At 48.5% G+C, this 57,671-nt stretch carries 53 protein-coding genes (2 of these 53 only partly in view); 19 read left to right on the top strand and 34 right to left on the bottom strand.

What is annotated here, in order from left to right; translation table 11 throughout:
- The 6 genes from mobA to N288_RS22450 all read right to left on the bottom strand — a co-directional run.
- Positions 1 to 8, bottom strand: the beginning of a protein-coding gene (mobA, locus tag N288_RS22425) for a molybdenum cofactor guanylyltransferase (RefSeq protein WP_009794348.1). The gene continues 589 nt to the left of window position 1, outside the view; 8 of the gene's 597 nt are visible here — the first part of the coding sequence; its start codon is at positions 6 to 8; its stop codon lies off the left edge, out of view.
- A 333-nt stretch (positions 9 to 341) separates the two neighbouring features.
- Complete coding sequence (locus tag N288_RS22430; protein ID WP_009794349.1) at positions 342 to 1,076, bottom strand: ABC transporter permease; 735 nt, start codon at positions 1,074 to 1,076, stop codon at positions 342 to 344.
- A gap of 1 nt (position 1,077) precedes the next feature.
- Positions 1,078 to 1,785, bottom strand: a complete 708-nt coding sequence (locus tag N288_RS22435) for an ABC transporter permease (protein WP_009794350.1) — start codon at positions 1,783 to 1,785, stop codon at positions 1,078 to 1,080.
- The gene (locus N288_RS22440; protein ID WP_009794351.1) at positions 1,785 to 2,696 is read right to left on the bottom strand and encodes an ABC transporter ATP-binding protein; all 912 of its coding nucleotides are present in this window, start codon (positions 2,694 to 2,696) and stop codon (positions 1,785 to 1,787) included. Before N288_RS22440 ends, N288_RS22435 begins: the two co-directional genes overlap by 1 nt.
- 345 nt (positions 2,697 to 3,041) lie before the next feature.
- Positions 3,042 to 4,421: a sensor histidine kinase gene (locus N288_RS22445; protein ID WP_009794352.1), complete on the bottom strand. Its 1,380-nt coding sequence runs from the start codon at positions 4,419 to 4,421 to the stop codon at positions 3,042 to 3,044.
- The gene (locus N288_RS22450) at positions 4,418 to 5,095 is read right to left on the bottom strand and encodes a response regulator transcription factor (protein ID WP_009794353.1); all 678 of its coding nucleotides are present in this window, start codon (positions 5,093 to 5,095) and stop codon (positions 4,418 to 4,420) included. The genes N288_RS22445 and N288_RS22450 overlap by 4 nt, the downstream gene beginning before the upstream one ends.
- A gap of 140 nt (positions 5,096 to 5,235) precedes the next feature.
- Here N288_RS22450 and pdxK point away from each other — a divergent pair, with 140 nt between their 5' ends.
- The 3 genes from pdxK (at position 5,236) to bshB2 (ending at position 7,238) form a co-directional block, all read left to right on the top strand.
- Positions 5,236 to 6,072 (top strand): pyridoxine/pyridoxal/pyridoxamine kinase, encoded by an 837-nt coding sequence (pdxK, locus tag N288_RS22455; RefSeq protein ID WP_022544522.1) that lies wholly within the window; start codon positions 5,236 to 5,238, stop codon positions 6,070 to 6,072.
- A gap of 128 nt (positions 6,073 to 6,200) precedes the next feature.
- Positions 6,201 to 6,548 (top strand): YojF family protein, encoded by a 348-nt coding sequence (locus tag N288_RS22460; RefSeq protein WP_022544523.1) that lies wholly within the window; start codon positions 6,201 to 6,203, stop codon positions 6,546 to 6,548.
- A 21-nt stretch (positions 6,549 to 6,569) separates the two neighbouring features.
- The gene (gene bshB2, locus N288_RS22465) at positions 6,570 to 7,238 is read left to right on the top strand and encodes a bacillithiol biosynthesis deacetylase BshB2 (protein ID WP_009794356.1); all 669 of its coding nucleotides are present in this window, start codon (positions 6,570 to 6,572) and stop codon (positions 7,236 to 7,238) included.
- Positions 7,239 to 7,264: 26 nt separating this feature from the next.
- On the opposite strand, the gene N288_RS22470 is transcribed toward bshB2, so the two are convergent.
- Positions 7,265 to 7,708, bottom strand: a complete 444-nt coding sequence (locus N288_RS22470; protein ID WP_022544524.1) for an SRPBCC family protein — start codon at positions 7,706 to 7,708, stop codon at positions 7,265 to 7,267.
- Between the two features lie 175 nt (positions 7,709 to 7,883).
- On the opposite strand from N288_RS22470, the gene N288_RS22475 reads away from it, so the two are divergent.
- The 3 genes from N288_RS22475 (at position 7,884) to N288_RS22485 (ending at position 10,373) form a co-directional block, all read left to right on the top strand.
- Positions 7,884 to 8,615, top strand: a complete 732-nt coding sequence (locus tag N288_RS22475) for an ABC transporter ATP-binding protein (protein ID WP_009794358.1) — start codon at positions 7,884 to 7,886, stop codon at positions 8,613 to 8,615.
- Entirely contained in the window at positions 8,612 to 9,640 is a 1,029-nt protein-coding gene (locus N288_RS22480; RefSeq protein ID WP_009794359.1) for an ABC transporter permease, read from the top strand. The genes N288_RS22475 and N288_RS22480 overlap by 4 nt, the downstream gene beginning before the upstream one ends.
- Before the next feature lie 79 nt (positions 9,641 to 9,719).
- Positions 9,720 to 10,373, top strand: a complete 654-nt coding sequence (locus tag N288_RS22485; RefSeq protein WP_009794360.1) for a TetR/AcrR family transcriptional regulator — start codon at positions 9,720 to 9,722, stop codon at positions 10,371 to 10,373.
- Between the two features lie 439 nt (positions 10,374 to 10,812).
- Here N288_RS22485 and N288_RS22490 read toward each other — a convergent pair whose 3' ends face one another.
- The 3 genes from N288_RS22490 to N288_RS22500 form a co-directional block, all read right to left on the bottom strand.
- On the bottom strand, positions 10,813 to 11,898 hold the full coding sequence (locus N288_RS22490; RefSeq protein ID WP_009794361.1) for a PQQ-dependent sugar dehydrogenase: 1,086 nt from the start codon (positions 11,896 to 11,898) through the stop codon (positions 10,813 to 10,815).
- A 69-nt stretch (positions 11,899 to 11,967) separates the two neighbouring features.
- Positions 11,968 to 12,834, bottom strand: coding sequence for a Cof-type HAD-IIB family hydrolase (locus N288_RS22495; protein WP_022544525.1), 867 nt, complete (start codon positions 12,832 to 12,834; stop codon positions 11,968 to 11,970).
- Positions 12,835 to 12,894: 60 nt separating this feature from the next.
- Positions 12,895 to 13,557: a DNA alkylation repair protein gene (locus N288_RS22500; protein WP_009794363.1), complete on the bottom strand. Its 663-nt coding sequence runs from the start codon at positions 13,555 to 13,557 to the stop codon at positions 12,895 to 12,897.
- Between the two features lie 214 nt (positions 13,558 to 13,771).
- On the opposite strand from N288_RS22500, the gene N288_RS22505 reads away from it, so the two are divergent.
- Entirely contained in the window at positions 13,772 to 15,289 is a 1,518-nt protein-coding gene (locus tag N288_RS22505) for a glycine betaine uptake BCCT transporter (protein ID WP_009794364.1), read from the top strand.
- Positions 15,290 to 15,345: 56 nt separating this feature from the next.
- Here the strand turns inward: N288_RS22505 and N288_RS22510 are convergent, their stop codons facing one another.
- The 4 genes from N288_RS22510 to N288_RS22525 all read right to left on the bottom strand — a co-directional run bounded on the left by N288_RS22510 (position 15,346) and on the right by N288_RS22525 (position 18,640).
- The gene (locus N288_RS22510; RefSeq protein ID WP_022544526.1) at positions 15,346 to 16,071 is read right to left on the bottom strand and encodes a hypothetical protein; all 726 of its coding nucleotides are present in this window, start codon (positions 16,069 to 16,071) and stop codon (positions 15,346 to 15,348) included.
- Positions 16,072 to 16,206: 135 nt separating this feature from the next.
- Positions 16,207 to 16,788 (bottom strand): ATP-dependent Clp endopeptidase proteolytic subunit ClpP, encoded by a 582-nt coding sequence (clpP, locus tag N288_RS22515; RefSeq protein ID WP_009794366.1) that lies wholly within the window; start codon positions 16,786 to 16,788, stop codon positions 16,207 to 16,209.
- A gap of 23 nt (positions 16,789 to 16,811) precedes the next feature.
- Positions 16,812 to 17,495 carry a sigma-70 family RNA polymerase sigma factor gene (locus N288_RS22520; RefSeq protein ID WP_022544527.1) on the bottom strand — a complete coding sequence of 228 codons (684 nt, stop codon included), beginning with the start codon at positions 17,493 to 17,495 and terminating at the stop codon, positions 16,812 to 16,814.
- A 245-nt stretch (positions 17,496 to 17,740) separates the two neighbouring features.
- Positions 17,741 to 18,640, bottom strand: coding sequence for an SDR family oxidoreductase (locus N288_RS22525; RefSeq protein ID WP_009794368.1), 900 nt, complete (start codon positions 18,638 to 18,640; stop codon positions 17,741 to 17,743).
- 150 nt (positions 18,641 to 18,790) lie between these two features.
- Between N288_RS22525 and N288_RS22530 the strand changes: the two genes are divergently transcribed.
- From N288_RS22530 to N288_RS22545, 4 genes are all read left to right on the top strand, one after another.
- Positions 18,791 to 20,110, top strand: a complete 1,320-nt coding sequence (locus tag N288_RS22530) for a short-chain fatty acid transporter (RefSeq protein ID WP_009794369.1) — start codon at positions 18,791 to 18,793, stop codon at positions 20,108 to 20,110.
- A 171-nt stretch (positions 20,111 to 20,281) separates the two neighbouring features.
- On the top strand, positions 20,282 to 21,049 hold the full coding sequence (locus N288_RS22535) for a MerR family transcriptional regulator (RefSeq protein WP_009794370.1): 768 nt from the start codon (positions 20,282 to 20,284) through the stop codon (positions 21,047 to 21,049).
- Positions 21,036 to 22,802 (top strand): ABC transporter ATP-binding protein, encoded by a 1,767-nt coding sequence (locus tag N288_RS22540; protein ID WP_009794371.1) that lies wholly within the window; start codon positions 21,036 to 21,038, stop codon positions 22,800 to 22,802. Before N288_RS22535 ends, N288_RS22540 begins: the two co-directional genes overlap by 14 nt.
- A 207-nt stretch (positions 22,803 to 23,009) precedes the next feature.
- Positions 23,010 to 24,326 carry a YjiH family protein gene (locus tag N288_RS22545; protein ID WP_009794373.1) on the top strand — a complete coding sequence of 439 codons (1,317 nt, stop codon included), beginning with the start codon at positions 23,010 to 23,012 and terminating at the stop codon, positions 24,324 to 24,326.
- A gap of 57 nt (positions 24,327 to 24,383) precedes the next feature.
- On the opposite strand, the gene N288_RS22550 is transcribed toward N288_RS22545, so the two are convergent.
- The 7 genes from N288_RS22550 to N288_RS22580 all read right to left on the bottom strand — a co-directional run bounded on the left by N288_RS22550 (position 24,384) and on the right by N288_RS22580 (position 31,672).
- The gene (locus N288_RS22550) at positions 24,384 to 24,857 is read right to left on the bottom strand and encodes a hypothetical protein (RefSeq protein WP_170939576.1); all 474 of its coding nucleotides are present in this window, start codon (positions 24,855 to 24,857) and stop codon (positions 24,384 to 24,386) included.
- Between the two features lie 62 nt (positions 24,858 to 24,919).
- Positions 24,920 to 26,032, bottom strand: a complete 1,113-nt coding sequence (locus tag N288_RS22555) for a PRK06851 family protein (protein ID WP_022544528.1) — start codon at positions 26,030 to 26,032, stop codon at positions 24,920 to 24,922.
- A gap of 168 nt (positions 26,033 to 26,200) precedes the next feature.
- A complete protein-coding gene (gene ybaK / locus N288_RS22560; protein ID WP_009794376.1) occupies positions 26,201 to 26,677 on the bottom strand; it encodes a Cys-tRNA(Pro) deacylase in 477 nt (158 codons plus the stop codon).
- Positions 26,678 to 26,812: 135 nt separating this feature from the next.
- Entirely contained in the window at positions 26,813 to 28,129 is a 1,317-nt protein-coding gene (locus N288_RS22565; RefSeq protein WP_009794377.1) for a UDP-glucose dehydrogenase family protein, read from the bottom strand.
- Positions 28,126 to 29,013 carry a UTP--glucose-1-phosphate uridylyltransferase GalU gene (gene galU / locus N288_RS22570; protein ID WP_009794378.1) on the bottom strand — a complete coding sequence of 296 codons (888 nt, stop codon included), beginning with the start codon at positions 29,011 to 29,013 and terminating at the stop codon, positions 28,126 to 28,128. Before galU ends, N288_RS22565 begins: the two co-directional genes overlap by 4 nt.
- Before the next feature lie 331 nt (positions 29,014 to 29,344).
- Entirely contained in the window at positions 29,345 to 31,000 is a 1,656-nt protein-coding gene (locus N288_RS22575) for a glycoside hydrolase family 13 protein (protein WP_009794379.1), read from the bottom strand.
- 210 nt (positions 31,001 to 31,210) lie between these two features.
- Entirely contained in the window at positions 31,211 to 31,672 is a 462-nt protein-coding gene (locus N288_RS22580) for a hypothetical protein (RefSeq protein ID WP_009794380.1), read from the bottom strand.
- Positions 31,673 to 31,853: 181 nt separating this feature from the next.
- On the opposite strand from N288_RS22580, the gene N288_RS22585 reads away from it, so the two are divergent.
- Positions 31,854 to 32,576 (top strand): class I SAM-dependent methyltransferase, encoded by a 723-nt coding sequence (locus N288_RS22585; RefSeq protein WP_009794381.1) that lies wholly within the window; start codon positions 31,854 to 31,856, stop codon positions 32,574 to 32,576.
- A 533-nt stretch (positions 32,577 to 33,109) separates the two neighbouring features.
- Here N288_RS22585 and N288_RS22590 read toward each other — a convergent pair.
- Positions 33,110 to 34,015, bottom strand: coding sequence for an NAD(P)/FAD-dependent oxidoreductase (locus N288_RS22590; RefSeq protein WP_009794382.1), 906 nt, complete (start codon positions 34,013 to 34,015; stop codon positions 33,110 to 33,112).
- 237 nt (positions 34,016 to 34,252) lie between these two features.
- Between N288_RS22590 and resA the strand changes: the two genes are divergently transcribed.
- Positions 34,253 to 34,789, top strand: a complete 537-nt coding sequence (gene resA, locus N288_RS22595) for a thiol-disulfide oxidoreductase ResA (RefSeq protein WP_022544530.1) — start codon at positions 34,253 to 34,255, stop codon at positions 34,787 to 34,789.
- A gap of 84 nt (positions 34,790 to 34,873) precedes the next feature.
- Here resA and N288_RS22600 read toward each other — a convergent pair whose 3' ends face one another.
- The gene (locus tag N288_RS22600) at positions 34,874 to 35,482 is read right to left on the bottom strand and encodes a hypothetical protein (protein ID WP_009794385.1); all 609 of its coding nucleotides are present in this window, start codon (positions 35,480 to 35,482) and stop codon (positions 34,874 to 34,876) included.
- Between the two features lie 14 nt (positions 35,483 to 35,496).
- Positions 35,497 to 36,675, bottom strand: coding sequence for a ParM/StbA family protein (locus N288_RS22605; RefSeq protein ID WP_087944255.1), 1,179 nt, complete (start codon positions 36,673 to 36,675; stop codon positions 35,497 to 35,499).
- A gap of 448 nt (positions 36,676 to 37,123) precedes the next feature.
- Between N288_RS22605 and N288_RS22610 the strand changes: the two genes are divergently transcribed.
- The 4 genes from N288_RS22610 to N288_RS22630 all read left to right on the top strand — a co-directional run bounded on the left by N288_RS22610 (position 37,124) and on the right by N288_RS22630 (position 42,532).
- Positions 37,124 to 38,776 (top strand): M20/M25/M40 family metallo-hydrolase, encoded by a 1,653-nt coding sequence (locus N288_RS22610; protein ID WP_035402912.1) that lies wholly within the window; start codon positions 37,124 to 37,126, stop codon positions 38,774 to 38,776.
- A gap of 45 nt (positions 38,777 to 38,821) precedes the next feature.
- Positions 38,822 to 39,205 (top strand): VOC family protein, encoded by a 384-nt coding sequence (locus N288_RS22615; protein ID WP_009794388.1) that lies wholly within the window; start codon positions 38,822 to 38,824, stop codon positions 39,203 to 39,205.
- 382 nt (positions 39,206 to 39,587) lie between these two features.
- Positions 39,588 to 40,820 carry a peptidase T gene (gene pepT, locus N288_RS22625; RefSeq protein WP_009794390.1) on the top strand — a complete coding sequence of 411 codons (1,233 nt, stop codon included), beginning with the start codon at positions 39,588 to 39,590 and terminating at the stop codon, positions 40,818 to 40,820.
- Between the two features lie 191 nt (positions 40,821 to 41,011).
- Positions 41,012 to 42,532: a UDP-N-acetylmuramoyl-L-alanyl-D-glutamate--2,6-diaminopimelate ligase gene (locus N288_RS22630; RefSeq protein WP_022544533.1), complete on the top strand. Its 1,521-nt coding sequence runs from the start codon at positions 41,012 to 41,014 to the stop codon at positions 42,530 to 42,532.
- A gap of 107 nt (positions 42,533 to 42,639) precedes the next feature.
- Here N288_RS22630 and N288_RS22635 read toward each other — a convergent pair whose 3' ends face one another.
- A complete protein-coding gene (locus N288_RS22635; RefSeq protein WP_009794392.1) occupies positions 42,640 to 44,424 on the bottom strand; it encodes a S9 family peptidase in 1,785 nt (594 codons plus the stop codon).
- A 157-nt stretch (positions 44,425 to 44,581) separates the two neighbouring features.
- Between N288_RS22635 and N288_RS22640 the strand changes: the two genes are divergently transcribed.
- A complete protein-coding gene (locus tag N288_RS22640; RefSeq protein WP_009794393.1) occupies positions 44,582 to 45,481 on the top strand; it encodes a PhzF family phenazine biosynthesis protein in 900 nt (299 codons plus the stop codon).
- Between the two features lie 11 nt (positions 45,482 to 45,492).
- Here the strand turns inward: N288_RS22640 and N288_RS22645 are convergent, their stop codons facing one another.
- From N288_RS22645 to N288_RS22685, 9 genes are all read right to left on the bottom strand, one after another.
- Positions 45,493 to 46,482 carry a glycosyltransferase family 2 protein gene (locus tag N288_RS22645; RefSeq protein WP_009794394.1) on the bottom strand — a complete coding sequence of 330 codons (990 nt, stop codon included), beginning with the start codon at positions 46,480 to 46,482 and terminating at the stop codon, positions 45,493 to 45,495.
- Positions 46,483 to 46,600: 118 nt separating this feature from the next.
- Positions 46,601 to 47,500: a sulfurtransferase gene (locus N288_RS22650; protein WP_009794396.1), complete on the bottom strand. Its 900-nt coding sequence runs from the start codon at positions 47,498 to 47,500 to the stop codon at positions 46,601 to 46,603.
- Between the two features lie 152 nt (positions 47,501 to 47,652).
- On the bottom strand, positions 47,653 to 47,844 hold the full coding sequence (locus N288_RS22655; protein WP_009794397.1) for a hypothetical protein: 192 nt from the start codon (positions 47,842 to 47,844) through the stop codon (positions 47,653 to 47,655).
- Positions 47,845 to 47,921: 77 nt separating this feature from the next.
- Positions 47,922 to 48,941: a galactose/methyl galactoside ABC transporter permease MglC gene (gene mglC / locus N288_RS22660; RefSeq protein ID WP_009794398.1), complete on the bottom strand. Its 1,020-nt coding sequence runs from the start codon at positions 48,939 to 48,941 to the stop codon at positions 47,922 to 47,924.
- A 12-nt stretch (positions 48,942 to 48,953) separates the two neighbouring features.
- A complete protein-coding gene (gene mglA / locus N288_RS22665) occupies positions 48,954 to 50,456 on the bottom strand; it encodes a galactose/methyl galactoside ABC transporter ATP-binding protein MglA (protein ID WP_022544534.1) in 1,503 nt (500 codons plus the stop codon).
- 172 nt (positions 50,457 to 50,628) lie between these two features.
- Complete coding sequence (gene mglB / locus N288_RS22670; protein ID WP_009794400.1) at positions 50,629 to 51,690, bottom strand: galactose/glucose ABC transporter substrate-binding protein MglB; 1,062 nt, start codon at positions 51,688 to 51,690, stop codon at positions 50,629 to 50,631.
- A gap of 946 nt (positions 51,691 to 52,636) precedes the next feature.
- The gene (locus tag N288_RS22675) at positions 52,637 to 54,214 is read right to left on the bottom strand and encodes a response regulator (protein ID WP_009794401.1); all 1,578 of its coding nucleotides are present in this window, start codon (positions 54,212 to 54,214) and stop codon (positions 52,637 to 52,639) included.
- Positions 54,192 to 55,661 carry a sensor histidine kinase gene (locus N288_RS22680; RefSeq protein WP_022544536.1) on the bottom strand — a complete coding sequence of 490 codons (1,470 nt, stop codon included), beginning with the start codon at positions 55,659 to 55,661 and terminating at the stop codon, positions 54,192 to 54,194. Before N288_RS22680 ends, N288_RS22675 begins: the two co-directional genes overlap by 23 nt.
- Position 55,662: 1 nt before the next feature.
- Entirely contained in the window at positions 55,663 to 56,661 is a 999-nt protein-coding gene (locus N288_RS22685; protein ID WP_009794404.1) for a sugar-binding protein, read from the bottom strand.
- Positions 56,662 to 56,879: 218 nt separating this feature from the next.
- On the opposite strand from N288_RS22685, the gene N288_RS22690 reads away from it, so the two are divergent.
- Positions 56,880 to 57,671 carry the 5' portion of an AraC family transcriptional regulator gene (locus N288_RS22690; protein ID WP_009794405.1) on the top strand. It continues 105 nt past the right edge of the window, so the window shows 792 of its 897 coding nt (coding positions 1-792); its start codon is at positions 56,880 to 56,882; its stop codon lies beyond the right edge, outside the window.

Consider the following 57,671-nt stretch of genomic DNA (forward strand, 5'->3'; position numbering starts at 1 on the left):
GCTTTCATGCAGCAGCCTCCTTTTTGGTATATGTATCTATTGTAGCTTTCTTGATGGTGGATTAATAGGTAGTGGGAAAAACATCCATGGGAGATAAGCAGTATAGCTTTTTAACGAGGCTGATGATTTCCGTTCCAGGCACTTCGCTTTCCGCGGGGCGAAGTTGAGCCTCCTCGCGCTTGCGCGCTGTGGGGTCTCAACATTTCCGCTGCAATCCCGCAGGAGTCTGCGTGCCTTCCACTGCAATCATCAGGTTTTTTATACTTTTTGGGCGGATCTAATTGACAAGGAAGTTCAGTTAAACCCATTACACAACATGTTCCCCTCTGTCTTCTTTGATACTAAATCTCCTTGCGCTGAAAGTACGTCATTCCTGACAGGAAAAACAGTACGAAGCCGCCGAGGATGACAATCAGGAGGGTTTCCATGGAGGCATTCAGTGCCCCGAATTCTTCTCCCATCCGCGGAATCATGGTCAGAAATGGCTGTGCCCAGGGATAGAACGGGCCGTAGGTTTCTGAGTTGGCTACCAGAATGTTTGGGAGTGTAAAGACCACATTGATGGCCAGCGGAGCGGCAAAGCTGGACCATGCGGCTGAAACAAACATTTGCAGGGCCGCGACCGGAAGGCAGGCAACCCATCCGCCGGCTATGCTTTCCAGGATGATTTTCCACGGAATCGGTGCATCGAATCCTTTCAGCTGTGCCACCAGCAGCAGGCCGCCTAAAAAGAGCAGCTGGGAGACAGCAATCAGCCCCATAACAAGACTGAATTTCACGATATATACATTTCTCCGGGAAACCGGCAGTGACAGCAGCTGCTTCCAGCCTCCGCCCAGATGCTCATAGCGGCAGACAAATGCAGAAAATACACCGGTCAAGAGCGGCAGGAACAGCAGCGCATGGACGAACGCCATGCTGCTGAGGGTGTAGAGCCATTGCAGCTCCCCCTCCATCCCGGGATGATCCGCTTCACCAAAGCCGGCCAACGCTGCCAGAAGAGGACTTATAAATATAAGCAGCCAGACAGAAGATTTTCTAAGCTTCAGCCATTCAGAGCTTAATAGATTGATCATGCTATTTCACTTCCTTTCTGGAAAAATCAATCAGCCCGGTCAAGTAGATGCCGATGCCGAGCAGGACGCCCGCCAGTGCCGAATAAAAAGGACCGCCCCAGCTCTCAAGAAACAGCCATTTCAGCGGGACCCAGTCCGGGAACTTCACGGAAAACAGGGTCAGCACCGTCGCCAGAATGCCGGCCGTCAGCGGAATGGCCTGATTTTTCATGGTGATGGAAATCCATAACTGCAGTGCAATGAAAGGCATCCCAGCCAAATAAGGAAAGAACACTGATTCCGCCAGATGAAGGAAGGGAAAGTCTGTGCCAAATCCGAGGATCAGTCCCAGAATGATCAGCCCAACGAATAGCAGTACACAGGAAATAAACAATAAGATGGCTGCCAATAGAAACTTGGAGGTAAACACCTTTCCTTTAGAAACAGGAAGGGCCAGGAGCTGCTTCCAGGCATTTGTCTGATGCTCAATATTGGCAATCATGCTGGTGACCAGCGCAAGCCCGAGCATGATCGCAGGGATGCTGAGGAAGCTGGCTTCACCGATCAAGCCTTTCCATAAATCTTTTGCATAAACTCCTGTCAAATACTCATAGCGGAGCCCGAAATTGAACGCTTCAAGAGCGACAACGCCAAAGGGGCCGAGAAAAACGAGGAACAGGATCATCTTTCTTTTGATTTTCAGAAAGTCGGCGGAAAGCATGTTCATCATCACAGGCTTCCCCCTTCTCCTGTCAGCTCCAGGAAGATGTCCTCGAGCGTTTTTCTCTGCTCCTGGACACGGTATACAGAAACATCATGGCGGACCAGTGTTTCCACAGCCGCGGCCACCTGGGTGTCTGTCCCGTCAAGCAGCAGGTGCTCCCGCTTTTTTTCTGCCTGGATGCCGTTTGACAGCAGCGCTCTCCAGGCTTTCTCTGTTTCATTGACTGTAATCGCAATCTGGCTGTTTGCCTTCTGCCTGAGAACATGGATCGAATCCTGGAAAATCATCGACCCTTTGGAGATGATGCCCACCTGTGTTGCCATTTGATCAATCTCTGATAATAGATGGCTGGAGACGAGGATGGTCATTCCATGCTGTGCCGGCATGCTTTTGATCAGCTCGCGAATTTCAAGAATGCCGGATGGGTCCAGTCCGTTCGTCGGCTCGTCCAGGATCAGCAGCTCAGGGTTCGCGAGCAGGGCGGCGGCAATTCCAAGCCGCTGCTTCATTCCAAGGGAAAAGCCTTTTACCGGCCGTTTCGCTTCCTTTGACAGGCGGACAATGGCCAGCACTTCATCGATCCGTGATTTTGGCACCTCGAGAATCCTGCGGAGAGCCTCAAGATTTTCGATGGCGGTCAGATGTCCGTAATAGGATGGATATTCAACAAGAGAGCCAACCTTGCGAAGGATCTGCAGCTTCTCTTTTTTCAAATCCCTGCCAAAGATATGGATGGAACCGCCCGTCGGCCTGGCCAGCCCGAGCAGCATCCGGATCGTCGTTGTCTTGCCCGCACCGTTAGGGCCGAGGAATCCGTATATTTCTCCTTTCGCCAGCCGCAGATCCACATTTTCGACCGCACTCCGTTTTCCGAACTTTTTCGTTAAACCATTCGTTTCCAGGATTAATTCGCTCATTTTCTTCACCTCGGAACCATCTTATCCCGCGAAGGTTAAGCTGGGGGTGGGGGGAAGTTTAAATTTGGTTTAAAAAAGGATGGATGTAGGCTGCATTTATGAATTTCTTTGAAAAATTCCATCTATCTTAGTAGCAGCTGGCGCCGATATGCATGATTTCCGGCTGATTCCACCTAAATTCAGCGTTTTTCTACATAAAATTTCAATGATTCGCCCTAAAAATGAAATGATTCGCCCTACTTTTTTGGTTATTCGACCTTTTATACATTTATTTCCAATCCAGTCTTTTTACTAAAACCGAAGTAAAAAAGAGTCCAGATGAAATCATCCGAACCCCACCAATAACTATCCATCCTTATACCCTTTTCCCAAATCCCCCTTCCTCCCAATCACCATCTCCGTCCCGCAGCTGCTGCTGTTAATCTGAAGATCAAGATCCATCTCCTTCAGCATAAGAGCTGCAATGGAGAGACCGATGCCAGCGCCTTTGCCAGCAGACTCTCCTGTCATTCCCGGCCCTTTATCTTTTACGGCCAGAATTTCCTTTTCTGCATCAAGCAGGACGCCGACATATCTGCCCTGGGCGGCGTGCCGGAGGATATTCTGAAACAGATTATCGAGGATGCGGTTCATCCATTGCCCGTCTATATCCCAGTAGATGCTCTTGTCCGGCAGCTCAATATCAAGCTCGAAGCCTTCATTTTCAAAAACAGGATACCAGGCGGCTGCCGAGGTTTTTACGAGCCGGACGATATCCGTTTTTTCCGGATTGTATGGATACTTGCCTGAGGTTAATAGTGTATAGGAAAGCAGGTTTTCGATCAGCTGGCCAAGATAGTTGACTTTATTGTCAATGAGTTCGAGAGATTCCCGGCCTTTTTCGGAAGTGATTTCTTTTTTCAAAGAATAGGCATGGCCCCTGATTGTTGTCAGCGGGGTTCTGAGGTCATGGGAGAGATTGGCGATCAGCTGGCGCCTCAGCTCTTCTTCTTCCCGCTCCCGCTGCCTGCCTGTTTCAAGCTGGTCGATCATCCGGTTAAAAGCCCCTTCCAGCTGGCCGATTTCATCCTTCTTATCAATGGCGATCGGCAGGGGGATCCCGCCTTCAGCAGGCTTGTCCATTGCCTCCTGGAGACGGAGCAGTCTCTGGCGGATTCTGTAAAAGAAAATCCAGGACACAAAAAGGAACAATCCCAGCACCCCAAAGGTGGCAATCAGATAATAATAGTCATAGCTTCTGCTTACTTGCTCCCATTCTGTGTCCATTTCTCCCCGGGGCACCTGGATGACCATGAACCCTTCGGATTTCCCGGACCCGATGAATGAAACGACAGTATAGGGATCAGCTTCAAGGCCCCTGTTCGTCTTCATGAAATCTATGGTGTACAGCGGGTCCCACTGGGCAGGGATCTTTATTTGCTCTGGAAGCTTCAGCTTTGTGCTCCCCTGTCCGTCGACCCAAAAGATGCTTGCCTTATTGTACTTCTGCTTAAGCTCCCGGAGCCTCTCATTGATTTCCTCATCCGTCCTGCCGCCGAGCTTCTTTCCTTCTTCCTTCCACATTGATTCCATGCCTTTGCTGTCTTCATAGACATTCGGGTCATGCTCCTGCATGGAAAATGGGATATGGAATAAAACTGAAACGAGCGGAAAGGTGATTGGCATGAGCACCAGCGCCAGCAGGATGATGAGCAGGTATCTGCCCTGCAGTGATTTTGGCTTCATTGCTTCACCCTGTAGCCGATGCCCCGGATGGTTTCCAGGATGGCAGGCGAGCCTGGGTTTTCTTCAATTTTTTCGCGCAGGTAGCGGATGTGGACCATCAAGGTTTTATCTCCGTCCATATAGGGCTCCCCCCAGACTGCCTCAAAAATCTGCTCTTTTGTGAGAATCTGGTTCGGATGGCGGAGCATGTACATGAAAATCTGATGCTGCTTGCCTGTCAGGATGATCTCTTCGCCGCTCCTTGTATCGGTGATGCGATTCTCCCCAAGGCTGACTTCGAGATGGCGAAGCAGGAGCCGGCTCTGTTCCGGCTTTCCATACCTCCGGAGCAGCACATCGACCCTTGCCGCCAGCTCTTCCGGATGAAATGGCTTTGTCAGGTAATCATCGGCAAACTGCAGGCCCTGCAGCTTATCATCGACAGCCGTCCGGGCCGAAAGCATCAGGATAGGAATCCCCGGAGCATCCTTCTTCAGGCGCTGGCCGACCGTAAAACCGTCCAGACCTGGCAGCATTACATCAAGGATGACCAGGTCCGCTCTGGCAGCTGCCTGGGCTGCTCCCTCCCCTGACTGCAGCCAGTCGACCGAGTAGCCTTTTTCAAGGAGATAATCTTTCGTCCATTTGCCGATTTCTTTATCATCTTCGATATATAGGATGTTCTTCATCTTCATCACCGCTCAATCTTCTATTTCTGTTTTTATCATAGGTAAATTTTGGCGAAAAGAAAAGGGGTCCCTGCAATTCGTTCCAATTGTACTGAGATATAATATTGTTATAATCATAATTAGAACAATAATGGGAGGCGCATGACATGACTATGAAGAAAGTACTTACGATTGCTGGATCGGATACGAGCGGAGGAGCGGGCATCCAGGCGGACCTGAAAACATTCCAGGAACTCGGTGTGTACGGGATGACTGCACTGACAACGATTGTAACGATGGATCCGAAAGACCAATGGCATCATCATGTACATCCGCTGCCAATCGAAACGCTGAAGGCGCAGCTTGAAACCATCCTGTCTGTCGGCATCGATGCCATGAAGACCGGCATGCTCGGAACGGTGGAAATCATTGAGCTGGCGGCAATGGTGATGGATGAAAATAAATTGAACAACACGGTCATTGACCCTGTAATGGTCTGCAAGGGCGAAGATGAAGTATTGAACCCGGAGACCACTGACGCGATGAGGGAGCTTCTTCTTCCGCGGGCAACAGTGGTAACGCCGAACCTGTTTGAAGCATGGCAGCTGGCACAGACCGGGCCGATCCGCACCATCGATGATATGAAGGAAGCGGCTGCGAAAATTCATGACATGGGTGCGAAGTATGTATTGATCAAAGGCGGCAGCAAGCTGAAGCATGAAAAAGCGGCTGACCTCCTATATGACGGAAAAGATTTCCTTTTGTTTGAAAACGAGCTGATTGATACTGTTTATACGCATGGGGCAGGCTGCACCTATTCTTCTGCAGTAACTGCAGGGCTTGCGAAGGGCCATAGCGTGACAGAAGCTGTCGAGACCGCGAAATCCTTCATTACGGAAGCAATCCGCCATGGGTTCCGCCTGAACGAGTATGTGGGTCCTACGATGCATGGTGCATATCGCAGCAATGGCTCAATCGAAAAAGCCGAGGGCCGGAAAATCTGATAGCGGAGGAAACACTGCCGCTGCTTAAAAGGAATGTGGAAGCGCCGATTTCGCTTTTCCATTCCTTTTTTAGTAAAATAATCTCATTCAAGGAACAGCAGCATTGTGCTGAAAGGAGGCATATATTTATGAAGCCTGTCGTAAAAGAAGATGTGCAAAAAGAGATTAGCCGGCTTGCCGGAAAGAACGTTTTTGTTCACCTCGAAACCACAAATGGGGCATACGCATCCCATTTTGATGAGTCTTTTTTCTCTGCCGGAGCCTATATCCGAAACGCATCCCTCAAATATGAGCTCGGAAAGATTACCGGAGACGGCCCGTTCAGAGTCGGTTTGAAAATGGAATTCGGCTGGGTGTATGCGGAGGGCATCACCCACTTTGAAGTGGATGAAATCGGCCGCCTGCTGATGGCTGGCCATGATAACAGCGGAAAGCTTGCTGTAGCGCTGCAGATCAGCGAGACTCCGTTTGAATAAAAGTGAAAGGAGAAATAGCTAATGGATAAGGAAAGACATGTACTCGTCATTTTCCCGCACCCGGATGATGAAGCGTTTGGCGTGTCAGGCACGATTGCTTCCCATGTTAACAGCGGGACCCCTGTTACATATGCATGCCTGACGCTTGGCCAGATGGGGCGCAATCTGGGTAACCCTCCTTTTGCAACGAGGGAGAGTCTGCCGCTGATTCGCCGCAAAGAATTGAAGGAGGCTGCCCGCGTCCTGGGGATCCAGGATTTGCGGATGCTCGGCTATCGTGACAAAACCATTGAATTTGAGGATGAAAAATTGCTCACCGACCACCTTTTTTCCATTGTGGAAGAAGTGAATCCGTCACTGGTCATTTCCTTTTATCCGGGATATTCGGTTCACCCGGACCATGATGCAACAGGGGCAGCTGTTGTAAGGGCACTTGAGCGCCTGCCTGAGCAGGACCGGCCGAAGCTGCATTGTGTCGCATTTTCCAATAACTGCGTCGATGAACTTGGCGAAGCGGATATTCTCAATGATGTCAGCGCCGTTGTCGACCAGAAGCTTGCTGCCATTAAAGCGCATCTTTCCCAGACACAGCTGATGGCTGCCCAAACGGAGGAAAAGCTGAAAAATAAGGACCCGCAGGCTACAGCCTGGATCCAGAATGAACGGTTCTGGACTTATAAGTTCCAATAAAAAAAGAGCCCCCGGGCTCTTTTTTTTTACTCTTCATCCCCCTGCAGCATCTGCTTCAGATAGGACAGCTGCCTGCCATCTTCTTTTTTTATAATCTTTACGAGCATTGGCTTTGTCAGGGACATGATGAAGCCGGATGTGTGGATATTGGCTTCGAGCTCCACCTGCGTGCCTTCATCAATTTCCGTGAATGTATAATCATACGTGACAACCAGCCCATTGGAATTGCTTTTTGCTGTATAGGACCTGTCCTGTTCAAATTGTGTATATTCAATTTCAGCCTTGACCTTCTTGCCCCTGATCATCCTTGTTTCAATGAATTTCGTGGATGGCCCGATCGGACCGTCCGTTGCCTTTTCCATCTTGACGACATTCGGCATAATTTCAGGCGCGTTGTCCGGGTTGGTGGCGTACTGGAAAACTTCTGCTACTGGTCTTCTTATAATGACAGTTGATTTAAAATCAGCCATATTCTGCACCCCGTTTAAAAGATTTGCTGGTACAGAGAACATTATACCTTTTTCAGGGTTGGGAGTCAGGTTTTAATTTATATGTCTAGTGAGTGATTACTCACTTTACAAAGACGCTTCACTCACTTACTATAGAAGTGAGTAATCACTCACTAAATAAAAGAGGTGATTTTTCATGAGTATTCAAGCTCCACTCGTTTCTGTTAATAATGTCAGCAGGAAATTCGGAAGCCAGTATGTTCTTACAGGTCTCAGCCTGACAATACGCCAGGGAGAAATCTATGGGCTCCTCGGTCCATCCGGTGCAGGCAAAACCACCCTGATTAAGCAAATTGCCGGACTGGATATTCCCCATGCCGGGGACATCACGATATTCGGCGAAAAGGTTCCATCTTTAAGCCTTTTGGAGAGGATTGGCTATATGGCACAATCAGATGCTCTATATGGAGAACTTACCGCCGCAGAAAACTTAAGATTCTTTGCTTCCTTATACGGCCTTAAGGGGACCCGCAAAAAAGAGCGGATGCTGGAATCCATGCAGGTTGTCGGGTTATCTGAGCACATGGATAAGCTTGTCTCCAACTATTCCGGCGGGATGAAAAGGCGTCTGTCGCTTGCCATTTCCCTTCTTCACGAACCCGAGCTCCTCATTCTGGATGAGCCGACAGTCGGGATCGATCCCGTACTGCGCCAAAGCATCTGGTCAGCCTTTCAGGAATTGAAGCATAAAGGCAAGACACTGATCATCACCACCCATGTAATGGATGAAGCCGAAAAGTGCGACAGGCTCGGACTGCTTCGGGATGGCAGGCTGATTGCTTCCGGCAGCCCGGCAGAATTAAAAGCAGAGAAAAATGCGATCACGATTGAAGAAGCCTTTCTGGCCTATGGAGGTGAACAGCGATGAGGCTGACTGCTTTGGTTATCAGGATTTTAAGGCAGTTTATTAGAGATAAACGTACAATGGCCCTGATGATCCTCGCCCCGATTCTCATCCTGACGATGCTTCATCTCGTCTTTAACGGAGAAGATTATAATCCTAAAATTGGCCTGGCCGGAATTCCTTCCGAATGGTCTGAAAGGCTTGAGTTTCAGGACGCTGCTGTAACAGAATACGATTCGGCCGATCACGCTGAGGATGACCTGAAGGAGGGGAAACTGGATGCCTATCTGTCCATGAACAATGGGACACCGGCAGTCAGACTGGAAGGAAGCGATCCCAGCATAAGTAGGGAAGCGGCACAGGAAGTCCAGGAAGCTTTCAAGCAGCTTCAGCCTGGCGGCCAGGAGTCCGGCTTGAAAATCAGCCAGCTGCACGGCTCACCCGATATGGGACAATTCGATTACTTCGGGCCGGTTCTGGTCGGCTTCTTTACCTTCTTCTTTGTTTTCCTGATTGCAGGTGTATCCTTTTTGCGGGAAAGGACTACCGGAACGCTTGAGCGGCTCTTGGCCAGTCCTTTGAGGCGCTGGGAGATCGTAGGCGGATATATTGCAGGCTTCGGCATTTTTACCATGCTCCAGGCAAGCATCATTGCCTCTTTTGCCGTTTATGTACTGGATATGAGAATGGAAGGTTCTTTCCTTTATGTGCTGCTCACTGTCCTGCTGCTCTCCTTGACAGCTCTTACACTCGGAATCTTTTTATCTGCTTTTGCCAATAACGAGCTTCAGATGATCCAGTTCATCCCGCTTGCGGTCGTGCCGCAGATCTTCTTTTCCGGTCTGTTCAATCTTGAGACGATCTCCGGCTGGCTCAGCTGGATCGGTCCGCTGACGCCGCTCTATTATGGTGCGAATGCTTTAAGGGATGTGATGGTCCGCGGATATGGCTTTGGGGAGATTTGTCCGGATCTTATTGTCCTGGCTGGATTCTCTCTCGCCTTTGCCCTGCTCAATGTCCTTGCCCTGAAAAGATACCGGAAGATCTAGCTGTTTTTCATTTCCTCCGTATATGATTATAATGACTTTATCAGACACGGTGAAAACCTATCATATAAGGAGCAGATAAATGCCTGAACAAGAGTCCCTGATTGATTATCTATTCGGAGAAAAAGCCGGACTGACAGAGAAGCAGAGAAGCATCCTGCTTGCGGCCATTCAAATGTTTTCAGAGAAAGGCTATTCCGCAACATCAACGAATGAAATTGCAAAATTGGCAGGTGTGGCGGAGGGCACGATTTTCCGGCACTATAAAACGAAAAAAGATCTTTTGCTGGCCATTGTCGAACCGATCATGAGCGATCTGGTGGCCCCCTACCTTATCCAGGATATCGAGCAGGTGCTGAAGCAGCGGCCGATCCGCTATGAAGACTTCCTCCGCTCCCTGCTCGACAACCGCATTGCCTTTTTAAAGAAAAACCTGCCGATTGTTAAAATACTGATACAGGAAATCCCCTTTCATCCTGATTTGAAGAAAAGATTTATTGAACAGATTGCCGAAAAGGTTTTTCAGCAGTTTGCAAAAATCGTGGAATATTATCAGGAGCAGGGCCAGATCATTTCCGGCATCCCTCCAAAAAGCATTGTGCGGATGACCTTCAGCGCTTTAATAGGCCATCTCGCCATCCGCTATTTGTTCCTGCCAGAGGCGCAGTGGGATGATGAAGCTGAAGTGGAGCGGACCATCCGTTTTGTCATGAACGGCCTTTCTCCCCTATCATAAAAAAATGATAAAAAAATAAGGGGAGTTTTTACTGTTAAATGCAGATCAGAAGTGGTTTTAGGGAAAATAAGGGGAGTTTTTCCCTCTATACAAAGAAGATCTATCATTTTTCACGTTTTTAAGTCAAATAAGAGGAACTTCTCCCTCTATATAAGAGGTTTTCAGTACTATTCGCTAAATAAGGGCAATTACTCCCTCTATAAATATCCATTTGCAGGACCCAGGTTTCTTTGTTTAAGCATCCAAAAGTTTAAAGACAACCCGGCCGTTCAACTATTCAGTAATTGAGTGCGCTGATGAACAATATTTTCAATGTAAAAAGCTTGGGATATCCCAAGCTTTTTTGTTTCCCGTGCTATTTACGCAACGAAAACGTATGTTATTTAGGCTACCCTCTCCACATTATCTGAACTATTTGCCCAGTGAGCCTGCCTCTTTTCTATTCTGAAAGCCGGATTTTATACAGCTTATCATCGTTTGGCCCCGGGTTGCCGCGGCCATCCGTATTATTGCCGGCGAAATACAGGACATTACCGGAGAGCAGCACATCCCTGATCCTTCCGGCACCGGTGATGAGTTCCTTTAGCTCCCCTGACTCCAGGTTGAATTCAAGTACTGCAGTACCCCTCAGCGCAGCCGCATATAGCTTGCCGTCCTTGATGGCAATGCCGGATGGGGCCCAGGTATTGTCTTCCCCTGAGGTGAAGAGCGGCGTTTCCATGCCTTCCTTCTCTTGCTTGCCCTGGATGACCGGCCAGCCGTAGTTTTTCCCGGCCTCGATCCGGTTGATCTCATCATTGGCGGAAGGTCCGTGCTCAGAGGCATAAAGGGTGCCGTCTTCAGCCCAGGCAAGGCCCTGCGGATTGCGGTGGCCATAGCTGTATACATAAGAACCGGCAAATGGATTATCGTCGGGAACCGTTCCATCCAGATTCATCCGGAGGATTTTTCCGCCGAGGGAATCCAGATCCTGGGCGATTTCCGGATCGGCTGCCGCGTCGCCTGCGGTAGCATAAAGCTTGCCGTCAGGGCCGATTTTCAGGCGGCCCCCATGATGGTATTGCCCGCTCGGGATCCCATCCAGCAGCAGCCTTGTTTCCTCCCAGGCATCCTCCGTCTGCTTCAGGACGACGATCCGGTTCTGCTGTACGGATCCTTCTTCATACGTATAATACGCAAAGGCTTCTCCAGAGCTTTCAAAATCCGGGGAAAGGACAAAGCCGAGCAGGCCGGCCTCCGAAGCCTGTGAGAGTTTCTTTTTCAGGCGGACCTCCTGCCTCTGCCGGCTGCCTTCTTCTGCTTTTACAATGCTCCCTGTCCTTTCAGTTATATAAAAAGTGCTTCCTGCCTGGTCGATCGACCACGGGGTCTTCAGATCGGCCGCGAACTCTTCCGCCTCCGGCACGGCTGAAGCCGCCTCCTCGCTTTCCTGCGGCCTCGGCTCTGTCTCATTCGATTTGTCTTCTGCCGAGCAGCCCGCCGTTGCCAGCAAACCGAGCAGCATGAATAGGGCTGATTTTTTCACAGTATCTCCGCCTTTCAGTTAAAGGTTTCAAAACGCCCAAAAAACAGGCCGGTTCGTGCCGTCATTTCCCTATGCCTTAAGGGCATCCAGGATTGCTTTTGCCACTCCGCTTTCTTCATTAGTCAGCGTCACAAAGTCGCACTGTGCCTTGATGATTTCGTCTGCATTGCCCATGGCGACAGACCTGCCCACCCGTTTGAACATAGAAAGATCGTTATAGTTATCGCCTATTGCCATTGCATCCTGGATGCCTGTCCCGCTTTTTTCAAGGAAGGCTTCAAGCGCAACGCCCTTTTGCGCTTGTTTGCTAGTCAGCTCCAGGTTTTCCTCACCGGAAGAGCTGATGACGAGCCCTTCGTCCTCAAGCGGCACAAGGGCTTCCTTTGCCGCTGCAAGCCTTTCAGCGTCGAATGAGAAGGCAAGGAGCTTATAAATTTGATGCTCTGTATCATCAAAAAGGATATCGTAGCTGTCCACCTTTTGGACAAGCCCTTTTGTGAACCTTTCCTCTGCCGCCTTCATGACTTCATCCACATCAGCTTCAGGGTTTCCGCTCATAAAGATGTCGACGATGATAGAGACGCCTTTATCGGCATCAATCGTGTAAGTGCCTTTGTTTGTGTACACTTCAAAATAAACGCCATTTTGCAGGAGCGCCATGCCGGCTGTCCTTGCCGTCGACTTGTCAAGCGGATTGCTGGCTATTACTTCTTTATCGATGGACCTCACTTCGGCCCCATTGACGCAGATCATCGGGGTGTGTATCCCGGCTTCTTCCAGGACGAAGTTCGCTTCAAAATAGGATCGTCCTGTGGCGATGACAACCTCCACCCCTTCTGCCTGCGCCTTCTGGATCGCTTTTCTGTTTTCTTCTGTAATCTGCTGGGTTGCGGTCAGCAGTGTCCCGTCCATATCAATCGCGATGCATTTCACCATGATTTCTTCACCTACTAATTGTTTTTTCAATCTATGTAGCATTCTATCAGTTTTTCCTTCTTATTTTAAATATTTGCTACCCTCACGGATGCTCAAGGGTGCGAGCGGAGAACTGCTGATAAAGCTTCTGACTGACTCAGGGTTTGTCTTGCTGTACTCCCTCAAGGCCCAGCCGATTGCCTTTTGGATAAAAAATTCCTTGCTGCCGGCATTCTGGCTGATGAATTCATACAGGATGCCTTCACTTGTATTTTGCTTGTACCGGAGCTGAAAGATGATGCTTGTCCTTCTCAGCCATAGATGGCTGCCATAGGCCCAATCCTTCACTGTATCCTCAATGGTTTCAGGATGATCGGAGGCAATTCGGCCGACAGGGTGGGCAGCCAATGTATCAACAGTATCCCACCAGGACTTTTCTGTAATCAATCTCTCCATAAATAGCATGTCGTCTTTTACAAGCTTCTTCAAGGAGCTGAGGATATAGTCACAGGCTGCATATTGATATTCCCTTTCTTCCTTCTTCCATAGCTCTGACACAAACTCATGCTGAAAAGGCTCCTTCAAGATCTGAGTTTCTGCAAAAAACCCCTTCGTAAGCTTCCTGCGCTCCGGCGTCCTTATTCCCAGGAACGGGAAGTTGCCTTTCATATATTTTCTCATCGGCTCTGCCTGCTCAGCATTCCTGTGCAGGGTGAATTTTTCTTCCAAAGGTTTGAGATACATCTCATCCAGCTCCTATATATTCAGATTTTTTGCTAAATAGGTTGCTAACTTGCTTATTAGGGTATATATCTACATGAGGCACTCTCAAGGCGGCAAAATCCCGGCTTTCCCGCCATATATTCTTGGATATTGCCATTTTCAGCTATTGATGGCGTTTTCTCCAGTCTTTTATACATGTTAAGGTTAAATATAGAGAAAAAACAGGGGGTATTCTATGAATGAACAGCAAGATAAGTCATTAAACAGTGTATTTTGGGTCTCTGCTTCAGTGATCCTTCTGCTTGTCCTCACAGGCGTCTTCCTGCCTGACATTTTTTCAGGGGCCGCACAGAAAGCCTTCGATTTCACTACATACGCCTTTGGCTGGTTCTACCTGCTATCGGTACTCCTCTTTGTATTTTTCTGCCTATTCCTGGCCATCAGCAAATATGGCCGCATCCGGCTTGGCGGAGATGATGAAAGACCCGAATATTCCTTTTTCACGTGGATCGGCATGCTCTTCAGCGCCGGATTCGGCATCGGCCTTGTCTTCTGGGGAATCGCCGAGCCGATGAGCCATTATTTTTCGCCTCCCATCGCTGATATGGAAGGGCTCACACCTGAAGCAGCAAGAACTGCCATGGGCTACTCTTTCTTCCATTGGGGCGTCAGCCAATGGTCCGTCTTCACGATTGTCGGACTCGCAGTCGGCTATTTCCAGTTCCGCAAAAAGCAGGACGGGCTTGTTTCCACTACGCTCAAGCCGATCATCAGTACAAAAAAGGAGCGGACAGGCCTCCGGAAATTCATTGATATCCTGGCTGTCATCGCCACTGTCCTTGGGGTAGCCACATCACTCGGGCTTGGGATCCTGCAGATTAACGGCGGATTGAATGCTGCCTTCGGGATCACTAACAGTGCATGGGTGCAGATTATCATCATCGTCGTTTTGACAGCCCTTTTCCTGTTGTCGTCTACGACCGGGTTGGATAAAGGAATCAAGTATTTGAGCAATCTTAACCTTTCCCTTGCTCTGATCATCATGCTCTTTGTATTCATTGCCGGACCGACTGTTTTCATCCTGAATACGTTCACACAGGGCATCGGCGATTATATTACCAATTTCATTAACTGGAGCCTGCGCCTTACACCTTATAAAGGCGGTACATGGGTGCGTGACTGGACGATTTTCTATTGGGCATGGGCGATCGCCTGGTCCCCGTTTGTCGGCGCGTTCATTGCACGGGTATCAAGGGGCAGGACCATCAGGGAATTTGTCGTCGGCGTGCTGATCATACCGCCGCTCATCGCCCTTTTATGGACAGCCGTGTTTGGCGGGACCGCCCTGCATTTTGACCTGTTCCAGGGAACAAGCATAGCTGAAGCAGTCAATGCGGATGTTACCAGTGCACTGTTCACAACATATGGTGAATTGCCGTTTACCTTTATTGTCTCATTATTATCGATTCTGCTGATTTTCACGTTTCTTATTACCTCAGCAGATTCGGCAACCTATATTCTCGGCAGCATGACCTCCAAGGGGTCACTGATGCCTCCCCTCGGTGTGCGCATCGTCTGGGGCATCCTGATCGGTGCGATTGCGGCCGTCCTCCTGCTCAGCAGCGGGCTTGAGGGACTGCAGACTGCCTCGCTTGTCGCAGCCCTGCCATTTACTGTCATCCTTGTCTTTATGTGCATTTCGCTCCTCAAATCATTGAGCAAGGAACCGCCTGCGCCAAGGACCAAAAAATAAACAGCGAAACTCCCGTATTTAAGCGGGAGTTTTTTTGGTATCAAAATTATTTTCCCCTAGTGCTTTGATATATAAGATTTCAGCTCCTGCATGTCAGTTGTACGATAAATAATCTTCTCCTGCTTAAAAACAAAATAGGAGGGAAGCTCGTTCAGTTCCAGTTCGGGATAAGCTTTTTGTAAATAATCCAATTCTCCAGATATGTATCCAGAGGCAAATCGATCGCCTGGTTTTTTATTGGCAAATTTAAGAGATGATGAATTGCTGACAGCAAATCCAATGACGGTTTGAACCTCTTTATCAGGGGCCAGAAGTTCCTGGTAAGAGACAATCTTTTCGGTTTTGACTCTGGTTAAATAAGTTGCCTTGCCTTTATTCCACTCAGCCTTAATCACAAGGGTCACAGTTCCGGGACGGTTTGTAAAATGAAAGACAGATCCAACCTGTTTATAGATTTCTTCTTCAAGCCGCGGCTCCCAGGCGGAAATGGATATTAGATCAGGCTTCTCCGGAAAGAAGACTGAAAGATCTGAAAATGGTCCGACCGGCAATGCCTCCATGCTTTCCAGGGAGTCTGATAGATTAGCTTTATTCAATGCTTTGGATGTGTCCGTCCCGTTCCATGAATAATCAAACAAAACTGCTTGAGCTTCCTTGCCTTCTGACACTATTTCAGGGAATGGAGGCTTTTCTTCCTTATACAGTTTCCATTTATCGAAAGATAGCAATATAGCCAATAGCACTATCGCTCCAATTCCCCACTTCAAAGATTTCTTAGTCATAATCCGCCTCCTCCACCCCCTAAATGTTACCATATTTTCTTCAGCTCGGGACGTTTATCCAGATTTCCCAATATGATATAAGATTCAATTTTTCAAAAAAAAGCAGCCCATCCTAAAAGGCTGCCATTCCCGCTATCAGCTATGAAAGATGATAGTATCGATAATCCCGTATTCTTTCGCTTCTTCGGCGCTCATGAAATAGTCGCGGTCTGTATCCCTGGCCACTTTTTCAACAGGCTGGCCCGTTTTTTCGGAAATGATTCCGTTGATATGCTCCCGGAGCTTCAGAATGCGTTTCGCGGATATTTCAATTTCAGTTGCCTGCCCCCTGGCCCCGCCGAGCGGCTGATGGATCATGATTTCGCTGTTTGGCAGGCTGCAGCGCTTGCCTTTCGTGCCGGCGAGCAGGAGCATCGCACCGAAGGAAGCGGCCATACCCGTGCAGATTGTCCTGACGTCAGGCTTGATGTACTGCATAGTGTCATAAATTGCAAAGCCTGCTGTTGTGGATCCGCCCGGGCTATTGATATAAAGCGATATATCCTTGTCTGGCGCATCTGCGGCAAGAAACAGAAGCTGGGCAATCACACTGTTTGCCACGTGATCATTGATTTCTTCTCCAATCATGATGATCCTGTCCTTCAGAAGCCGTGAATAGATATCATAGGAGCGCTCGCCCCTGCTCGACTGTTCAATTACATATGGTATTGCCGTCATATCCAATCCTCCCTTTCTGCGGTCTACGCCGCGATAGAGAGTGTGCATTGCGGAGGAGACTGCCTGCGATGATGGCAAGGCTTTGGCTCAGCATGGACAGACAGGCTTTTCAGTGACGGCAGCATCGGGAGCGCCCTTAGAAGACAGCCTGGATCTTCTTCCTGGAGGGACTTTACCAGCAGCCTGGCAACAAAGGCAGCCTCTTCGCTCCCGGTGTCAGGACTGCCCGTGTCTGCATCTGACTGCAGCTGCTTGCGCGCCCGGCTTAAGGCCGACTTTACGGCAAATTCGGTTGTCTGCATCAGTCCGGCAATTTCCTTTGAGGTATATTGGAACCCTTCCTTAAGAGCATAAATGACTGCCTGCTTCAAGGTCAGGCATTCCAACAGCTTTTCGACAGCTTCACTGCTGACGTATTGCTTCTCTTCATTCCGGATGGGCTCCGGCGCCTCCTCCAGCTGCTCCTTTTTACGTTTGCGCGTCACATCCACCCAGCAGTTATAGGCAATTTTCTTCAAAAGTGCCTGGCTGACCCGTTCAGGCTCGTAGCTGCTGGCGGCACGGAGGAAAGCCTCCTGTGCAAGGTCATCCCCATCCCAGCTGTTCCGTGCGAGAAATCGGCTATAGCGCTGAAGGGCGGGATACATCTCATCCGCCTTCTCCGCCAATGCCGGCACCTGGTCTGCCTCTACCTGCTTCATCACCATCGCTGCTCACTCCTTTTACACATCTCTGCCCCTTAAACGGATCAGGGAGGAAGAAAAGATACGGCCATTCAAATATATTTTATGCATTTCATGAAAGAGTTCTCTAATAGTGTATTCTTCAGGAAGCCGCCCCAAACCTTCCCATTTTACTTCCCAACTGTGAAAAACTGGCCAAGGCACAGCTCCCCAGGGGTCCTGAACAGTCTTCCATAGAAAAACCGGGCCAGCCCGCCCGGCAGCTTTCCTTATGAACTTACCATCGTCCCGCCGTTGATATGAAGCACCTGCCCGCTCATATAGCGGGAGTCGTCGGAGGCAAGGTAAACATACGCCGGAGCCAGCTCAAACGGCTGGCCAGCCCTTTTCATCGGCGTATCTGTGCCGAATTCTGATACCTTCTTCGCAGAGAAGCTGGCGGGGATGAGCGGTGTCCATATAGGACCGGGAGCTATGGCATTCACCCGGATTCCATTTTTCTCAAGCGACAATGATAAGGACCTTGTAAAGGTTACGATCGCACCTTTTGTCGAGGAATAGTCAATCAGATCTTTATGGCCTTCGTAGGCCGTAACGGACGTTGTATTGATGATGGAGCCCCCTGCCTTCATATGGGGAAGAACGGCTTTTGTTAAGTAGAAAAACGCGAAAATATTGGTTTCAAAGGTGTCGAAGAGCTGTTCCCTTGTGATATCGAGAATGCTCTTCTGCACAAATTGGACGCCATGGTTATTGACGAGGATATCGATCCTTCCGAAATGATGAAGCGTTTTTTCGACAATTTCCCGGGAAAAGTCTTCCCTTCTCATATCGCCGGCGATAAAAAGACTTTCCCCGCCAAGCTCCCGTATCCTTTCCTGTGTTTCCCTGGCATCCTGGTGCTCATTCAGGTAGACAATGACGACTTTGGCGCCTTCCTTTACAAACGCGTAAGCCGCCGCACGGCCAATCCCGCTGTCCCCGCCGGTGATGATGGCCACCTTCCCTTTCAGTTTCCCTGACCCCCGGTAGTCCGGGTCCTCCGAAATCGGTCTTGGCACCATCTGATATTCCAGGCCGGGCTGTACATCCTGATGCTGCGGCGGGAAAGACAGCGGCTTTTCTTTGCATTCCTCTTTTTTTCCGTAATAAGGATAGACTGGATACATGATCACCACTCCTGTTCATAGGCATATGACTATCCAGTGTATTCTGTGGATCCCCACTTGGTGAAAAGAGAAGATTAAGGAGCAAAAGAAGGAAAAATTAGAATATTACAGAAACTATATAGGAATTGTTTTTTTAAAGGGGGAATTAATATGAAAGCTGTCGTCTCACTTTTTAACCGGATCATGCAGCGTTATTTGCCGGATCCATTCCTGTTTGTGGTGATCCTGACCTTCGCCGTTTTCGGCCTGGGGCTCATCTTTACAGAAAGCAGCCCGTATCAGATGGTCCAGTTCTGGGGAGGCGGGTTCTGGGGACTTCTGACATTCTCGATGCAGATGGTGCTCGTGCTGGTGACGGGCCATGTGCTGGCTAGCAGCCGCATTTTTAAAAAGGGCCTTGGCTCATTGGCAGGCCTGGCCAAATCTCCGGGGCAGGCCATCATCCTTGTCACTGTCATCTCCATACTCGCGAGCTTGATCAACTGGGGCTTCGGCCTTGTGATCGGTGCACTTTTTGCCAAAGAGCTGGCGAAAAAGGTCAAAAATGTAGATTACCGGCTCTTGATTGCAAGCGCATACACCGGCTTTATTGTCTGGCATGGAGGCATTTCTGGTTCGATTCCGCTGACGATTGCAACAGCCGGGCATTTTTCAGAGGACCTCATTGGCATCATCCCGACAGACCAGACCATCTTTGCTTTTTTTAATATTGCTATTATCTTAGGCATTTTCATCATTATGCCGATTGTGAACAGAATGATGATGCCCTCCAGGGAAGACACTGTCGCGGTTGACCCTGCCCTGCTTGAGGAGGACCAGCCGGCTGCTGCCATTGAACAGGCGGCCCTGACACCGGCGGACCGCCTTGAGAACAGCAAGATCCTTTCCATGCTGATCGGCATTTTCGGGCTTGTGTTCTTATTCTATTATTTTGCTACAAACGGGTTTAAGCTCAATCTTGATATCGTAAACTTCCTGTTCCTGTTCCTGGGCATCCTGTTCCACGGGACTCCAAAGCAGTTCCTGAACGCGACAGTCAATGCCGTGAAAGGAGCCAGCGGCATCATCATCCAGTTCCCGTTCTATGCCGGGATCATGGGAATGATGACCACTTCCGGGCTTGCGGCTGTGATGTCAGAGGCATTTGTGTCCATTTCCAATGATTTCACCTTCCCATTCTTTGCCTTCCTTTCCGCCGGCCTGGTCAATTTCTTTGTCCCGTCAGGAGGCGGCCAGTGGGCCGTACAGGCGCCGGTCATGCTTGAGGCGGCACAAACGCTCGGTGTTTCGATACCAAAGACAGCCATGGCAGTCGCCTGGGGCGATGCGTGGACTAATCTGATCCAGCCATTCTGGGCACTTCCCGCCCTTGCCATTGCCGGGCTGAAGGCCAAGGATATCATGGGTTACTGCGTGCTTGCTTTATTTGTAAGCGGTATCATTATTTCGCTGGGAATGCTTTTTCTATAAGACTTCCGAAAACCCGCTCCGGCGGGTTTTTTTCATGCAGCCGGTTCCTGCTTATGGGCAGAGCTGCGGCTTGGCTATAATAGACTTAAGTAATTTTTTATAAAAACAGCTTGCATCTCACGCTGCGTGAGGTTTTATGATAAAGACAGATAGATTAAGGGAGATGAAGAGATGGCTGGCAAATACTCAATCGGTCAATTTTCAAAGAAAACCGGCACCACGATCAGGACACTCCATTATTACGATGAAATCGGCCTCCTGGAGCCAACCGAAATAACAGATTCAGGGCGCCGCTATTATTCCGACCCTGATTTCACCGTGCTCCAGCGGATTGTGACACTGAAATACCTCGGCTATTCCCTCGAGCAGATCAAAGGGATGCTCCAGAATGAAAAATGGAGCCTGAAGGATTCTCTTGCCTTTCAAAGAGCGGAGATGATCCGTAAGAAGGAAGAAGTCGAAGGGGTCATCCGGGCTTTGGACCGGGCGCTCTATGTAATGGAGGATCAAAACGAGGTGGATGCTGGCATCTTCATTTCGCTCATCAACACCATCCACCGGGAGGATGAACAGAAAGAATGGCTGAAGAGCTTCCTCCCGGAGGAAAGAGTAGATTCGATTTACGCCATTCCCGAGGAGAAACAGCGGGAATATGAAAGCAGATGGGTTTCCATTTCAATGGGCTTGAAGGAGCTTGCTGGTTCAGACCCTGCTAGCGGGGAAGTTCAGGCTTTAATTGAGGCCATGATGGAGATAGTCGATGAAATCTCGGGAAACGATCCTTCGCTTCTGAAAGAAATCAGTTCGGTGGATTTAAGCGATGAGGATGACGGCGGTCTTTTTCATATCCCCTTCTCCCCTGAGGAGGAAGAATGGCTTGCAGCTGCACTCGGTCTGTATCTGGAGCAGAAAGGAATGAATGTTGATGACGAAAAATGAGGATCCTGCAATCAAAAAAGGCAGCTGGAAAGCTTTCTGGGGTCTGCTGAAGGACTCCAAGCCCCCGCGCTGGATCCTGCTGTCGGCCATCATTCTCAGCATCCTGGAAACCGGTGCCGGGCTGATCGTCCCCCTTTTCACCAAGTCGATGGTCGACCAGCTTGCCGCATCTTCTTTGGAGATGAGCGTCGTGCTCCTCCTGGCGGGTGCCTTTATCATCCAGACTGTATCTTCCGGGTTTTCTTACTATTTCCTCAGCTATATCGGGGAAGCAGTTGTAGCGTCCATCAGGAGGAAGCTTTGGGGACAGATTCTTCATCTGCCGGTCCCTTTCTTTGACCAGCAGCAGTCAGGTGAAACGATGAGCCGGGTCACTCAGGACACAAATATTGTCAAAAACCTCATTACCCAGCATTTGATTTCATTCCTGACCGGAATTATTTCCATCATCGGCTCCGTGATCATCCTTCTGCTGATCGACTGGAAAATGACTCTTGTGATGATCATTGCTGTACCGCTGGCCATTGCTATGATTATGCCGCTGGGGCAGAAGATGTATAAGATTTCAAGAGCAACCCAGGATGAAATGGCGAGTTTTTCTGGCAATCTCGGACGGGTTCTTGCAGATATCCGCCTCGTCAAAGCCTATCATGCTGAAAAAGCAGAGCAGGAGAGCGGCGACAAGGGAATACGCCACCTATTCCAGTTCGGGATGAGGGAAGCGAAAATCCAGGCAGTCATTTCCCCCTTCATGACCTTCATCATGATGTTTGTGCTCGTCATCCTGATCGGCTATGGCGGTGTACGCGTTGCTTCTGGCGCCCTGTCAGCAGGCTCGCTCGTCGCCATAATCATTTATATGTTCCAGATTGTAGTTCCTTTCAGCCAGATGGCATCCTTCTTTACAGCCTTCCAGAAGGCTGTCGGGGCAACAGAAAGAATCCAGCATATATTTGACACCGAAAAGGAAGTGGATAAAGGCACGGAGGCTGTGGCCAATCCAAGCCAGGATATCACTTTTGAGAAGGTGAGCTTCGCCTACAAAGAGAAGGAGATCCTTGGCGGGGCCTCACTGACTGTACCTGCCGGAAAGACCACGGCCATCGTCGGCCCGAGCGGAGGCGGAAAGACCACCCTGTTCGCCCTGCTGGAGCGCTTCTACCTCCCGCAGACAGGCCGGATCCTGCTCGGCGGTCAGGACATCAGCTCCTTCCGCCTCCATGCATGGCGGTCATCAATCGGTTATGTTTCACAGGAAAGCCCGATCATGTCAGGCACCATCCGCGATAATATTGCCTATGGAATGGAGCGGGAGGTACTGGATAAGGAAATTGAAAGAGCAGCGGAGCTCGCCAATGCTTCGGAATTCATCGATGCCCTGCCTGATGGATTCGACACACAGGTCGGTGAGCGCGGCATCAAGCTTTCCGGTGGCCAAAGGCAGCGGATTGCCATTGCCAGGGCGCTGATCCGCAATCCCCGCATCCTGCTGCTTGATGAAGCTACATCCAATCTCGACAGCACATCAGAGCATCTTGTCCAGAAAGCACTGGAGCATCTGATGGAGGGCCGCACCACCCTTGTGATTGCCCACCGGCTCTCCACTGTCGTGGATGCCGATCAGATTGCCGTACTTGAAAACGGAAGCATTACCGGGACCGGCACACACCGGGAACTGTATGAAAAACATTCTTTATACAGGGAGCTCGCAGAGCAGCAGCTGTCAGACCGCTCTGCCGCCTCAGGAGGCTGACTTTTCAGGTCAGTCTCTTTCCTTATAAATATATTTCTTTGGGAAAAAGGTTTAAAAACAAGGGAATCCGTGGAATTTAAGAGAAGTGGGTTGGCAATTCATACAGGATGAATTAAAATAACCTTTGTCTTATAAATATAAATTGTATTAAGGGTGAATGTTTTGATAGAATCTGCAGCGAGGAAAAAAGCATCAGGAAAAAGCTTTATGCTCTTCCTCATTCCTTCATTAATCGGCATCAGTTTATTTATGCTTCCTATTTCTTATAAAGGCGAAGTGACCATTCCTATCGCCATCTTATCGGGCCTTGTCCAGGACCTTCTAACAGCCTATCTGCCGGCCATCATGACCGTGATCATTTTTCTGACTTTTGCAGGCACACTGCTGGCAAAGCTTGTAAAGCCCGCCTTCATCCGCAGAAGCGCGTTTTTCACTGCCCTGTTCGATGTTCCGGCGATCTGGTTTGCCGCAAGAGTGCTCGGCGCCATCTTTGCATTAATGACTTTTTACCAGATCGGCCCTGAATGGGTATGGTCTGAGAATACAGGAGGGCTTCTGCTTTACGATCTCCTTCCGGTCTTATTCTCGGTATTTTTATTCGCTGGTTTATTCCTGCCCCTGCTTTTGAACTTTGGGCTGCTCGAGCTTTTCGGCTCCCTCCTGACGAAAGTGATGAGGCCCTTGTTCAGGCTGCCGGGCCGCTCTTCGGTTGACTGTGCGGCATCCTGGCTTGGCGATGGCACGATCGGTGTCCTTTTGACAAGCAAGCAGTATGAGGAAGGTTTTTATACAAAGAGGGAAGCGGCTGTCATCGGCACGACCTTCTCTGTTGTCTCCATTACCTTCAGCCTTGTTGTTATCTCCCAGGTGGATTTGGGGAGCTATTTTGTTCCATTCTATCTGACCGTCCTCATAGCCGGGATTGTGGCAGCCCTTATCTGTTCGAGAATTCCGCCGTTGTCGACCAAGCCTGACACCTATGTTACAGAGGATGCTCCCCAGCTTGATGAAACGATTCCGGAAGGCTATACACCTCTTAGCTGGGGTATAACACAGGCAACAGCCAAAGCGGCAACAAACCGCGGCATCAAACAATTCTTTGAACAGGGTGCGAAAAATATCCTCGATATGTGGATGGGTGTGGCGCCGATCGTCATGGCGCTCGGCACATTGGCGCTGATTGTAGCGGAATTCACGCCGATCTTCAAGGTGGCTGGTATGCCGTTCATCCCGCTCCTGGAGCTTATGCAGGTGCCTGAGGCGAAAGCAGCATCAGAGACGCTTGTAGTCGGATTTGCCGATATGTTCCTGCCTTCTGTTATCGGAAGCGGGATTGAGAGCGAGATGACCCGCTTTATCGTCGCCTGTACGTCCGTTACACAGCTGATTTATATGTCAGAAGTCGGCGGACTCCTGCTTGGAAGCAAGATCCCTGTCTCCCTGAAAGACCTGATCATCATTTTCCTTGAACGGACCATCATTACCCTGCCGGTCATCGTGCTGGCAGCGCATCTTATTTTTTAACGAAGCGAAGACCCCTTCAGGATGGCTGAAGGGGTCTTTTTTTTAGGCAATCTTTTCTCAGGTGCAGCGGAAGGAGCGGATCCGGCTGGTATCTGTGCCGTAATACTCCCAGCGGAATCCTCTCCACCTCCAGCCGGCGACAGAAGTCCTGCCGACGAATGTTGGATAGAACCAGAAGCTTCTGCCGTTATTCAGCCATAAGTAGGTGAACCGATATAAGCAGCCTCTGATGGCGCCGGGATCGACGGCAAAGACGGAGGCAGACTGTGTCTGGAGTTCAGGCGTAAAGGATGGAGGCGGGCTGCTTGGCGGTCCTCCCGCCTGCCCCTGGGCTTCTCCTCCACCAGGGAATCCTGGCTGGCCTCCTCCACCTGGAAACCCGGGCTGGCCTCCGCCTCCCGGAAAGCCTGGCTGGCCAGGGAATGGCGTCCCTCCTGGAAAACCTGGCGGAAATGGAATGCCCGGTTGGCCCCCGCCACCTGGGAATACATTAAATCTTTCCGGTGTCTGCTGCAGGTCTGCCTGAGGCAAAGGATAGTACAGTCCTTGATAAGGGTAATAATTCAATGAGTCGTTCCCCTTTCTGCTTTCAGTTAGTCGGCATAGATCGGATGGGGAGTTTCAACACGGAGAATCTTCTCCTCAATCCTGCCGCGGATCGTGTCCACAATTGTATAATCCATGGCTTCTGAATAAATCTTCTCCAATTCATCATTCAGCCGCTTGGCGTCTGACAGACAGCCTGTTGCCTCTGTCATCTTCGTTTTATATTTAGCGGCGATTTCTTTGATTTCTTCAGCAAAAATTTCATCCGTCCCTGGGGCGATCAGCTGTTCATACATATCAATGATTTCATCCCCATCCCTGCTCGGGAAATATTCATGAGGGGCCGTACTGTCGAAGATGGCAAGGCCAAGCTCACGGATAATCAGCATGTCAAGGCTATTGGGATCAAATCCGCAATGATAGACTTCGATGTCAAAACCGCGCTTTTCAGCTTCGGCAGCCAGCTTTTTCAAAAGCGTTGACTTGCCTGAGCCGGGACGGCCTTTGATGAAGTAACGCTTATGGATATCAAGAGTCAGGTTCGGGATGCAGTCTACCGCTCCATTTGGTGTAGCAGCACCCAAAAATCTATGCTTGACGGAAGAGATCTTATTCAGGGTCATTTTGCCGAAAAATACCTGTGTCAGCTTTGAAGTAAGCTGGTTCGCTTTCTGAAAGTCCATGCTGTCGATATAGAATTTCTCCCAGTCATCATGGATTTTCAATGCCTCTGCAAAGGTACTGTATGCCTGTTTATAGAAGGCTTCGATCTTGCTGTTGAGCCTGAGTATTTTCCCTTTCTGAGTGGCCAGCTGGGCAGAATCCCACGCTTCCCCAAGGTTGACATACTCTTCTATGGCCCCCGGCGCTTTCGGTTCAATCACCTGCGGCGCAGTGCCGTCTACAATTCCAATCTTCAAAGCTGGGATGATCACACCGCTGACAGAGTCATTGTCCGATGGACTGTGGATGAGCTCAATGTTAAAGCCTTTATCAAGCCATTTAGAGCCGATTCCTTTCATGAGTGTTGATTTCCCGGTACCTGGTCCGCCCTTAAGTATAAATAAACGCGATAAATCCTGAAGATTGGATTCATATAGACTGTGGAAGCCTCTTGCGGTATTGCCGCCTGCAAAATAGTCGATAATTTTTCCTGCCACATTCACACATCCTTTTTCAGTTGATTGCTGAATGGTCCTGCCTCTTTACTGTATGCCGGGACATCATGATGGGTGAACGCCCAGGTGCAGAAAATTGCCGGTGGAGGATGTACTTTTTTTAGGGACAAAATAAAAAGCCCCCTATCGTGCAGAGGCTTTTGGATATTGCTATTCTTTTACGAGGTCCTTCCATTCGGCTTCAATCAATTCCTTCAGCCTCTCAGGAGCCAGTTCGATTTGGAGGCCGATCTTCCCGCCGCTGACGATGATGCTTTCAAGCTGCTCCCCCTGTGAATCGATAAAAGTCGGATACAGCTTTTTCATGCCGACTGGCGAGCAGCCGCCGCGGATATAGCCGGTAAGCTTTTGAATGTCCTTCACAGGAATCATCTCAACTTTTTTCTCGCCTGCCGCCTTCGCAGCTTTTTTGAGGTCCAGCTCAGCTTCCACCGGAATAATAAAAACATAGACATTCCTGCCGGCCTGGGCGACCAGTGTTTTATAGACCAGTTCCGGGTCCCTGCCAATTTTCCCGGCAACCGAAACGCCGTCAATCTTGCCGTCCTTGCTGTCATAGGATAATGAATTGTACTCCAGCTTTGCTGCATCCAGCAGCCTCATTGCATTCGTTTTTCCCTGTGCCATTGCTATTTCCCTCCTGGCGTTTTTCCTTTATAGTAGCATCTCCAATGGGTTCCAGGCACCTGTGAAACAGAAAAAAACCTTCCCGCTGCGGGAAGGTTCTTTTGGAAACTGGTCTAGTGGTGGTATAGGTGCCTGTCACCAGAATACTGCACTTCTGGCCGGGCATTCGGGACGGCCGATGGAGATGTAGCGGATATTTGCGGATTCTGCTTCCTGCAGTGTATAACAGTTCCTTCCGTCCAGGACGAGGGGATCTCTCATGAATTCTTTGTAGGCGCTGAGCGGGAAGCGGCAAATTTCAGCCCATTCGGTAGTGATGAAGGCCAGATCTTTTCCATGGATGGCCTCATGAATGGATGCCGCGAAATGAACACTGTCAGGCAGGACCCCCATAGCCCTGCTGGATGCTATTGGATCATAGACCGAGACGCTGGCCCCTTCATCCACAAGATCCCGGATCAGTTCAATGGAAGGAGCTTCACGGATATCATCTGTATTCGGCTTAAAGGCCAGCCCTAATACAGCTGCATTCTTCCCGGCCAAAGGCATGATGCTTTTGGCTTTGTGCAGCAGCACTTTCTTTTGTATCGCATTAACTTCCATAAGGGCTTTCAGGATCCGGAATTCATATTGATGTTCCTCCGCCATCATGCCCAGCGCTTTTGTATCCTTCGGGAAGCAGGATCCCCCAAATCCTGCTCCCGCCTGGAGAAACCGGCTGCCTATGCGCTTATCCAGCCCCATTCCTGCTGCTACATCATCAATATTAGCCCCCAATCTCTCGCACAAGTGAGCCATTTCATTAATAAAGCTGATTTTGGCTGCCAGGAAGGCATTTGAAGCGTATTTGGCCAGCTCCGCACTTTTGGCATCCATATGGATAATAGGCACGGAAAATGGTCCATAGATTTCTTCAACTGTTCTTGCTGCCTTCAGGCTGTCTGATCCAATGATGATTCGATCGGCCTGGAAGGTATCCCTGATTCCTGATCCTTCACGCAGGAATTCAGGATTCGAGACCATATGGACCGGGATGGACAGATTCTGTTTAAAAAAAGCCCGAAGCTTTTCATTGGTCCCGGCCGGAACTGTACTTTTGATGGCAATGACCGTCTCATGTCCAAGTTTATCGGCAATCATCCCGCACGCACTGTAGATAAAACTAAGATCTGCAGAGCCATCCTCTTTTTCCGGTGTTCCGACTGCAAGAAAGATGCATTCAGGATTTCTATAGGCAATCTCCGGATCAGAAGTGAAGGCAAGCTTTCCTTCTTTCATATTCCGGTCAAGCATTGCCTCTAATCCAGGTTCATAAATTAAAGGAACCCCGGCAGAGAGGGCAGCTGTTTTCTCTTCATCATGGTCATAGCATATGACCATATGCCCTTTCTCTGCAAGGCAGACACCTGTCACCAGCCCCACATACCCTGTTCCGGCTATGGTTATATTCATAGAGCGGCTCCCTGCCGGTTCATCAGCATCTTTTCAAGGTAAACAATCAGATCTGTCCTTATGTCAGCCTGCAGCATAGCCATCTCAATGTTGGCTTTTAAAAATCCCATCCTGTCGCCGATATCATAGCGGCTGCCTGACAGCACCACTCCATACACAGGTGTGATCCCTGCTAAAAACCGGATAGCGTCTGTCAGCTGGACTTCCTTATTGGCACCCGCCGGGAGAGTTTCCAGGATAGAGAATATTTCGGGCGGGAGAATATAGCGCCCCATTAAGGCATAGCTTGAGGGCTCCAGCCCTTTAGGAGGTTTTTCCACAAGGCTTTTGAGCTTCATGAGCTGCCTGTCGATAAATTTTTCCGGTTCCACTACTCCATATTTGCATAGTTCTTCCGCAGCGACCTCCTGTACTCCTACTACTGTGCCCCCATATTGCTGGTGGGCCTGCAGCAGTTCTGACAGGCAAGGGCGTTCCCCCTGGACCACATCATCTCCCAGCATAACGGCAAAGGGTTCATCACCTATATAGCTGCGCGCGCAATAGATCGCATCTCCCAGCCCCTTCGGCTCTTTCTGCCTGACATAGTGAATGCTGGCGAGGTTCGAGACAGCTTCAACCGCCTCCAAGAGCTCATGCCTGTTCTGTTTGGCCAGCGTTTCTTCAAGCTCATAGGATTTATCAAAATGATCCTCGATCGCCCTTTTTCCCCGCCCGCTGATAATGATGATATCTTCGATCCCCGAGGCAGCCGCCTCCTCAACGATATATTGGATGGCAGGCTTGCCGGCGATCGGCAGCATTTCTTTGGGCTGGGCTTTTGTTGCCGGCAGGAATCTGGTCCCCAGACCGGCTGCTGGAATGATGGCTTTGCGAACGTACATGATTTACCCCCTCGAATGATATTGGTGCTTCTTTCCACTACCATAGGATCCGTCATGATGATCTACACGCAAACTAGCAAATAAGGCTTTACATCTTCAGTATAAAAAGCAATATTTAAAGCTTTATCTACTTTGTGCAAAGAAATTGTTAAGATGAGCGACACGTGCCTGTCTGGCAAACAAAAGACTTTGTCCTCTGATCGGGAATTAAGGAGGTTCAAGTGTATAAAAGTGGTATAGGTGCCTGTCACCGTTATAAACCAAAAACCCCCGTCCCGGATGGGATTGGGGGCTGCAGCTGGTGTCTAGTAGTGGTATAGGTGCCTGTCACCTAAATACGGTATACCCGCGCCTCATAAGGCTTCAAAGTAACGCTTTTCCCTTCTGCTTCTGCTGCCGGATAGTTGTTCAGGAGCAGATTCTCAGGTTTTAAGGCGAAGCCGCTTGTAAAGACGGCTTCTTTAGCGGACAGATTGGTGATGACGATAACCTGATCGTCTTCCAAAGTGCGTGTATAGGCATAGATCTGCTTGTCTTCTTCAAGCAGCAAATCGTATTGTCCATAGGTAAAGACTTCATTGGCTTTTTTCAGAGAAATCATTTTTTTATAGAAAGACAGAATGGATTCTTCATCCTTTTCCTGTTTTTCAACATTGATGTTTGTGTAATTGCTGTTCACCTTCATCCAGGGACTGCCGCTGCTGAAGCCGGCGTTGGCTGTGCTGTCCCACTGCATCGGTGTCCGGCTGTTGTCGCGGGAGGAAGCCCAGATGATCTCCATGATTTCCTGGTGGCTCTTGCCTTCTTCTGTTTTAAGCTTGTAAAGATTCTTTACGGCCACATCGTCATAATCGTCAATGGAAGGGAACTGGACATTCGTCATCCCGATCTCCTGGCCCTGGTAGATGAAAGGCGTGCCCTGCATCAGGAAATACATCGCAGCCATCGAGGTGGCGCTTTCCCGCCAGAACTCCTGGTCATTGCCCCATGTTGATACAACACGCGGCTTATCATGGTTTTCAATGAATAATGCATTCCAGCCGTCTTTTTCAAGGCCCTTCTGCCAGCGGGTCAGCACTTTTTTCAGCTCGACAATATCCAGCTCAGGATTAGTTTCCGCATCCCACAGACCAAGATGCTCAAATTGGAAGATCATATCCATCTTTCCGTTTTCAGAGCCTACCCATAAGTCTGCTTCGTCCACAGTGACGCCGTTTGCTTCGCCGACAGACATGCTGTCATAGTTCGCATATGTCTTTTCCTTAAACTCCTGAAGGAACTCATGGATGCCTTCCTGGTTCATATGCATATCAAAGGAAGAAACATACTTCTTATTTTCCGGATTCGGCAGGTCAGGCATGCCGGGACGTTTCTTGATATGGCTGATGGCATCGATCCTGAAGCCATCGATTCCTTTTTCCAGCCACCAGTTCACTACATCATAAAGCGCCTCGCGGACTTCGCTGTTCTCCCAATTCAAGTCCGGCTGCCTTCTTGAGAACACATGGAGGAAATATTGCTGAGTCAATTCATCCCATTCCCATGCAGAGCCTCCGAAGATGCTTTCCCAGTTATTCGGTTCAGCACCCTGTTTGCCGTCGCGCCAAATGTACCAGTCCCGCTTTGGCGAGGTTTCGGAAGACCGTGATTCTATGAACCATGGGTGCTCATCGCTCGTATGATTGAGGACCAGATCAATGATCAGCTTCATGCCGCGCTGATGGACCTCTTCGAGCAGCCTGTCGAAATCGGCCATCGTTCCGAAATCTTCCATGATGTCCTGATAATCGGAAATATCATAGCCGTTGTCATCGTTCGGCGACTTATAAACAGGACAGATCCAGATCACATCAATGCCCAGATCCTTTACATAATCAAGCCTTTCAATGATTCCCTGAAGATCGCCGATTCCGTCTCCATTCGAATCCTGAAAGCTGCGGGGATATATTTGATAGCCTACTGCTTCTTTCCACCAGATTTTTTTCATATGAACACCCTCAAGTAAATTAATGTTTGTATGCGCAAACGTTTGCATTAAAAAGCAAAAAAAAACCGCATACATCTATATGTAGTGTAACGCTTACATAGAATTTAATCAATATGAAAGTAGATTGACTATATAGGAAAATGTGACCCTTTGAAGAATCATTATAAGAAAAATGCCAGCAAAAAACCGGTCATCCTCCTGGATGCCGGCCTACACAGCTTCAGCGGCTTCTGCCTCAAGCAGCTCCATATAGGGCTGAAGCGAATGATAGATGATGGTTTTTACAAAAGCAATATTAATATGCCCCAATAGTTTTTCAGCAAATTCCCAAGCATTTTCTTCAATAAGGAGAGCTAGCTGGTTTCTTTCCACTGAAGTGGCTGCAAGGTCAAAACGGTCTGCAAGCTCCCCGAGCTCCCGGTCTTCGGCATGGCCGATTTCATGTGCGCAAACGACTGCAAAATACTCTTCAAAATGATCAAGCGAGGAAAAAATCTGCAGGCACTGCTTTTTAATTTCCTCTATATATAATGTAATGGTATGGGTCCCCATGCTGTATTTGCCACCCGCAAAACGGTTTCCCCCGAAATAATCCTCCAAAACGACAACGGCCGTGCTCCCTGCTTTTTCAAGAAGCTCATCAACGATTAGTTCAAGCCTTTTATTCGCCATTCTTACACCTTTCTTTGCAAATAAGCTAATAATCCATCACAGCGAATGAAAGGGAAACAAATCCTTTACCCTATTAACTCTGTAATGAAACATTATCTTACCATTATTTTTGTGACTTTGCACCCTTTTTATCCATATACTGTATGGCACAGCAGAACGGAACAGGAGGGATACCGGAAATATGAAGCCATCATATCAGGATGCCCTTGCTTTTTTCGGAATGGGCGGCGCTCACCCGGGCGGTTTGGCTTTGACGAAAAGAGTTTTGGGAATGGAACAGCTCTCAGGCAAGGCAAAGGTGCTTGATGCAGGCTGCGGCACCGGGCAGACAGCTGCCTTCATAGCCAAAACTTTCAATTGCCAGGTGACGGCGATCGACCGTCATCCTCTGATGATCGGCCAGGCAAAGAAAAGATTTGCCCACGAAGGCCTGGCAGTCAATGCCCTTAGGGAAAACATTGAGAATTTATCTTTTGCTGATAATAGCTTTGACTATATTATCGCCGAATCTGTCATTATTTTTACCAATATTGAGCAATCTTTGAAAGAAATTAAACGGGTTCTCAAACCAGGCGGGATATTCCTTGACCTCGAAATGACAGCTGAGGAGCCATTGAATCCCCAGGAGAAAAACCAAATCCAGAGTGTATACAGCATCAAGCGGCTGCTGACAGAGGGTGAATGGCTGCAGACTTATACATCAGAAGGTTTCCGGTCCCCAAGGACGGTAGCTGCCAATTCCATTTATACTGAAATCATCAACTCGCCATGGGACCAGCAGCCGGAAATCGCCAACCCGCATCTTGTTAATCCAAAATACGAGCATATACTGATTGAGCACCAAAAGCTGCTTGCCATCTATGCCGAACGACTGGGATACCGGGTGTACCGGATGCAGAAATAGACGTGATTATACAATCTATGCATAAAGCGGGCATTGTATGTATGGTGTCCACCCGGAAAGCACAGCGGCATCCGGAGTGTTCATTATAATGAACACTCAGAAGAAACCCAACAGGATCTCTTTTGGAGTGCAAAAACAAATCACGCAGTAAAAACATGGTGATTAGCAAAGTAATCATCATGTTTTTTTATATAATTCTTGATACCCGATCTGATAAATAGACGGAGAAATTCCGTCTATTAACTTAAAAAGCATTAAAATGGGAGATTTGCTCGGCATAACCGGAAAACCTCCCCTTATTTAGCCCGCAACGAGCTCCATTCTAAATTTAACCGGAAAATCTCCGCTTATTTTCTTTCGCCGTCTTTCCATTTAGGTACGCTCATAACAGTCTTAATTTCCACTAAAATTGCCATAAACGGTTTTACACCAATAAAAAAATAGCATGCTAAATCATATATGATTTAACATGCTATTTCACGGTTGCACTTCACCCTGTTATTCAGAAAAAATCAGGGTGTGCCTTTTATGCATTATTTATTTTCCTCCGCCAGGATGGACTTATGAATCCAAATCGCCGCCTGGGATCCGTCTCCCATTGCAATGGTCACTTGTTCTGAATGGGCAACCACATCTCCTGCAGCCCATACATTCTTGACGTTAGTCATTTTGGAACGCGAATCAACATTTATATGCTTATTTTCAAGCCTTTCCACCCCCAGCTGCTTTGCCAGGTCTGACTTGACTTCATTTCCTCCAAAAGCCGTAAAGCCCCGCTCTCCCATAACTCTCTTGCCATTCTCAAGCAAAAATCCCTGGATGTTCGGCCCGTCAGCTATGGCTTCCGCAATCGATTCTTCCATGTATTCAATATTCAGCTCGCGCAATTTGTCCATCAGCTCTTGGCTGACTTCCTTTTTCTCATGATTGATAAAGACCAGTTCGTCTGTCCAGTAGGAAAGTGTAACAGCCATATTGGCCCCAGGGTTACCAGAGCCGATTACAATTGTCCTTTTATCTTTAATTTCATAACCGTCGCAGTCCGGACATACATACACACTGACGCCGAGCGTTGGATAAAGATTAGGAAATTCCGGAATCCTGTCCATCACCCCCGTTGATAAAAGCAGCCTTTCGGACTCAAGCTGTCCCCCGTCCTCAAGCGTAATTTTAAACCCGCTTCCCTTTTTCTCCGCCTTCTCTGCTTTTCCCAGCTTAAATTCCACTCCAAGCTTTTCTGCATGAGACCGCCCGATGTCCCTGAGCTCCTGGCCGCTCACCCCATCAGGATACCCGAGGATATTATGATAGCTTTTGCAGATGGTTGACCTGCCATGGTTTGAGTCCACAACCAGCACCCTGTGTTTATACCTTCCCAACTGAATCGCAGCCTGCAGGCCTGCAATCCCTCCGCCGATGATAATGCAATCGTATGTCATTCTGTGGCCTCCTTGAGCCTTTTAGGTATTTATAGGTAATTTACCCTCATTGACCCTCAATTAACGCATGGACAGATGATTTTAGCTGTTGAAAAAAAGACTTGAGACCCATCAAACCACCGGCCTTCCCCAGACCAGGCTGTTTGAAATTGTCAAAAAACAATAACATTTTTCCATATATCCCCTTACAGGAAATGTTACACTAATTAATACCATCTGTTTTAGATTGGAGGATTTATGAAAGCGAAAAAGACACACAGATTAGTAATGAGGTCGATCATTTTATTGGTTTTATTCTTTGCAGCAGGATACACTTTGTACCAGAATTTTTTCTTAAAAGAATCCGGCACAAAAGCTATGCTCAATGAAAAAGCTCCTGACTTTGCGCTTCAAGCACTGGATGGCGGGAAGACAAAATTAAGCGAGTACAACGGAAAGCCCGTCTTGATCAACTTTTTCGCCACCTGGTGCGCACCCTGCAAAAATGAAATGCCCGCAATCCAGTCCACTTATGAAGAATTTAAGGATGACGGGTTTGAGGTGCTGGCAGTCAATCTGAGCGAACCAGAAATATCAGTAAAAAACTTAAAAGAGCAACTCGGAATAGACTTTCAAATCCTACTAGATAAGAACAATGCAGTAGAAAGCATGTACGATGTTTATAAGATCCCGTCCAGCTTCTTTATAGATTCTTCAGGGAAAATCGCCAGAGTGTATGAAGGGGAAATGAGCGAAGAAGATTTGAATGACTGGGTAGGCGAATTGGTTGATTAGATAAGATCAGCATTCGCCCGCCCTACCAGAATCCTATTGGTAATAAAAGAGACAGGCCATTGTGCGCCTGTCTCTTTCTTCATCCTATTTATTCATATGAGCAAGGAAATCTCCAAGAAGGTCTTCCATGCTTTCTTCTTCCTGGTCCTCGTCTTCAGCCGAACGGTCTATTTGTACACTTGACCAATCAATATCATCCAGATCGTCATCAGCACCATCTGTGTACGCAGGTATTGCATCCTCTACTTCCTGCACAGGAGGGGAGGGAGGTGGAACATCCGCCTGATAGACCGGCTTCTCTTCCCTTTCCTTCCGCTCTTGCAGATAGAGAGCTTCATCTATATCGGTCGATTTGCTGTTCAGGCTGGCAAGCAGCGCAGCAGACCGTACCGGGTCTGTGATCAGCTGGTAGATGATGCTGCCGAGAAGGGCTTCGGAGTGCTCGTGCTTAAGCCAGTCGCGCTGCATCTTGCTGAGCGCCTTCGGCAGCGGAATTGTAACTGTTTCCTGTTCCTGTTTGACTGATTGGCTGACACCCTGCATGACATAGTCGGCAATCCTGCTGGAAAAATTCCTTTTTTCAGCTTCTTTAAGCTTTTGCAGCTGTTTAACTAAGTATTCCGGGGTATCAGAAGGTACACGAAACGCAATCGTCTGGCCTCTTTCGATCCCCTTGGATGAAGATTTTGTCATGTTACCACCTTATTTTATGCTTTTACTGGCTTCTTCTCATCCTGCTTGTCCGGCTTGGATGTTCTCTTCAAATGATCGGCAACCAGCTTGTAATAAGCATTTGCCATCATCCAGATGCTCTCTTTTTCATCCTCAAAGAAGTCGATATTATATCCATCAAGGCTGTTGTTCAGTGATTTGATATATTCCTTCAATACAGCAGATCCTCCGCCCACGAAGTAGCAGATCTCCGTCTGTGAATTCTTCTGCCAGACATTGCGGAGCAGGCGGTACTGCTTTTTGGCAAGGTCGAACAGGATGCGGTCAGTGATGTCATGAACGCTTGTCCTGCTTCCTTTAACCATGATATGGTTGCGGTCATTTTTCTTGGTGATGATCTCCACCACATCGCGCCGGCTGTCCAGCTCAACGCCATGCTTGGATCTGATTTCCTCACGGATCATTTCCAATGATTCCGATACACCCAGGTTGAAGCCCTGCGCCTTGTCATCATCAACTGTGCGGTTTTTGATGACAGCGATATCTGTAGATAGGCCCCCGATATCCTGGATGAGGATACGCTTATCGATCAGTTCTTTATTAATAATGTTCAGGTCGTTATCCATTACAAGATTGATGAATGCCGCGAATCCTTCAGGATAAACCTTTACATCGCTGAATTTCAGATTGACTTTGATGCCCTGGTATTTAGGCGTAACCAGGAATTCTACCTGGTGCACTGACCCAAGCAGCTTCGAGCGGTAGCCCGCATCTTTCCCTTCCTTCACTTCACGAAGAGGGAGCCCTGTGCCCAGGATGTAATTAGTATCGATTATATTGTTATTTTTCGGGAATAAACCAGCGTTCTCTTCCCTTACCGCATCAAGGGCAAGTGAAACAAAAAGCATAACAAGCGTCTGGTCCTCTTCAGATTTGCTGCTGCCGGGATCAAGCTCGGAAGCATTGTCGCTTTTAGTCGCCAGTGTTCCTACACGATAGATTGCATTATTGTCTTTTAATGCTGGGGAATGAACTTTAACATGAATCCCGTCCAAAGGTTCTTTGCTGTCTAATTCTTCTATGCCGATTACCGGTCTGTCCGCAACATCCCTTGCAATGACATTCGGTATATTCAATTCATAATCCAATTTTCCGAATAAGGCTTTCAGCGAATCATTGCCTACGTCTACTGCTGCTATTCTCGGGTTTTTCAAATCTACCATTCCTTTCACATTGTACCTTGCTTATCGTACAAGCAATTATCTTAAGCTTAATTAATATTTGGAAAATATTCAATGAGTTTCATATAAAGTAATATAAATGTTAGATTGTAAACATTACGCAAACTTCACCTCAATATCTAAAAACATTGAAACAACAGCATCTAAACAACTTTGTAAACTTGTAAACATTTTTATAAACATCTTGTATGCATTTTGTTTGCAAGTTTACAATATTGTTTTCTTTTGCAAACATGAAAGTAAACAAGTATACAAATTTGTTTTCAATCTATTTTCTCTCTTATTAATCTCTTTAAAAATCATTCCCCCTCCCCTTGCAAGAATGTTCATCAGTAAAAACAGTCCTCTTGACGACCGTTCCAAAAATAGGATAATTTTAATACATTAACAGTTTACTAGACAAAAGGAGAGCTTGATGGAGATGCTTAATTGCCGCGAAAAAACTTTGGCCTTTACGAAACAGCTGGTCAACATTGAAAGCATAGTGAATACAAATGGCGAGAAGGTGATCGCCCATTCTTTATATACACTCTTATCCTCGTTTCCCTATTTTACGGAGAACTGTGGACAGCTCGTTATAGAACAAACGATAGATGATGAATTGGAACGGTATAATGTACTGGCTTTTGTGAAAGGAACTAAAAGGAAAAGCAGCCGTACAGTCATTCTGATGGGCCATATGGATACTGTCGGAATCGATGATTTCAATCAGCTCCGCGATGCAGCATGCGACCCGGATCAGCTTGCAGACCTGTTCAGGAAGGAAGAACTCCCTTCCGGAGCAAAGGAGCAGCTTGAATCCGGAGACTGGATGTTTGGCAGAGGCGTGCTTGATATGAAGAGCGGTCTTGCAAGCCATCTTTATCTTTTAAAATACTATTCTGACCATCCGGAAGAATTAGAAGGAAATCTCGTCTTTCTTGCAGAATGTGATGAAGAGGACGGTTCACATGGAGTCCTGTCTGCTTTGAAGACCTTGAAGAAATGGAAGGATGAGCATAAGTTCCATTATGCTGCTGCCATCAATGCAGACTTTGTCTCCCCCCGATTTGAGGGAGATACAAACAGGTATATCTACAAAGGAACGGTTGGGAAGCTCCTCCCCTCTTTCTTCATAACAGGTGCTGAAACACATGTCGGCTCCTGCTTTGAAGGGCTCGATCCGAATTTCCTTGCTGCAGAACTGACAAGGCAGATCAGCTACAACCCGGAACTAAGCAATGAGGCGCTTGGGGAAACGACCGTTCCTCCGGTTTCACTGAAGCAGACAGACCTGAAGCCTTCTTATACGGTACAGACTGCATTAAGTGCCTATGTCTATTATAATTTCTTTATTCATTCCTGGTCCCCAAAGGAAGTACTCGAGAAGCTGAGGAAGCAAGCGCATATTGCCTTTAGCAATGCGCTCTCTTCCTTTGAGCAGCGGAACAGGCAATTTGCCGAATTAAGCGGGGAACCATATGCCGAGCTGCCTTGGCAGCCTCGCATCTATACGTATGAAGAAATGCACCGGATGCTTATGGAAGAATACGGGCAGGGCTATATAGCCCATATGGACGCTTTTAAAGAAGAGCTTCTCCTTGATAAGGAACTGGATACAAGGATGTATGCCGCGAGAGTCGTGGAAGAGGCCTGGAAATGGATGAAGGATAAAAGCCCGGCGATGATACTCTTCTACTCTTCTTTATACTCGCCGAGAATTGAGCTGTCCGGGAAAACAGAGGATGAAAGAAGGCTTATAGATGCCTTGGATCAGGCAGTGGAAGAAATCCAGCCTTCCTATCCTCATCCAATCATCGCCAAGAATTTTTTCCCTTATATATCAGATATGAGCTTTATAGCGCTCAGCGATGATGAAGCAGGAATCAGTGCTGTAACTGACAATAACCCTGGCTGGGGCACAAAGCATTATGTCGAATACAGCGACATCCGCGAGCTGAATGTGCCTGTCATCAATATTGGGCCGTACGGACTGGATGCCCATAAGAAACTGGAGCGCATGGAAATGAAGTATTCACTTGAAATTGTCCCTAACCTGACAAACCGGGTGATTCAGCAGGTACTAAAAGGCTAGGTTTCCGGGGAAATAATTTCAACATAATAGTGAGGAGATGTTTTTATGGCAGGAAAAAGAATTGACCATGTTGGAGTAATGGTTAAAAACATAGAGAAATCAATAGAGTTTTATACAAATGCTGTCGGCATGGAGCTGAAGGCAGAGGTGCCTCATTCAAACGGTGTCATCAAGCTTGCATTCCTAGGCTTTACCGGAAATGAAGAAACTGAGCTGGAACTGATTCAAGGCTATAATGACCATCTCCCGGAGGAAGGTACGGTCCATCATTTTGCGGTCAGCACCGATGATGTGGAAGGAGAATTCACACGTCTCAAGGAGCTTGGAATTGAACTCATAGACCAGGAAATCACCACCCTCCCGAATGGCTATAAGTATTTCTTCTTTTATGGGCCGGACAGGGAATGGATTGAGTTCTTTCAGCGTTAATGTTAAAGACATATTTAGGATTAAAGATGCTGGTTTGTTTATTCTTTTTTGTTTAATAATGGGGCTGTTGATTTCCGTTCCAGGCACTTCGCTTTCCGCGGGGCGGCGCTGAGCTTCCTCGTCGCTGTCGCTCCTGCGGGATCTCAGCTTTGCCGCTGCAATCCCACAGGAGTCTACGTGCCTTGCACTCCAATCAACAGGGCTTATCAACTTTTTTTACCAGCTCCATTAATATGGCCAAAAACAGGTTTGTGACAAGTCAGCCAATTCAATCTCCATTTTTCAAAAAACATGGCGCAAAAGTTCTGCTTTTGTGCCTTTTTTTATTCGCTTCCCGAAACAAAAATGATATGATGAAAGAAAAAAGCTAGGAGTGATTTTAGTGAAAAAAGACCTGATCGAACGCCTGGTTTCGTATGCAAAAATGGACACACAGTCAGACGATAACAGCACCACCTGCCCTTCCACCCCTGGACAGCTGGAGCTTGGCAGAAAGCTTGTAGAAGAGCTTAAAAGCATCGGTATGCAGGATGCGGAAATGGATGACAATGGCTATGTCATGGCCACTCTCCCTTCCAATACAGAAAAGCAGGTGCCTGTCATCGGCTTCCTTGCCCATGTGGATACAGCAACAGACTTTACCGGCAAAAACGTCAGCCCGCAGATTACTGAAAATTATGACGGCGGAGATATTGTCCTAAACGACTCTTTACATATTGTTCTTTCACCGAAGGATTTTCCAAGCCTGGAGCAGTATAAGGGCCATACACTTATCACAACTGACGGCACTACCCTTCTCGGGGCCGACAATAAGGCAGGAATCGCTGAAATCATGACGGCAATGGAATACCTTATTAAACACCCTGAAATCAAGCATGGAGCAATCAGGGTGGCTTTTACACCAGATGAGGAAATCGGCAGAGGGCCGCATAAATTTGATGTGAAGGCATTTAATGCTGCCTATGCATACACCATGGACGGCGGACCGCTCGGTGAGCTTCAGTACGAAAGCTTCAGCGCAGCGGGAGCCAAGATCACCGTTAATGGCACCAATATCCACCCTGGCTCTGCCAAAGGAAAAATGGTTAATAGCATCAAAATTGCGATGGAGCTGCAAAACAGCCTGCCGCAGGAACAGGCGCCTGAACTGACAGAAGGATACGAAGGCTTCTTCCACCTCGGCTCATTCAAAGGGGACGTGGAAAAGACAGAGATGAGCTATATTATCCGTGATTTTGACCGTACGGAATTTGAACATAAAAAAGAGCTGCTGGAAAAAGCTGTTGCTTCACTGCAGGAGAAATACGGAAAAGAGCGGATCCAGCTGGAGCTTAAGGACCAGTACTATAACATGAAGGAGAAAATCGAGCCGGTCATCGAAATCGTCGACATTGCAGGAGAGGCGATGAAAAAGCTTGATATCGAGCCGCAAATCCTTCCGATCAGGGGCGGCACGGACGGTTCACAGCTTTCCTATATGGGGCTTCCGACGCCGAATATTTTTACAGGCGGCGAAAATTACCACGGCAAATATGAATATATTTCAGTTGATAATATGGAAAAAGCAGCTAATGTCATCATAGAAATTGTAAAGCTGTTTGAAGAAAAAGCATAATATCAGGGGGCGGGGATTTAATCTCCGCCTTTTTTCTTCCTACAAATCCTGAATTGACCGGGACACCTCCACAAGATACATTTTTTCAACTGGATGTGTAAATACTTTTTGTATGGGTATAGGTATATGGCGCAATGTCGAAAAATGCGCCAATTCAGGCTTTTATTACAGGGGGTTTAGATAGCAGCATTATGGACATCTACTTTGAACAATATGGTCAGCTGAACATCAGGCAGAGATGGGGCAGCCCCAGCCAAAAAATAAATAGCATCAGTTATGATTCCCGCAATGCAGGCCCTCAATCGGTCTTTGTCTGCATGGGCGGCGAAAATCATGACGGCCATACATTCCTGGAAGAGGCCATTGCAAAGGGCGCAGCTGTCCTTGCAGGCGAGAATGCTGCCATTCTTGAAGAGTTCAGCAGAAAATTCCCGGAGCTTACTTTTCTCCAGACTGAAGACGCACGGGCTTTCCTTGCCCAATTATCGATTATATTCCATGGAAGGATCCATGAAAAAATACATACTGTCGGCATTACCGGCACTAACGGCAAAACGACTGTTGCGGCCTTTGTGAAATCACTGATGACGGCACTCGGCATCCCCTCCGGTTCGATTGGCACCAACGGGGTGCTCTCGTCCATGGGCCCGGTCAGCTTTGTCCAGTCCACACCGACTACTCCTGAGGCGAGCGACCTGCATGCCATTTTTGCTGATTTCGCCAAGCGCGGAGACCAGCTCGCCGCCATGGAGGTCTCTTCCGTTGCCATTGAGCAGCAGCGGACCGCCGGCATCAACTTCGATGTGGCTATTCATACGAATCTGTCGCCAGAGCATCTTGAATTCCATAAAACCTTTGAGAATTATAAGCAGGCAAAGCTGAAGCTGTTCCGTCAGGCGAAGCGGGCCGTCGTAAACCTTGATGACGAAGGGATGGGCGCTGACATCATCAAGGACTTCCAGGGCAGCCTTCTCACCTATAGCCTGAAAAAGGATTCTGCTGCCGATGTTAAAGCTTCAAACATCAGAGTGACAAATGATGGGACCAGCTTTGAATTGAAGCTTGGGAATGATTCTTATATCGTTCGGACGCCTGTGTTTGGCAGCTATAATGTGGCAAACCTCCTTTCGGCCATCTGTACGGCCATGCACCTTGGCTTTACGATCGGACAGATCATTGAGGCCCTCCCGCGCGTAGAAAATCCGTCAGGGCGCTTTGAAGTGCTGAAGGAATTCGGCCGGAGGAAGATCATCATTGACTACGCGCACACGCCTGTTGCCCTCAAAAGCCTTCTGAAGGAAGCGAAAAAGCTGCCGCATAAGCGCCTTATTGTCATGATTACCGGAATCGGGATCAGGGATAAAGAGAAAATGCCCCAGATGGCACAAGCTGTCGAGAATCAGGCGGACCAGGTAATCGTATCGGTCGATCATCCTGGATTCCTCGATCCCTGGGAAGTGGTCGGCCATGTGATGAAAGGCTTCTCCAATCCGCGCGCCGGGAATATCCTGCAGGAGCCGACGCGAAGAGACGGCGTCCTTGCAGCATTATCTGTCAGCGATGAAGATGATTTAATCCTTCTCACAAGCGGCTGCATCAATGGTGCCCAGATTGTAAAAGGCGAGAAAATACCTCATTCTGACAAGGAGATTATCCAGGAATTCTTCCGTAATCTTGAAGAAAGTAAAGCACTTGAACGCTATGAAGCATAAGAACGGGCAGGCCGGGGGCTTGCCTGTTTTTTTTGCAAGGCTACAGGAACCCCGAAAACAGCAAAAAAGCCGAAAAGCACATTCAGTATGCACTTTTCGGCCAGCCCTTAATTAATAAAACCGTCAAAAAACTCCAGCACTTTCCGGTAAACTTTGATTTCGTTGTCTTTCTTGGAAAAGCCGTGGCCTTCGTCATCCAGGACGAGGTATTCGACTTCCCTCCCCTTCTCCTGAAGCGCAGCTACGATCTTGTCGGATTCTGCTTTGACAACACGGGGGTCTTTGGCTCCCTGGATGACGAGCATTGGCTTTGTCATTGTATCAAGATAGGTGATCGGCGAGTACTCGATCAGCTTTTCCTTGTCTTTGACCGGATCGCCGACCCATTGGTTCATAACAGGCTTCCAGTGCTCAGGAACCGATTCAATGAAGCTGAACAGGTCGCTCGGGCCGAAGATATCGACAACAGCTTTAAAATACTCAGGATGCCTGCCGTGCAGGAGCAGTGCCATATAACCGCCATAGCTTCCCCCCATCAGCAGGAGCTTCTCCCGGTCTGCATAGCCGTTCTTGATGAGCCATTCTAGCCCTTCAACATTATCCAGGCGCGGGCCGTAGCCCCAATCGCCTTCGACCATCTTCATATAAGAGAGCCCGTAGCCTGAGGAGCCCCTGAAATTAGGTGCAAAGATGCTGTAGCCCCTGTGGACCAGGAACTGGAACAGAGAGCGGAAAGAAGCCCTTTCTGCTGCCTGAGGCCCGCCGTGCGGCCAGAGGATGACATGTCCGTTGCTGTTTCCCTCCTTGGCCCTGAAGAAGAGCGCCTCGATCTCAAGACCGTCGTACGATGGGTAGTGCAGGATTTCAGGTTCAGCCATTTCCTCTTCACTGACGCCAGGCACAAGATTATTGGTCAGCTGTGTCCATTCACCCTTTGCATATTTATAAAGATTAGGAGGAGTGACTGCAGACCTGCCGAGCAGGTAAAGGTTTCCGGACTCTGCCACTGACAGCCCGTCGATGGTGCTCGCAGGGAGCTCCAGCTGCTCCGCCTTGCCTTCCTCAAGCCCATAGCGGTAGAGGTGGTCCTCTGCTCCTTTTTGGCTGCTGATATAGAGCGTGCGGGCCTTTTTATCATATTTCAGCCCTGAAAAGTCTTCCCCATCGAGCGAAAGCATTTTTGTGAATTCGTTTGTTTCCAGGCTGAATTTAGCTAAATAAGATAAGTCCTCTTTATAGTTGGTGACAAGATAGATATCGTTTTCCGAAGTAAAGACAGCATCAGTGACTGTATGCTGCGGCTCTGCCTCAGGCGTCAGCAGAACCTCCTTCTCGCCATCCCAGGCATAGGCAAGCGAGTATGTATTCGCGAACATCCTGCCAAAGACAAAGCGCTTCTCATCAGGGCTTTTGGCTGTCAGGAAGGTGGCCGCACCCCGGCCGTGAAGCAAGACCTTTTCTTCTCCCGTCTCCATATTATAGGCGTACGCCTTCAAAAAGGTGGCATCTTCCTTGCTGGACGTATAATAAAGTGTCTTTCCGTCCTTAGAGGCGATCAGTCCCATATGCCGGGCATTTTCTTGTGTGCGGATAGGCTTTAATTCGCCGCCATTTCTCGGCAGAGCATAGACCTGGCCGTTTTCGTCGCCGTCCGAGTCGATGACAGCAAGCAGGAAGCGCCCTTCCTTATCATATTCTATCTCCTGGCAGCTTTGGTTCTGGAAGCTTAATGGATAAGGAAACTGGTTTGGCAGATCCATCGCCCATAGATTGTATTTCCCGTTCAGGTTTGTGCTGAACACCAGCTGCGATTCATCCGGGCTTACAGCAAATGTCTGGATCCCAAAGGTCTGGAAAAAATATTCAACATCCGGTTTGGAAAAAGTCAGCATTCTAGTTTTCCCCCTTCTTCTCTGTTTTTACTAGATTCGGCAGTGATTCTGTATAATAGATTTGCCGGCATCTCTATCCTATTCGGGAAGAAAGGCCGGAATCCCTATCTTTTTGCAAGAATTTTCTTGAAAATAAGAAAAGAAGGAGGAGTTTTTGTTGAAAAATATCAAATTTTATCAGGTGGATGCCTTTACTGATCAGGCATTTGGCGGCAATCCTGCTGGCGTGGTCCCGGAAGCCGCAATCCTTGAGGAAGAAGAGATGCAGCTGGCTGCGCGGGAATTCAATTTGTCTGAAACTGCTTTTCTATCTCCTTCCGGCAGCGAAAATGCCGATTTCAGGGTCCGCTATTTTACACCTTCCTGCGAGATTGATTTTTGCGGCCATGCGACCCTGAGCGCAGCGTGGATCATGGCGTCTGAATTAGATTGGCTCAGGCACAGCAGGGAAATCCGTTTTGAGACCAATATCGGCATTGTGCCGGTTATCTTCCAAACAGAGGGAGAAAAGCTTGTTTCTGCAGAGATGACTCAAATATCACCGAAAATAAAAGAAATAGAATACAGTCTGGAAGAGCTGTGCCAAATGATCGGCGTTTCTTCTGCCGACATTGACGAGCGTTATCCTGTCAGGCTGGGGTATACAGGGAACTGGCATCTGCTTGTCCCCTTGAAGACCAGGGAAGCAATCGATCAGGCATCACCACAGTTTGATCTGGTGGAGGAGCATAACCGCCGGCTGGGGATCAGCACGACCCATTTGTTTACTTTTGATGCAAAGGGCATGGAATATGACATCTATACAAGGGATTTTGCCCCTGCTGCGGGCATCAGGGAGGATCCTGTCACAGGCTCCGCGAATGGCGCCCTTGCCGGTTATCTAATGCTTGAGAATATTCTTGAACAGGGAAAAAACCACATGCTGGCCATTGGCCAGGGGCATGCAGCAGGCAGGCCCGGCCTGCTTCAGGCGGGCATCAGCTCTGATGGGGAAAGCATCAGGATTACAATCGGCGGCAGTGCAGTACCAGTCATCTCCGGAACGCTTGCGTTTTAGGCATCCTTTTCCTAAGCCTGGACTGCCTCCAGGCCGGAGAAAGCCTTAAGCCTTTCCAGGTCGCCCCGCTTCACAAGGAAAAGGAAGACCCTCATATTGAGAGGCAGAAGCTTTTCCGTTTTATCATCTACCCAGCTGTTTAAAAATCGGTTCAGTTCACTGAGCCACAGGAATTTTTCATCGAGACTCATTTGAGAGCCGGCAAACAGGATGCTTCTTCCGGTTGTCAGCTCTTTCTTTAAGTACTTTGCCTTTAACAGATTGCGTTTCTTTTTATTGTCTGCGTATCGGTGGATGACCTTCACCGATTCTTCCAGCGTCTTATAATAGTCCCTCGGCTGGACCTGGATGACGCTCGCATGCTGCTTATCTTTATGATTGACCACATAATAGCATGGATAATCCGCTACGATTGAAATGCCGCGTGCCAGGACATAGGCCTTTACCATGAATGGCTGGTCCTCTGCTGTGCAGATTCCTACCGGGAAGGTAATATCATTTTCAAGCAGAAAGCGGCGGCGGAACATTTTTGTAGGGCCGATCGCTTCGAGCACATTTGATTCATACACATTGGTGAACGGCTCGTTTGCTGCAAACATTGACTTGGCCACCCATCTCCCATTCACGCCTGTAAATTTTCCTACAATAATGTCAGAATGATTATCATTCCCCATCTTGTACATCCGCTCCAGCGCCTCCGGACCCAGATAATCATCCGCATCCACGAAAAAGATAAACTCTCCCCGGGCTTGTTTCATAATTGTATTGCGCGGGGCGCCCGGCCCTCCTGTATTCTCCTGATGGATGACATTGATGTTCGGATGGGAGCTTGCATAGCTGTCCAGCACTTGTCCGGAACTGTCGGTCGACCCGTCATTCACCATGATGATCTCAATGCTCTCCTGTTCCATTGACTGGTTCAGGATTGAATCCAGGCAGATGCTGATATGATTGGCAGAGTTGTAGACCGGAATCCCGACAGTTACTTTGATTTGGCTCATATGGGCCTCCCCCTTTACTATATATGTATAGTTTTTTACATCTTTTCCCTGTTAAAGTATTTTTTCAAACAGGAATTTTACGGAAACAAAAAAAACCCGAAAAAAATCGGGCTTCTCCTTATTCGCTGCCTGTGACAAGCGGGCATTCTGAATCGCTGGCCCATTCATTCATGGAGCCGTCGTAAACAGCGACATTCTTTTGCCCAAGCTTGTTAAGTATCAAGGCATTCCAGGTGGCCGCTATTCCGCCTCCACAATAAGTGATGACCTTCTTGCCGGGATCAAGGGCGCCCGTTTTTTCAAATGTCTCCCTAAGAACTTTGTCAGAGAATAATTCCTTCGTTTTTTCATTTGCATGAACACCGAAGAACACATTCTTACTCCCGGGTATATGTCCTTTGCGCGGATAGGTCTCCGTTTCGCCCCTGAAATCCTCGGGGGACAGGCTATTGATCAGGACGATGCTTTCATCATTCATCGCCTTTTTGACATCCTCTTTCGTAGCGATGAGCTCGTCCCTTCGCTCTCCTGTAAACACCGCAGCAGGATAATGCCCGGGTTCTGTGGAAATTGGGCGGCCCTCTTCCTTCCACTTGGTCAGCCCTCCATCCAGGACTGCGATATTGTCATAGCCCTCATAGCGAAGCTGCCAGGCAAGCCTTGAGGCCCAGTAAGCAGCGGCAACAGGGCTTCCGACCAATGCATTGCCCTGGTCATAGATCACCGCATAGGTGCCGTCCCCTACTCCCAGCCTGCTGATCTGAGCTAAGAACTGTTCCCTTGGAGGAACTGTGAATGGCATCTCTGCTTCCTGATCTGACAATTCATTCATCAGGTCGGCAAAGACGGCACCGGGGATATGCCCCCCGTTATATTCATCCCTGCCGGACCAGGCTCCAACCTCACCGCTATCTTCCGGGATTTTCAAAAAAGCGGTAGCATCAATGATTCTCAGGCTCGGGTCTCCCATCCTTTCGGCCAGCCATTCAGTTGAGACAAATAAAGGAATAGTATCCATAATAGCTCCCCTTTCTCTTCGTTAGCTTCCTGCATAAGTTTACCCCTGCAGACGGAAGCAAACACATTTATTAAACAGAAAAATGGCCTGTATATGGGCAGAAACTCCTGCTGGCAAGGGCGCAGCCTGAGTTGTGGAGATAAAAAAAGGACCTACTTTTTAGGCAGGTCCAAGGCTTGATAGGCAGTCTGATATTTTCCCCCGTCTGCAACCTCTGCGTGGTACAAGGCTTTTAGAGCGAAGTTTTTTTCAAGCATATGCTCTTTTTCGAGCTCTTTTAAACGCAGCTGCAGTTCTTTGTTCTGCTTGACCAGCTGCTTCATTTGCGATTTCAGAAATTTCATGGTCTGAGCTCCTTTTGCCGGATATGTCTGGCAAGTATAGCACAGGGTGGCGTAAATGAGAAACGCAGCTTGGCAGCTTATTTCTTTTTCGCATGCTTTCTCATGTCAAAGGCTACAGCGACAATAATAATGGCGCCTTTGACGATGAACTGGATATAAGGGCTGACGCCAAGGAAAGCGAGTCCGTAGTTGATGATCTGGAAAATCAGTACGCCGGTGATGACGCCCGGCACGGTGCCGATCCCGCCGGACAGGGATACCCCGCCGACCACACAGGCCGCAATGGCATCGAGCTCATACATATTTCCTGTATTATTTGTAGCACTTCCTACACGCCCGGCTTCAAGGGTGCCGGAGAATCCGTAGAGAAGGCCTGCGATCAGGTAGATCAGGATGATATTCCTTGCGACGTTGACGCCTGAAACCTTTGCTGCCTCAGGATTTCCGCCGATTGCGTACATATTTTTCCCAAGCTGGGTCTTGTTCCAAATCACCCAGATGATGATGGAAACAATAGCCGCATAAATGACAAGGTATGGCAGTTCATACTGGCCGATCGGGATTCCCCGCTGGGCGAATGTTGTAAAGCTCTGGCTCAGTCCGCCGATCGGCTGGGCACCGTATGGCGGGCGGTCAAAGTAGATCGAAGTGACACCGTATACGCCAATCATCATGCCAAGGGTGGCAATGAACGGGGGCACATGGAACTTGGAAACAATAACACCGTTCAGTGCCCCGAACAGGCCTGTAACCGCCATGGCGATCAGAATCGGTACGATGATCGGCAGCTCAGCAAGATTCGGGTACATTTTATAAGCATAATCCGAAGCCTGCAGCATCGATGCTGACACAACAGCGGCGAGGCCGACAAGCCTTCCCGCTGACAGGTCTGTCCCGGCAGTAATCAGAATGCCTGCTACCCCGAGGGCAATGATGATCCTGGATGAAGACTGGCTCAGGATATTGATAAAGTTCGTGATTGATAGAAAGTCAGGTGACGCGATGATGATCCCGATGACAAGCAGGACCAGAACGACATATATGACATTGTCGACGAGCCACTTGGCTGCATCGAATCTTTTTTCCGCTTTGTTCATGTGTGTTTCCTCCTAGTACATCGCAGCGAGCCGCATGATTTCTTCCTGCGAGGCTTCTGCAGTATCCAGTATCCCAGCCAGCTTCCCGTTGCTCATGACCATGATCCGGTCGCTCACGCCCAGCAGCTCCGGCATTTCGGATGAAATGAAAATGATCCCCTTGCCTTCTGCTGCCAGTTCGCTGATCAGCTGGTATATTTCAAATTTAGCCCCGACATCGATTCCCCGCGTCGGTTCATCCAGCAGCAGGATTTCAGGCCTTGTGAGGAGCCAGCGGCCGATGATGACCTTCTGCTGATTCCCTCCGGACAAAGAGCCGATGGAAGTTTTCTGTGACGGTGTCCGGACATTCATAGAATCTATGACCCATTTCGTATCCTCCGCCACCTTGCCGTCCGAAAGAAAGATGCCTTTTCGGTATTTCTTCAGATTGGCAATGATAGAGTTGAAGCTGATGCTCAATTCCGGGAAGATGCCGGTAGATCTTCTTTCCTCTGTAACAAGTGCAAAGCCGTTCTTGATGGCATGCTGCGGTGAATGGTTCTGGACTTCCTTGCCATGAAGCTCAACCTTTCCTGACTTCACGCCCCTCATGCCGAACAGGGCTTCCACCACCTCGGTCCGCTTTGATCCGACCAGCCCGGCGATGCCAAGGATTTCTCCCTTCCTCAGTTCGAAGCCGATATCAGAGAAAGAATGCTTTGCTTCTGCTGTGAGGCCGGAAACCTTTAAAATGACCTCTCCCGGCTTGTTCACCTTTTCCGGGAAGCGCTGTGACAGATCACGTCCGACCATGAGGCGGATGATTTCATCCGTTGTCAGCTCCTCGGCGCTCTTTGTCGCGATATACTGTCCATCGCGCATGATCGTCACTTCGTCGGATATCTGGAGGATTTCCTCCATTTTGTGGGATATATAGATGATGGCTACATTTTCGCTTTGCAGCTTTTTAATGATTTTAAATAAATGATTCACTTCTTTTTCTGTCAGTGAAGAGGTCGGTTCGTCCATGACAATGATTTTGGACTGATAGGAAACCGCCTTGGCAATTTCAACCATCTGCATCTCCGAGACGGAGAGCGAACTTACCTTGCTGGACGGATCAATCCGGATATCCAGGCTTTTAAAAATGGCTGCCGTATCTTCATACATCTTCTTCTCATCAATGAAGATGCCTTTCTTCGGGTAGCGGCCAAGCCAGATATTATCCATGACATTCTGCTGGCGCACCTGATTGAGCTCCTGGTGGACCATGGAGACCCCGCTCTCCAGCGCCTGCTTCGAGCTGGCAAAGGCTACCTCCCGGCCTTCGAGGAGGATCTGTCCCTCGTCCATTGAATAGATGCCGAAAAGGCATTTCATCAAAGTTGATTTGCCTGCTCCATTTTCCCCCATCAGCGCATGCACTGTCCCTGCCCTTACCTTAAGGGAGACGTTGTTCAGGGCGATGACCCCGGGGAATCTTTTTGTTAGATTTTTCATTTCCAGCAGCACTGCTCCGTTTGTTTCCGGCATGAGTGCACCTCCTTGCTTGCCCTTCTGCATGTGCCGGCACTGCCTGTTATGGCTGTTTCAAACTGCCGGCTTATTTTTGGAAAACAATGAGAGACCCGCACAGCAAGCCCCCCATTGTTGGAAAAACTCTTTTTATCTATTGTTCTGCTGCCATCAAATTGAGGCGCAGTTCTTACTTGTAAGCATTCTTGCCGACGTCGATATTATCTTTCGTCACTTCTACGTAAGGAACGCGGACGGCTTTGGCTTCGTCAAGCTCCCATTCTGTTCCGTCAAGCACGTCTTTGCCATTTGCAGCGTTGACCGCAAGCTGGACGGTCGCTTTCCCTTGGTTCTGTGCATCATTCAGGACTGTTCCGACCATTTTGCCGTTTTCGATCATATCCAATGCTTCCGGAATAGCGTCGACGCCTACGACAGGCATGAATTTATCTCCGGAGAAATAGCCTGCTTTTTCAAGAGAAGCAATTGCCCCGAGTGCCATGCCGTCATTGTTGGCGATGACGAATTCAATCTGGTCGCTGTATTTTGCCAGCCAGGCATCCATTTTTTCGGTTGCCTTCGTTGCATCCCACATACCTGTATCCATTGCCAGTTCTTCTGTTTCAATGCCGATGCCCTTGACTGTGTCAATTGCATATTTGGTGCGGGCTTCGGCATCCGGGTGGCCCGGCTCGCCTTTGAGGAGCACATATTGGATTTTGCCGTCTCCATTTTTATCCCATGCCGCTTCATTCGCTTCCCACTGCTTGGCAATCAGTTCACCCTGGATTACACCTGATTCGGAAGAAGTCGTCCCGACATAGTAAGCTTTGTCATAACCATTCATGACCGCTGCATCCGGCTCTTTATTGAAGAAGATAACCGGCAGGTCCTTTGCTTTTGCTTTATCAATAACGGTCTGTGCCGCTTTTGGATCAACCAGGTTGATGGCCAGAGACTTAGCTCCTTTGGCAATCAGTGTATCGACTTGCTCGATCTGCTTTGCCTGGTCGTTCTGGGAGTCATTGAGCATCAGGTTAGCCTGATCCTTTGCGGAATCCTCCATTGCGCGTCGTACATAGGACATGAAGTTATCATCAAATTTGTAGATGGTTGCGCCGACAGCCGGAAGGCCGTCTGCCTTGCCTGAATCCCCTGAACCGCCAGTTGAATCGCTGCTGCAGCCAGCAGCCAGCATGATGCTTGATGCAACCGTAAGTGATAAAAGCAAACCCTTTTTCTTTTTCGCCATTTTCCCAATCCCCTTTTGGTTTTAGTTTGTAAGCCCTTACAAACATAGTAGCAGGAGAGTAGGAGATTTATATTTGGAATAACTAGCATTAAATTGTGATTTTCTAGATTATTTTGTGAAAGCGTGTTCATGAGCGTGGGTTAGGATATTTCTGTTGAAGGTGCTATTTGGAAATAAGAAAGGCGTATGAATAGGCACAATACAAGGAGCCTTCCAGTTTGTAAGGAAAAGGTGTTATGGTAAGAACTCTCTCTTTACTTGAAGGCTCTTTTCGTAAAGATTAGCCTTTAATTATAACAATTAAAAATTTACATTTTATTGGAAACAGAACCTAATTTGAGTAGCCACCAATCCTTAAAATAAGCGGATAATTTCCGGTTAAGCTGCTGAATATGGCATGGATGGGTGTAAATAAGCGGAGGAATTCCGGTTAAGAGGAACGAAGTTGCCCATTTTCCTGTTTTTTGAATCAATAGACGGAATTTCTCCGCCTATTTGAGCTATTATTAAAGTTTTTTTGAAATTAGAGGGAATTCCTCCGCTTATTTTTCAACCTCAATGATTCTCTCATTCAGGTGCGAAAAGAGGCTGCTCTTTTATGACTGGACGGGGAAGAAACTGTTTTCTGAAAGAGTATCTTATCACATCTTATAAGGATGGCAAGATAGCAACAATCTATGCGAAAAGAGTCTACTTGTATGACCTAATTAGGAGGGTAATTGCCCAACTAATTTTAAAAACCTGGTGATTGGAGTGCAAGGCACGTAGACTCCTGCGGGATTGCAGCGGCAGAGCTGAGACCCCGCAGGAGGGACGACGAGGAGGCTCAGCGCCGCCCGCGGAAAGCGAAGTGCCTGGAACGGAAATCACCAGCCCCATTTAAAAAATAGAACTAGTACTAAACTCACTTTTTCCAACAGAAAAGGACCCCTCATATGGAGATCCTTCAGCTTTCCTTGCGGTATTCGGTTGGCGATAGGCCGGTGTGCTTTTTGAAGACGCGGCTGAAGTAGTTGGGATCTTTGTAGCCGATGCTGTAGCAGATTTCCTTCAGGCTGAGGGAGCCTTCCTTGAGGAAATGCTTTGCCTTCCTGATCCGGACGTCGGTGACGAAATCGATGAAGGTCATCCCAAAGCGGTCTTTGAACAGCTTGGAAAAGTAGAACGGGCTCAAGTCTACATATTCAGCTGCCGACTCAAGGGTAAGCGCCTCGGCATAGTGGGCTTCGATATATTCCTTTGCTTTATAGAGCATATCTTTGGCATGGCTGTTCCGCCATGCCTGTACATGCCGGACTATGCGGAGGAGATGATTCTTGCCCTGCTCAAACAGGACCGCGCTGTCATGATAATCGCTGAGCTCGGGCACCTGCCTGTAATCAATGCCGAGTTCATAGAGCATTCTTGATACCAGCACAAACAGCTCTTGAAGAGACCTGCGGATGTCTGCCGTTTCCTGCGCTTCCTCAGCATGGCTGCCCATAAAGCCGGCAAAGGCGGACAGGACATGGTTCACATCCGCCTGGCGCACTGCTTCCAGCAGCTCTTTTTCTGCGTTATAGCCAGGCGGCGGGCTTCCTGCAGCTGTTTTCCCCTGCTTTTCCCCGAATAAATAAGACCGGCCGGGCAGCTGCTTGATCTTTTGAAGGGCCAAAGCGCTTTCGTGGTAGGATTTAGTCAGTTCCTGCGCGTCCTCGTACGGATGGCCGATTCCTGCTTTTAATTCCGCTTCTCCGAATTTCTTGGAGAATCTGGCAAGGAGGGCATCCAGTACGGTTTGGGACTTGGATTTGAAATGCAGTTTTTCAGCCGGTTTTTGACAAAGGAATAATACAGGGACCTGATCTTCAACGAGAGGCCCGACCATTGCCTGCTGATGCTCAGGCAGGCTGGCGAGTGTTTCTTTCAGCCAGCTGTACCACTCTTTTTTCCGGTCCTCTGAAGCTTCCCTGCCAGGCTTTGGCTGGTAGCTGAACAGCATGATATAGCCTGAGAGGATCTCCTTGCCCAATAGCCTGCCCCAGCTTTCAAAGGTGATATCCTGCACCTGGTTCATCATCAGGGAAGCGACCCATTCTTTTTGGGCAATGGACACCGCTTTTTCAAGGTTTTCCTTCAGGCTCCGTTCTTCTTCCATTTTCCGGCGCTCTTCCATGATTTCACCGGCCGCGCTTTCAAAGGCTGCGGTAATGTCCGCCTTTGAGCTCGGCTTCAGGATATATTGCTTTACCCCCTGCTGCATCACCTTCTTGGCATATTCGAAGGTATCAAAAGCCGAAACCATGATGAATCTCGTTTCCGGCCTGATTTTCCGGATTTCCCGGACAGCTTCGATTCCGTCCACGCCCGGCATCTTAATGTCCATAAATATAATATCCGGCTCATGCTTTACTGCCATTTCAATCGCAATCCGTCCATTGGCTGCTTCCCCTACCACTTCGGCATGATTGAATGAGCTGCGGATCATTTTGGCTACGGCCTTTCTCTCCAATACCTCATCATCAACGACCAGTACTTTGAGCAAGCTTTTCTCCCCCTTTTGCCATGGCTGGGATCACCAGCCTGAAAGTTGTTCCCTTCCCCGGCCCTGATTCGATCTCCACGACATTCCTTTTCTGATAAAACAACTGCAGCCTCTTCATGACATTCCTGACTCCGATGCCTGTCGAATGCCCGCTTGGCGGCTCCTTAGGCACAGTCTCTTCCAGCCCCTCTGCATAGGCCAGCAGCCTTCTTTTTGCTTTCGGGTCCATCCCGGGGCCGTTATCGCTGACTTCTACATGAATCTCCTCACCTTTGCGAATGATGTCCAGGCGGATAATGCCATTTTCTTCGTACTCTTCCACCCCGTGTATGAAGGCATTTTCAATTAAAGGCTGGAGGGTCAGTCCCGGTATTTCAATGTCCAGGCAGTCTTCCTCAATGTCAGTGACAAAGCGGATGCGGTCTCCAAAGCGCGTCTGCTGGATATAAAAATACTCCTTGACCACCCTGACCTCTTCCCGGAGAGTCGAAGCTTTGTCCAGATCCCCCAGGTTGTAGCGGAGGAGGGCGACGGATTCAATGAGGCGCGAGGTTTCTTCGGCATCTTCCAGATATGCCATTTTAGATATCGTATTCAGTGTATTGAACAGAAAATGCGGATTGATCTGATTCTGGAGACTCCTAAGCTCCAGCTCCTTCAGCAGTTTGTCCAATTCTGACTTCTGCTTGATTTCGATGACCAGTGTCCTGAGGTTTTTCCTCATCTGATTAAAGGTATCTGTCAGCAGCTTGAGTTCATCCTTGGCCGCCACTTTGATTTCTTCGCCTTCCAGATTCCCTTTTGCAATCTGCCTCGCCGCCTCTGAAAGCTTGGAGATTGGCTTGGTGATCCCTCCTGATATCCAGAAGGCCAGCAGCGTGCTTAAAAAGAAGGCTGCGGCAAAGAGGGACAGGGAAAGCATTTTATAATAGTGATTCTGCTGCTCCATCTGTCTGTAGAAGGAGCGGTAGTCGGTCAATTTATTGTTTAGCAGGGCAAGCGTATTTTCCTGGAGAAAACCGCCGATCTTGAGCACCTCATTCAGATGGCCCGAATAGGTGTTGATTTCATCCCGCTGGAAGGCTTCGAGTGAGGCATCTGCTTCCTCCAGAAAGCTGTCGATCATGTTTTTATAGTTAACGAGCGTCATATCGCTGGTATCCATAATCTCATAGAGCCTTTTCTGGTCATCTACAAGCTTCGTCTTTTCCTGCTCATATTGGAGCAGATAGGTATGGTCCTTATCTGTGATATAGGCCTTCAGCTTCTCGGTCACCAAATCGGTACGCTGTGAGATATCATTAAGAAGCAGGAATCTCTCAAAGCTGTTGTCATATTCGGTGACCAGTTTTTCGCTGGCTTTATAGAAAAACAGGCCGACAGAAGTCAGGAGGGCGACGAGGACAATAAAATATAAGAGCAGCTTTGACCTTATCCGGAACAGCATATTAGTGGACCTCCCTGATTTGTTCCTGGCTGCTGATCGGCAGGTCTGCTTTTCTCAGAATCTTTGTATCCGTATGGACAAGAGGCGGAACCTCCCTGCCTTCAAGCAGGTCAATCATCATCCTGACAGACTTATAGCCCATCTCGAACGGCTCCTGAACGACCGTTCCCTGGATGGTGCCATTCTTCATATAGTCAAGGGTTTCAGGAAGCGTGTCGAAGCCCATGACGTAAATATCCCCCTGCCTCTGCATCATTTCCACCACCTGGGCGATCCCGATGGCATCAAGAGCACTGGTTCCGTAGAAAGCGGTTACATTCGGATGCTCTTTTAAGATTTGATACGCCTTTTCTGCCGCCTTTACTCTGCTGATCTCGGATTCTTCCACATCAATGATGCGGATGTTCTTTTCGCTTCCGACTGCAGCCTTAAAGCCGTTTACCCGCTGGATCTGGTGGTTTGCATAGAAATTGCCGGTGATGATGGCGACTTCAGCCTTTCCGTTCAGATCTTTCACAAGCGCCCTTCCGGCCAGATAGCCGGCATAATAATTATCAGTGCCGATATAGGCAACGCGCTCACTGTTGGCTGCATCTGTATCAATGGTGATAACAGGGGTTTTCCCGACCACTTTATTGATGAGGGGCGTGAACTGCTCATCACTCAGACCCTGTGTGATGATGCCATCAACCTTAGAAGCAGCTGCCTTTTCAATGGTTTCCAGATGTTCGTCAATGCTGGCCTGATTCGGACCGGCATATTCAAGGACAACACCTGCTTCCTCCGCAGCCTTCCTGGCCCCTTTTTCAACAAGCCTCCAGTACTCATTATCCAATTCCTCCGGCACAAGCACAAAGTGATAGCGGTAATCCTCAAGCTTGCCGGGTTCCTGGGGAACATGATGGGCAATTACTTTATATCCATAGAAAACTGCCATCGTACAGCTGATGACAAAAAAGAAGCTTAGAGATGTATAGGCAAACACTGACCATTTGCTCATGGCAGACAACCCTCTTTTTTAAATGGTAGATTGATAGGAACAATGACCGAAGCCAAAGCCATGCTTTAGCGAATAGGAATATTATAACGCCTCTTTTCAAAAGGTGGTATAATTTTCAGAATTCAAGACAGGATTTCTATGAATAAAAGATCTTCTGGAGGAAGTCTGCGCTATAATAGAATTATTCAAATTCTGGGAAAAACGTACAGGTGAGAAGAATGAATAAGCATCCTGCATCAAATTATGTGCTCCAAGCCAGGAGCAATGAATTTTACTGGGAAGGAGGCGGCCAGCTGTCGGTCAAAACCTTTCGGAACGGCCGTGCCCGGTATAAAAAAGGTCCCGGAACTTATGCTGTGGAGGAAGGACGCTATCTGCTTTTGAATGAAGGGGATTATGCCCTTTCGATTGAGGAGGCACACCCGGTCGAGTCATTTTGTGTATTTTTCCGGGACGGGTTCGCAGGGGAGGTGCTGCAGTCGCTCACAGCTGATCCTGACAGGCTTCTCAGCGACCCCTTCCGCCCTGCCTGTGATGAGGGATTCTTTGAGAGGACATACCAGCCCGGAGCGGGTTTGAGCGGCCGGCTTGCGGGATTGCAGGAGGCACATCTGCTTTCGGAAGATCCGGCTGCCTATGAAGAGCTGTTTTACCCGCTTATGCAGGAGATTCTCCTTGAACAGTCATATGCAAGAAGGGAAGCCTCAGCTATCAGTGCCGAGAAGCGTTCAACACGAGAGGAACTCTATAAGCGCCTGATGACAGCCAATGAATATATAAGGGCCTGCTATGCAAGCCCGGTTACATTAGATGAGCTTTCAAGAATCGCCTGCCTTTCGCCTAATCATCTGCTCAGGTCTTATACAGGACTCTTCGGCAGGACGCCTCATCAGCATCTGGCAGAGTTCCGCATCAGAAAGGCGAAGGATATGCTGGAAAAAGAGGAGTGGAATATGACGGATATCAGCTTTGCAGTGGGCTTTCAGACCCCCTCCTCTTTCAGCAAAATG

It is taken from the genome of Bacillus infantis NRRL B-14911, assembly GCF_000473245.1.
GTDB classification, from domain to species: domain Bacteria; phylum Bacillota; class Bacilli; order Bacillales; family Cytobacillaceae; genus Bacillus_AB; species Bacillus_AB infantis.

Coding starts and splice junctions, on each gene's coding strand:
- N288_RS22500 (WP_009794363.1), bottom strand. CDS start 13,557: ATGTATCTCAAACCTTTGGAAGAAAAATTCACCCTGCACAGGAATGCT.
- N288_RS22460 (WP_022544523.1), top strand. CDS start 6,201: ATGAAGCCTGTCGTAAAAGAAGATGTGCAAAAAGAGATTAGCCGGCTT.
- N288_RS22535 (WP_009794370.1), top strand. CDS start 20,282: ATGGCTGGCAAATACTCAATCGGTCAATTTTCAAAGAAAACCGGCACC.
- mglB (WP_009794400.1), bottom strand. CDS start 51,690: ATGGCGAAAAAGAAAAAGGGTTTGCTTTTATCACTTACGGTTGCATCA.
- N288_RS22650 (WP_009794396.1), bottom strand. CDS start 47,500: ATGGATACTATTCCTTTATTTGTCTCAACTGAATGGCTGGCCGAAAGG.
- N288_RS22645 (WP_009794394.1), bottom strand. CDS start 46,482: ATGAGCCAAATCAAAGTAACTGTCGGGATTCCGGTCTACAACTCTGCC.
- N288_RS22520 (WP_022544527.1), bottom strand. CDS start 17,495: ATGGTGATGAAGCAGGTAGAGGCAGACCAGGTGCCGGCATTGGCGGAG.
- N288_RS22480 (WP_009794359.1), top strand. CDS start 8,612: ATGAGGCTGACTGCTTTGGTTATCAGGATTTTAAGGCAGTTTATTAGA.
- N288_RS22680 (WP_022544536.1), bottom strand. CDS start 55,661: ATGCTGTTCCGGATAAGGTCAAAGCTGCTCTTATATTTTATTGTCCTC.
- galU (WP_009794378.1), bottom strand. CDS start 29,013: ATGTACGTTCGCAAAGCCATCATTCCAGCAGCCGGTCTGGGGACCAGA.
- bshB2 (WP_009794356.1), top strand. CDS start 6,570: ATGGATAAGGAAAGACATGTACTCGTCATTTTCCCGCACCCGGATGAT.
- N288_RS22450 (WP_009794353.1), bottom strand. CDS start 5,095: ATGAAGATGAAGAACATCCTATATATCGAAGATGATAAAGAAATCGGC.
- N288_RS22630 (WP_022544533.1), top strand. CDS start 41,012: ATGGACATCTACTTTGAACAATATGGTCAGCTGAACATCAGGCAGAGA.
- N288_RS22505 (WP_009794364.1), top strand. CDS start 13,772: ATGAATGAACAGCAAGATAAGTCATTAAACAGTGTATTTTGGGTCTCT.
- N288_RS22485 (WP_009794360.1), top strand. CDS start 9,720: ATGCCTGAACAAGAGTCCCTGATTGATTATCTATTCGGAGAAAAAGCC.
- N288_RS22530 (WP_009794369.1), top strand. CDS start 18,791: ATGAAAGCTGTCGTCTCACTTTTTAACCGGATCATGCAGCGTTATTTG.
- pdxK (WP_022544522.1), top strand. CDS start 5,236: ATGACTATGAAGAAAGTACTTACGATTGCTGGATCGGATACGAGCGGA.
- N288_RS22430 (WP_009794349.1), bottom strand. CDS start 1,076: ATGATCAATCTATTAAGCTCTGAATGGCTGAAGCTTAGAAAATCTTCT.
- N288_RS22615 (WP_009794388.1), top strand. CDS start 38,822: ATGGCAGGAAAAAGAATTGACCATGTTGGAGTAATGGTTAAAAACATA.
- N288_RS22545 (WP_009794373.1), top strand. CDS start 23,010: ATGCTCTTCCTCATTCCTTCATTAATCGGCATCAGTTTATTTATGCTT.
- N288_RS22585 (WP_009794381.1), top strand. CDS start 31,854: ATGAAGCCATCATATCAGGATGCCCTTGCTTTTTTCGGAATGGGCGGC.
- N288_RS22440 (WP_009794351.1), bottom strand. CDS start 2,696: ATGAGCGAATTAATCCTGGAAACGAATGGTTTAACGAAAAAGTTCGGA.
- N288_RS22600 (WP_009794385.1), bottom strand. CDS start 35,482: ATGACAAAATCTTCATCCAAGGGGATCGAAAGAGGCCAGACGATTGCG.
- N288_RS22580 (WP_009794380.1), bottom strand. CDS start 31,672: ATGGCGAATAAAAGGCTTGAACTAATCGTTGATGAGCTTCTTGAAAAA.
- clpP (WP_009794366.1), bottom strand. CDS start 16,788: ATGACGGCAATACCATATGTAATTGAACAGTCGAGCAGGGGCGAGCGC.
- N288_RS22510 (WP_022544526.1), bottom strand. CDS start 16,071: ATGACTAAGAAATCTTTGAAGTGGGGAATTGGAGCGATAGTGCTATTG.
- N288_RS22575 (WP_009794379.1), bottom strand. CDS start 31,000: ATGAAAAAAATCTGGTGGAAAGAAGCAGTAGGCTATCAAATATATCCC.
- N288_RS22475 (WP_009794358.1), top strand. CDS start 7,884: ATGAGTATTCAAGCTCCACTCGTTTCTGTTAATAATGTCAGCAGGAAA.
- N288_RS22655 (WP_009794397.1), bottom strand. CDS start 47,844: ATGAAATTTCTGAAATCGCAAATGAAGCAGCTGGTCAAGCAGAACAAA.
- N288_RS22565 (WP_009794377.1), bottom strand. CDS start 28,129: ATGAATATAACCATAGCCGGAACAGGGTATGTGGGGCTGGTGACAGGT.
- N288_RS22540 (WP_009794371.1), top strand. CDS start 21,036: ATGACGAAAAATGAGGATCCTGCAATCAAAAAAGGCAGCTGGAAAGCT.
- N288_RS22435 (WP_009794350.1), bottom strand. CDS start 1,785: ATGATGAACATGCTTTCCGCCGACTTTCTGAAAATCAAAAGAAAGATG.
- ybaK (WP_009794376.1), bottom strand. CDS start 26,677: ATGGCACAGGGAAAAACGAATGCAATGAGGCTGCTGGATGCAGCAAAG.
- N288_RS22470 (WP_022544524.1), bottom strand. CDS start 7,708: ATGGCTGATTTTAAATCAACTGTCATTATAAGAAGACCAGTAGCAGAA.
- N288_RS22495 (WP_022544525.1), bottom strand. CDS start 12,834: ATGGTGAAATGCATCGCGATTGATATGGACGGGACACTGCTGACCGCA.
- N288_RS22635 (WP_009794392.1), bottom strand. CDS start 44,424: ATGCTGACTTTTTCCAAACCGGATGTTGAATATTTTTTCCAGACCTTT.
- mglC (WP_009794398.1), bottom strand. CDS start 48,941: ATGAACAAAGCGGAAAAAAGATTCGATGCAGCCAAGTGGCTCGTCGAC.
- resA (WP_022544530.1), top strand. CDS start 34,253: ATGAAAGCGAAAAAGACACACAGATTAGTAATGAGGTCGATCATTTTA.
- N288_RS22445 (WP_009794352.1), bottom strand. CDS start 4,421: ATGAAGCCAAAATCACTGCAGGGCAGATACCTGCTCATCATCCTGCTG.
- mglA (WP_022544534.1), bottom strand. CDS start 50,456: ATGCCGGAAACAAACGGAGCAGTGCTGCTGGAAATGAAAAATCTAACA.
- N288_RS22685 (WP_009794404.1), bottom strand. CDS start 56,661: ATGAGCAAATGGTCAGTGTTTGCCTATACATCTCTAAGCTTCTTTTTT.
- N288_RS22525 (WP_009794368.1), bottom strand. CDS start 18,640: ATGTATCCAGTCTATCCTTATTACGGAAAAAAAGAGGAATGCAAAGAA.
- N288_RS22590 (WP_009794382.1), bottom strand. CDS start 34,015: ATGACATACGATTGCATTATCATCGGCGGAGGGATTGCAGGCCTGCAG.
- N288_RS22610 (WP_035402912.1), top strand. CDS start 37,124: ATGCTTAATTGCCGCGAAAAAACTTTGGCCTTTACGAAACAGCTGGTC.